The 57,551-nt window shown below is 74.6% G+C and carries 49 protein-coding genes (1 of these 49 cut by a window edge); 31 read left to right on the forward strand and 18 right to left on the reverse strand.

The annotated features are described in order from the left end of the window. The 9 genes in view from ABZ493_RS09965 to pcaC are tightly spaced (each overlapping or abutting the next) and all read left to right on the forward strand, a layout consistent with a single transcriptional unit that may run on beyond the window. Positions 1-180, forward strand: the final stretch of a protein-coding gene (locus ABZ493_RS09965; RefSeq protein WP_430582008.1) for a thiolase family protein. 1,068 nt of this gene lie to the left of the window's left edge; 180 of the gene's 1,248 nt are visible here — the last part of the coding sequence; its start codon lies beyond the left edge, outside the window; it ends in the stop codon at positions 178-180. After that, positions 177-866, forward strand: a complete 690-nt coding sequence (locus ABZ493_RS09970; protein WP_430582009.1) for a 3-oxoacid CoA-transferase subunit A — start codon at positions 177-179, stop codon at positions 864-866. The genes ABZ493_RS09965 and ABZ493_RS09970 overlap by 4 nt, the downstream gene beginning before the upstream one ends. After that, complete coding sequence (locus tag ABZ493_RS09975) at positions 863-1,528, forward strand: 3-oxoacid CoA-transferase subunit B (RefSeq protein ID WP_430582010.1); 666 nt, start codon at positions 863-865, stop codon at positions 1,526-1,528. The genes ABZ493_RS09970 and ABZ493_RS09975 overlap by 4 nt, the downstream gene beginning before the upstream one ends. Continuing rightward, entirely contained in the window at positions 1,528-2,769 is a 1,242-nt protein-coding gene (locus tag ABZ493_RS09980; RefSeq protein ID WP_430582011.1) for a 4-hydroxybenzoate 3-monooxygenase, read from the forward strand. The genes ABZ493_RS09975 and ABZ493_RS09980 overlap by 1 nt, the downstream gene beginning before the upstream one ends. Further along, positions 2,766-3,542 carry a protocatechuate 3,4-dioxygenase subunit beta gene (pcaH, locus tag ABZ493_RS09985; RefSeq protein ID WP_430582012.1) on the forward strand — a complete coding sequence of 259 codons (777 nt, stop codon included), beginning with the start codon at positions 2,766-2,768 and terminating at the stop codon, positions 3,540-3,542. Before ABZ493_RS09980 ends, pcaH begins: the two co-directional genes overlap by 4 nt. Then, positions 3,539-4,303 (forward strand): protocatechuate 3,4-dioxygenase subunit alpha, encoded by a 765-nt coding sequence (gene pcaG, locus ABZ493_RS09990; protein ID WP_430582013.1) that lies wholly within the window; start codon positions 3,539-3,541, stop codon positions 4,301-4,303. Before pcaH ends, pcaG begins: the two co-directional genes overlap by 4 nt. Further along, entirely contained in the window at positions 4,296-5,564 is a 1,269-nt protein-coding gene (locus tag ABZ493_RS09995) for a lyase family protein (RefSeq protein WP_430582014.1), read from the forward strand. Before pcaG ends, ABZ493_RS09995 begins: the two co-directional genes overlap by 8 nt. Then, positions 5,561-6,391, forward strand: coding sequence for an alpha/beta fold hydrolase (locus ABZ493_RS10000; protein ID WP_430582015.1), 831 nt, complete (start codon positions 5,561-5,563; stop codon positions 6,389-6,391). Before ABZ493_RS09995 ends, ABZ493_RS10000 begins: the two co-directional genes overlap by 4 nt. After that, entirely contained in the window at positions 6,388-6,810 is a 423-nt protein-coding gene (gene pcaC, locus ABZ493_RS10005) for a 4-carboxymuconolactone decarboxylase (RefSeq protein WP_430582016.1), read from the forward strand. The genes ABZ493_RS10000 and pcaC overlap by 4 nt, the downstream gene beginning before the upstream one ends. Before the next feature lie 16 nt (positions 6,811-6,826). Here the strand turns inward: pcaC and ABZ493_RS10010 are convergent, their stop codons facing one another. After that, positions 6,827-7,405, reverse strand: coding sequence for a sigma factor-like helix-turn-helix DNA-binding protein (locus tag ABZ493_RS10010; RefSeq protein WP_430582017.1), 579 nt, complete (start codon positions 7,403-7,405; stop codon positions 6,827-6,829). Positions 7,406-7,632: 227 nt separating this feature from the next. On the opposite strand from ABZ493_RS10010, the gene ABZ493_RS10015 reads away from it, so the two are divergent. Further along, positions 7,633-9,501, forward strand: a complete 1,869-nt coding sequence (locus tag ABZ493_RS10015) for an HNH endonuclease (RefSeq protein ID WP_430582018.1) — start codon at positions 7,633-7,635, stop codon at positions 9,499-9,501. 255 nt (positions 9,502-9,756) lie between these two features. After that, entirely contained in the window at positions 9,757-11,022 is a 1,266-nt protein-coding gene (locus ABZ493_RS10020; RefSeq protein ID WP_430582019.1) for a metallophosphoesterase family protein, read from the forward strand. A gap of 15 nt (positions 11,023-11,037) precedes the next feature. On the opposite strand, the gene ABZ493_RS10025 is transcribed toward ABZ493_RS10020, so the two are convergent. After that, positions 11,038-11,571, reverse strand: coding sequence for a PH domain-containing protein (locus tag ABZ493_RS10025; RefSeq protein ID WP_430582020.1), 534 nt, complete (start codon positions 11,569-11,571; stop codon positions 11,038-11,040). An 83-nt stretch (positions 11,572-11,654) separates the two neighbouring features. Continuing rightward, positions 11,655-12,293, reverse strand: a complete 639-nt coding sequence (locus ABZ493_RS10030) for a histidine phosphatase family protein (RefSeq protein ID WP_430582021.1) — start codon at positions 12,291-12,293, stop codon at positions 11,655-11,657. 168 nt (positions 12,294-12,461) lie between these two features. On the opposite strand from ABZ493_RS10030, the gene ABZ493_RS10035 reads away from it, so the two are divergent. From ABZ493_RS10035 to ABZ493_RS10050, 4 genes are all read left to right on the forward strand, one after another. Further along, positions 12,462-12,935, forward strand: coding sequence for an NfeD family protein (locus ABZ493_RS10035; protein WP_430582022.1), 474 nt, complete (start codon positions 12,462-12,464; stop codon positions 12,933-12,935). A gap of 42 nt (positions 12,936-12,977) precedes the next feature. After that, positions 12,978-14,447: an SPFH domain-containing protein gene (locus tag ABZ493_RS10040; RefSeq protein WP_430582023.1), complete on the forward strand. Its 1,470-nt coding sequence runs from the start codon at positions 12,978-12,980 to the stop codon at positions 14,445-14,447. A gap of 83 nt (positions 14,448-14,530) precedes the next feature. Further along, the gene (locus ABZ493_RS10045) at positions 14,531-15,202 is read left to right on the forward strand and encodes a DsbA family oxidoreductase (RefSeq protein WP_430582024.1); all 672 of its coding nucleotides are present in this window, start codon (positions 14,531-14,533) and stop codon (positions 15,200-15,202) included. A 152-nt stretch (positions 15,203-15,354) separates the two neighbouring features. Beyond that, on the forward strand, positions 15,355-15,534 hold the full coding sequence (locus ABZ493_RS10050) for a hypothetical protein (protein WP_430582025.1): 180 nt from the start codon (positions 15,355-15,357) through the stop codon (positions 15,532-15,534). Between the two features lie 22 nt (positions 15,535-15,556). On the opposite strand, the gene ABZ493_RS10055 is transcribed toward ABZ493_RS10050, so the two are convergent. Beyond that, complete coding sequence (locus ABZ493_RS10055; protein ID WP_430582026.1) at positions 15,557-16,531, reverse strand: DNA-3-methyladenine glycosylase 2 family protein; 975 nt, start codon at positions 16,529-16,531, stop codon at positions 15,557-15,559. After that, a complete protein-coding gene (locus tag ABZ493_RS10060; RefSeq protein WP_430582027.1) occupies positions 16,524-17,126 on the reverse strand; it encodes a ribonuclease H in 603 nt (200 codons plus the stop codon). Before ABZ493_RS10060 ends, ABZ493_RS10055 begins: the two co-directional genes overlap by 8 nt. Before the next feature lie 239 nt (positions 17,127-17,365). On the opposite strand from ABZ493_RS10060, the gene ABZ493_RS10065 reads away from it, so the two are divergent. The 4 genes from ABZ493_RS10065 (at position 17,366) to ABZ493_RS10080 (ending at position 24,940) form a co-directional block, all read left to right on the forward strand. Beyond that, on the forward strand, positions 17,366-18,496 hold the full coding sequence (locus ABZ493_RS10065) for a VIT1/CCC1 transporter family protein (RefSeq protein ID WP_430582056.1): 1,131 nt from the start codon (positions 17,366-17,368) through the stop codon (positions 18,494-18,496). A 114-nt stretch (positions 18,497-18,610) separates the two neighbouring features. Further along, the gene (locus ABZ493_RS10070) at positions 18,611-20,509 is read left to right on the forward strand and encodes a hypothetical protein (protein WP_430582028.1); all 1,899 of its coding nucleotides are present in this window, start codon (positions 18,611-18,613) and stop codon (positions 20,507-20,509) included. Positions 20,510-20,592: 83 nt separating this feature from the next. Next, positions 20,593-23,358: a hypothetical protein gene (locus ABZ493_RS10075; protein ID WP_430582029.1), complete on the forward strand. Its 2,766-nt coding sequence runs from the start codon at positions 20,593-20,595 to the stop codon at positions 23,356-23,358. A gap of 259 nt (positions 23,359-23,617) precedes the next feature. Next, the gene (locus ABZ493_RS10080; protein ID WP_430582030.1) at positions 23,618-24,940 is read left to right on the forward strand and encodes an MFS transporter; all 1,323 of its coding nucleotides are present in this window, start codon (positions 23,618-23,620) and stop codon (positions 24,938-24,940) included. Between the two features lie 25 nt (positions 24,941-24,965). On the opposite strand, the gene ABZ493_RS10085 is transcribed toward ABZ493_RS10080, so the two are convergent. Continuing rightward, a complete protein-coding gene (locus ABZ493_RS10085; protein ID WP_430582031.1) occupies positions 24,966-26,267 on the reverse strand; it encodes an MFS transporter in 1,302 nt (433 codons plus the stop codon). A gap of 59 nt (positions 26,268-26,326) precedes the next feature. Here ABZ493_RS10085 and ABZ493_RS10090 point away from each other — a divergent pair, with 59 nt between their 5' ends. From ABZ493_RS10090 to ABZ493_RS10100, 3 genes are all read left to right on the forward strand, one after another. Then, the gene (locus ABZ493_RS10090; RefSeq protein WP_430582032.1) at positions 26,327-26,647 is read left to right on the forward strand and encodes a GNAT family N-acetyltransferase; all 321 of its coding nucleotides are present in this window, start codon (positions 26,327-26,329) and stop codon (positions 26,645-26,647) included. Next, positions 26,644-27,681: a DUF1524 domain-containing protein gene (locus ABZ493_RS10095; RefSeq protein ID WP_430582033.1), complete on the forward strand. Its 1,038-nt coding sequence runs from the start codon at positions 26,644-26,646 to the stop codon at positions 27,679-27,681. Before ABZ493_RS10090 ends, ABZ493_RS10095 begins: the two co-directional genes overlap by 4 nt. Positions 27,682-27,782: 101 nt before the next feature. Next, complete coding sequence (locus tag ABZ493_RS10100) at positions 27,783-29,054, forward strand: nucleotide disphospho-sugar-binding domain-containing protein (protein WP_430582034.1); 1,272 nt, start codon at positions 27,783-27,785, stop codon at positions 29,052-29,054. A 22-nt stretch (positions 29,055-29,076) separates the two neighbouring features. On the opposite strand, the gene ABZ493_RS10105 is transcribed toward ABZ493_RS10100, so the two are convergent. The 5 genes from ABZ493_RS10105 to ABZ493_RS10125 form a co-directional block, all read right to left on the reverse strand. Beyond that, complete coding sequence (locus tag ABZ493_RS10105) at positions 29,077-32,322, reverse strand: DHA2 family efflux MFS transporter permease subunit (RefSeq protein ID WP_430582035.1); 3,246 nt, start codon at positions 32,320-32,322, stop codon at positions 29,077-29,079. Positions 32,323-32,412: 90 nt separating this feature from the next. Beyond that, a complete protein-coding gene (locus ABZ493_RS10110) occupies positions 32,413-32,877 on the reverse strand; it encodes a MarR family transcriptional regulator (protein WP_430582036.1) in 465 nt (154 codons plus the stop codon). A 69-nt stretch (positions 32,878-32,946) separates the two neighbouring features. Beyond that, on the reverse strand, positions 32,947-33,798 hold the full coding sequence (locus tag ABZ493_RS10115) for an SDR family oxidoreductase (RefSeq protein WP_430582037.1): 852 nt from the start codon (positions 33,796-33,798) through the stop codon (positions 32,947-32,949). A gap of 9 nt (positions 33,799-33,807) precedes the next feature. Beyond that, the gene (gene pgm, locus ABZ493_RS10120) at positions 33,808-35,487 is read right to left on the reverse strand and encodes a phosphoglucomutase (alpha-D-glucose-1,6-bisphosphate-dependent) (RefSeq protein WP_430582038.1); all 1,680 of its coding nucleotides are present in this window, start codon (positions 35,485-35,487) and stop codon (positions 33,808-33,810) included. Between the two features lie 46 nt (positions 35,488-35,533). Beyond that, positions 35,534-36,892, reverse strand: a complete 1,359-nt coding sequence (locus tag ABZ493_RS10125) for an acetamidase/formamidase family protein (protein WP_430582039.1) — start codon at positions 36,890-36,892, stop codon at positions 35,534-35,536. A gap of 270 nt (positions 36,893-37,162) precedes the next feature. Here ABZ493_RS10125 and ABZ493_RS10130 point away from each other — a divergent pair, with 270 nt between their 5' ends. Next, positions 37,163-39,037, forward strand: coding sequence for a calcineurin-like phosphoesterase family protein (locus ABZ493_RS10130; protein ID WP_430582040.1), 1,875 nt, complete (start codon positions 37,163-37,165; stop codon positions 39,035-39,037). Positions 39,038-39,061: 24 nt separating this feature from the next. Here the strand turns inward: ABZ493_RS10130 and ABZ493_RS10135 are convergent, their stop codons facing one another. After that, a complete protein-coding gene (locus ABZ493_RS10135; RefSeq protein WP_430582041.1) occupies positions 39,062-40,462 on the reverse strand; it encodes a M20 family metallopeptidase in 1,401 nt (466 codons plus the stop codon). Positions 40,463-40,615: 153 nt separating this feature from the next. Here ABZ493_RS10135 and ABZ493_RS10140 point away from each other — a divergent pair, with 153 nt between their 5' ends. Further along, positions 40,616-42,178 carry an AbgT family transporter gene (locus ABZ493_RS10140; protein ID WP_430582042.1) on the forward strand — a complete coding sequence of 521 codons (1,563 nt, stop codon included), beginning with the start codon at positions 40,616-40,618 and terminating at the stop codon, positions 42,176-42,178. A gap of 18 nt (positions 42,179-42,196) precedes the next feature. Here the strand turns inward: ABZ493_RS10140 and ABZ493_RS10145 are convergent, their stop codons facing one another. Further along, positions 42,197-43,822: a family 10 glycosylhydrolase gene (locus ABZ493_RS10145; RefSeq protein WP_430582043.1), complete on the reverse strand. Its 1,626-nt coding sequence runs from the start codon at positions 43,820-43,822 to the stop codon at positions 42,197-42,199. A 164-nt stretch (positions 43,823-43,986) separates the two neighbouring features. On the opposite strand from ABZ493_RS10145, the gene ABZ493_RS10150 reads away from it, so the two are divergent. Next, the gene (locus tag ABZ493_RS10150) at positions 43,987-44,958 is read left to right on the forward strand and encodes an SH3 domain-containing protein (RefSeq protein ID WP_430582044.1); all 972 of its coding nucleotides are present in this window, start codon (positions 43,987-43,989) and stop codon (positions 44,956-44,958) included. Positions 44,959-44,964: 6 nt separating this feature from the next. Here the strand turns inward: ABZ493_RS10150 and ABZ493_RS10155 are convergent, their stop codons facing one another. Further along, the gene (locus tag ABZ493_RS10155; RefSeq protein ID WP_430582045.1) at positions 44,965-45,768 is read right to left on the reverse strand and encodes an SDR family NAD(P)-dependent oxidoreductase; all 804 of its coding nucleotides are present in this window, start codon (positions 45,766-45,768) and stop codon (positions 44,965-44,967) included. Between the two features lie 113 nt (positions 45,769-45,881). Here ABZ493_RS10155 and ABZ493_RS10160 point away from each other — a divergent pair, with 113 nt between their 5' ends. Continuing rightward, positions 45,882-46,751 carry a helix-turn-helix transcriptional regulator gene (locus ABZ493_RS10160; protein ID WP_430582046.1) on the forward strand — a complete coding sequence of 290 codons (870 nt, stop codon included), beginning with the start codon at positions 45,882-45,884 and terminating at the stop codon, positions 46,749-46,751. Positions 46,752-46,847: 96 nt separating this feature from the next. Here the strand turns inward: ABZ493_RS10160 and ABZ493_RS10165 are convergent, their stop codons facing one another. After that, positions 46,848-48,200, reverse strand: a complete 1,353-nt coding sequence (locus ABZ493_RS10165) for a glycoside hydrolase family 6 protein (protein WP_430582047.1) — start codon at positions 48,198-48,200, stop codon at positions 46,848-46,850. A gap of 130 nt (positions 48,201-48,330) precedes the next feature. Further along, entirely contained in the window at positions 48,331-49,818 is a 1,488-nt protein-coding gene (gene purB / locus ABZ493_RS10170) for an adenylosuccinate lyase (RefSeq protein ID WP_430582048.1), read from the reverse strand. A 297-nt stretch (positions 49,819-50,115) separates the two neighbouring features. On the opposite strand from purB, the gene ABZ493_RS10175 reads away from it, so the two are divergent. Together ABZ493_RS10175 and ABZ493_RS10180 are read left to right on the forward strand one after the other, a co-directional pair. After that, on the forward strand, positions 50,116-50,379 hold the full coding sequence (locus tag ABZ493_RS10175; RefSeq protein WP_430582049.1) for a hypothetical protein: 264 nt from the start codon (positions 50,116-50,118) through the stop codon (positions 50,377-50,379). Then, positions 50,376-52,100, forward strand: coding sequence for a hypothetical protein (locus ABZ493_RS10180; RefSeq protein ID WP_430582050.1), 1,725 nt, complete (start codon positions 50,376-50,378; stop codon positions 52,098-52,100). Before ABZ493_RS10175 ends, ABZ493_RS10180 begins: the two co-directional genes overlap by 4 nt. Positions 52,101-52,132: 32 nt before the next feature. On the opposite strand, the gene ABZ493_RS10185 is transcribed toward ABZ493_RS10180, so the two are convergent. Beyond that, on the reverse strand, positions 52,133-52,531 hold the full coding sequence (locus tag ABZ493_RS10185) for a phage holin family protein (RefSeq protein ID WP_430582051.1): 399 nt from the start codon (positions 52,529-52,531) through the stop codon (positions 52,133-52,135). Positions 52,532-52,638: 107 nt separating this feature from the next. Between ABZ493_RS10185 and ABZ493_RS10190 the strand changes: the two genes are divergently transcribed. After that, positions 52,639-53,595 carry an alpha-L-glutamate ligase gene (locus tag ABZ493_RS10190; protein ID WP_430582052.1) on the forward strand — a complete coding sequence of 319 codons (957 nt, stop codon included), beginning with the start codon at positions 52,639-52,641 and terminating at the stop codon, positions 53,593-53,595. Positions 53,596-53,737: 142 nt separating this feature from the next. Next, positions 53,738-54,841: a histidinol-phosphate transaminase gene (gene hisC, locus ABZ493_RS10195; RefSeq protein ID WP_430582053.1), complete on the forward strand. Its 1,104-nt coding sequence runs from the start codon at positions 53,738-53,740 to the stop codon at positions 54,839-54,841. A 98-nt stretch (positions 54,842-54,939) separates the two neighbouring features. Here the strand turns inward: hisC and ABZ493_RS10200 are convergent, their stop codons facing one another. Beyond that, a complete protein-coding gene (locus ABZ493_RS10200; protein ID WP_430582054.1) occupies positions 54,940-56,679 on the reverse strand; it encodes a pyruvate dehydrogenase in 1,740 nt (579 codons plus the stop codon). A gap of 151 nt (positions 56,680-56,830) precedes the next feature. Here ABZ493_RS10200 and ABZ493_RS10205 point away from each other — a divergent pair, with 151 nt between their 5' ends. Continuing rightward, a complete protein-coding gene (locus ABZ493_RS10205; RefSeq protein ID WP_430582055.1) occupies positions 56,831-57,481 on the forward strand; it encodes a thiamine pyrophosphate-dependent enzyme in 651 nt (216 codons plus the stop codon). Positions 57,482-57,551: the final 70 nt, after the last annotated feature.

Raw genomic sequence — 57,551 nt, forward strand, 5'->3', positions numbered from 1 at the left:
GTCGCGCTGGGCCACCCGCTGGGCGCGTCGGGCACGCGGGTGCTGGGCACGCTGGCGCGGCGGTTGCGGGCCACCGGCGAGCGGTGGGGCGTGGCGGCGCTGTGCATCGGCGTCGGGCAGGGCACCGCCGTCGTGCTGGAGAACGTCGGCGGGGCGGGCGGCACAGGGGGTGCGGCATGACGCGGGTGGCGGAGACGGCGCGCGAGGCGCTGGGTGACGTGCCGGACGGCGCGACGGTGATGATCGGGGGCTTCGGCCCGGCCGGGCAGCCGGTGGAGCTCATCGAGGCGCTGCTCGCCTCGGGCGCGGGCGACCTGGTCGTCGTGTCGAACAACGCGGGCAACGGCGACGACGCCCTGGCGCGGCTGGTGCGCGACGGGCGGGTGCGCCGCATCGTCTGCTCGTTCCCGCGGCAGGTGGACTCGTGGCACTTCGACGCCGCGTACCGCGCCGGGCGCATCGAGCTGGAGCTGGTGCCGCAGGGCAACCTGGCCGAGCGGATCCGAGCCGCGGGCGCCGGGATCGGGGCGTTCTTCACGCCCACCGGCTACGGCACGCCGCTGGCCGAGGGCAAGGAGACCCGCGTGCTCGACGGCGTGCCGATGGTGCTGGAGACGCCGATCCGGGCCGACGTCGCGCTGGTCAAGGCGCACCGCGCGGACACGGCCGGCAACCTCGTCTACCGCCGCACCGCGCGCAACTTCGGGCCGGTGATGGCGACGGCTTCGTCGCGCACCGTGGCGCAGGTGCGCGACGTCGTGCCGGCCGGCGCGCTGGACCCGGAGGCGGTCGTGACGCCCGGCATCTACGTCGAGGCGGTCGTGGCCCTGGACAGCGTGACCGCCGTGGCGGGGGTGAGCGCATGACCGCCCCGGCGCGGGCGACCGGCCCGCTGACCCGTGAGCAGATCGCCGCGCGCGTCGCCGCGGACATCCCGGCCGGCGCGTACGTGAACCTGGGGATCGGCCTGCCGACGCTGGTCGGCGACCACCTGCCGCCCGGCTCCGGCGTCACGCTCCACACCGAGAACGGGATGCTCGGCATGGGCCCGGCACCCGCGCCGGGCGACGTCGACCCGGAGCTCGTCAACGCGGGCAAGGTGCCGGTCACGGAGCTGCCGGGGGCGTCCTACTTCCACCAGGCCGACTCGTTCGCGATGATGCGCGGCGGCCACATCGACGTGTGCGTGCTGGGCGCGTTCCAGGTGTCGACGGCCGGCGACCTGGCCAACTGGTCCACCGGCGCGCCCGACGCCATCCCCGCCGTCGGCGGCGCCATGGACCTCGCCGTCGGCGCCCGGCGCACGGTGGTGATGATGACCCTGCTGACCAAGGACGGGGCGCCCAAGCTCGTCACCGAGTGCACGCTGCCGCTCACCGGCGTCGGGTGCGTGTCGCGCGTCTACAGCGACCGTGCGGTGCTCGACGTCGGGACGGGCGGGCGAGGGGGCGCGGCCGTGGTCGAGCGGTTCGGCGTCTCGCACGCCGAGCTGGAGGACCTGCTCGGCCTCTCCCTGGAAGGAGACTGATGGCCACCCCTGCCCCCATCGAGCGCACGCGCGTCGCGATCGTCGGCGGCGGGCCGGCGGGGCTGCTGCTGTCGCACCTGCTGCACACGTCGGGCATCGACCACGTGGTGCTGGAGTCCCGCTCCCGCGACGAGATCTACCGCACCACCCGTGCCGGCATCCTCGAGGCGAGCTCGGTGTCCACGCTGGCCGACGCGGGCATGGACCGCGTGCTGCGCGAGGGCGACCGGCACGACGGCATCGCCCTGCGGTTCGACGGCGAGTCCCACCGCATCGACCTGCACGGCCTCACCGGCAGCGCCGTCTGGCTGTACCCGCAGACGGAGGTGTTCACCGACCTCGCCGACCGGGCGGCCGAGACCGGCACGGACGTCCGCTGGCAGGCGTCCGTCACCGAGGTGCTCGACATCCACACCGACAGCCCCGGCGTGCGGTGGACGGACGCCGAGGGCGGATCCGGCGGGACGGAGCGCGAGCTGCGCTGCGACGTCCTCGTGGGCACGGACGGCTCGCACTCGACCTGCCGCCACTCGCTGCCCGAGGACGTGCGGCGGCACTTCGTGCACGAGTACCCGTACGCCTGGTTCGGCGTCATCGTGGAGGCGCCGCGCAGCGCCCCCGAGCTCGTCTACACGACGTCGGAGCACGGCTTCGCGCTGATCAGCCAGCGCACCGACACCCACCAGCGCCTCTACTTCCAGTGCGACCCCGACGAGGACCCCGCGGGCTGGTCCGACGACCGCGTCTGGCACGAGCTGCAGCGCCGCGTCGCCGGGACGGACGGGTTCCGCCTCCTCGAGGGGCCGGTGCAGGAGCGGTCCGTGCTGCGCTTCCGGTCGTCCGTCGTCGAGCCCGTGCGCCACGGGCGCATGCTGCTCGCCGGCGACGCCGCGCACACCGTGCCGCCCACCGGCGCCAAGGGGCTCAACCTGGCGCTCGCCGACGTCGTCGTGCTGCACGACGTGCTGACCACCTGGTTCGCGCGGCGGGAGAGGGACGAGGCGCTCCTCGACGAGTACGGCCGCCGCGTGTCCGAGCGCGTGTGGCGGGCCCAGCACTTCTCCGCCTGGATGAGCCGGATGCTGCACACGCACCCCGGCGAGTCGGGGTTCGAGCACCGCCGCCGGATCGCGGAGCTGCGGACACTCGTCGCGTCGGAGGCCGGACGGCGGTACCTGGCGGAGGGCTACACCGGCTGGGGATCGGTCCTCCCCGGCCGCACCACGGAAGGAGCGATGTGAGCGAGAGCCAGACCGAGCTGTCCACGGAGATCCGGGCGAGCCACCGGGCCTACCGGGACGCGGGCGGGCCCGAGGAGACGGGGCCCGCCCGCGACTTCGCCCCGTACCGCAGCTCGCTGCTGCGGCACCCGACCAAGGACCTGCGGCACGCCGACCCCGAGACGATCGAGCTGCTCGCGCCCGTCTTCGGCGAGCGCGACATCGGCGCCCTGGAGGCCGACCTCACCGTGCAGCACGGCGGCGAGCCGATCGGGGAGCGGATCGTCGTCGCGGGCCGGGTCCTCGACGGCGCCGGCCGGCCCGTGCGCGGGCAGCTCGTGGAGATCTGGCAGGCCAACGCGGGCGGGCGCTACATCCACAAGCGCGACCAGCACCCCGCGCCCATCGACCCGAACTTCACGGGCGTCGGCCGCACGCTCACCGACGACGACGGCTGGTACCGGTTCACGACCATCAAGCCCGGCCCGTACCCGTGGAAGAACCACCAGAACGCGTGGCGCCCCGCGCACATCCACTTCTCCCTCTTCGGCACCGACTTCACGCAGCGCACCGTGACGCAGATGTACTTCCCCGGCGACCCGCTGTTCGCCCTCGACCCCATCTACCAGTCCGTCCGCGACCCGCGGGCGCGCGACCGCCTGATCGCCGTCTACGACCACGCGCTCACCTCGCACGAGTGGTCCACCGGCTACCGGTGGGACATCGTGCTGTCGGGGGCGGAGCGCACCTGGACGGAGCCGGACGATGACGACGAGGCCGGAGGACGACGATGAGTGACGCCGCGACGACTGACGCGGGCCCCGGCCGCGAGCCGCGGCTCCGCCCGACGCCCGGCCAGACCGTGGGCCCGTTCTTCGGCTTCGCGCTGCCGTACGACCGGGGGCACGAGCTCGTCGACCCCGGCACCCCCGGCGCGGTGCGCCTGCACGGCCGCGTGCTCGACGGCGCCGGCCGGCCCGTGCCCGACGCGCTGCTGGAGATCTGGCACGCCGACCCGGCGGGCGCCGTCGTGCGGCGCAGCGGCTCGATCCTGCGCGACGGTACCTTCACCGGCTGGGGCCGCGCCGCCACCGACCGCGAGGGCGGGTACTGGTTCCGCACCCTCGAGCCCGGTCCGACCGCGTCGACGGACGGGCGTCGTCGGCCCGCGATGATCGCCCTCGCGGTGTTCGCGCGCGGCCTCACCGACCGGTTGTTCACGCGGATCTACCTGCCCGACGACGATGACGCGCTCGCGACCGACCCGCTCCTCGCGGGCCTCGAGCCCGAGCGGCGCGCGACGCTCCTCGCCGCGCGGGAGCCCGACGGGTCGCTGCGGTTCGACGTCCGCCTGCAGGGCGAGGGGGAGACGGTGTTCCTCGACCTCGGCCAGGGGACGGCGGGCCACGCCCCGCCCGATCAGGTGCCGGACGCCGCGCACGGCGTCGTCCGCGGCCTCGCCGCCGGGCCGCCGTCCGACCCGCTCGACCTGCCCGACCCGAGCGGGCGCGTCCTGTCCGGGGTGCCGTCGCCCGAGGGGCGGCCGGGTGCCTGACGTCGGCCTGCTCACCCCCGGCGCGGACCTCGCCCCCGGCTCGCCCGCCGCCGTCACCGACGACGTCGCCGTGCTGCGCGCGATGCTCGCCGCCGAGGCCGCGTGGGTGCGCGCGCAGGCGCGGTGCGGCGTCGTGCCCGTCGCCGTCGTGCCCGTCGTGGACCGGGCCGTCGTGGCGCTCGCGGCGGACGACGGCGCGGCGCTCGCGCTGGCGACCGAGGTCGCCCGCGACGCGGCGGGCGGCGGCAACCCCGTGATCCCCCTGCTCGCCCGGCTGCGCGCGGCCGTGGAGTCCGGGTGCGGGCCCGCCGTCGAGGCCGGGGTGCCCGTGGCGGACGTCGTCGGGGCCGTGCACGCGGGGCTGACGTCGCAGGACGTGCTCGACACCGCGCTCGTGCTCGTGCTGCGCGACGCCGCCCGCGCCACGGACGCAGGCCTCGGGCGCGCCGTCGCCGCCGCTGCCGTGCTCGCGCGCCGCCACCGCGACCTGCCCGCCCTCGGGCGCACGCTCACCCAGCCCGCCGTGCCCACCACGCTCGGCGCCCGCTGCGCCGGGTGGCTGCAGGGCGCCGCCGAGGCCCGGGCGCGGCTCGACGACGCGACCCGTGCGCTCCCGCTCGCCTACGGCGGCGCGGCGGGCACGCTCGCGGGCACGGTGTCGCTCTCGCCCTCGGGCGAGGCGCTGGAGCTGGTCGACGCGTGGGCGGCCGAGCTCGGGCTGCCGACGACGGCGGGGCCGTGGCACGTCACGCGCTTCCCCGTGGTCCGCGCGGCGACGGCGCTCGCGGAGGCGTGCGCGGCGCTGGGCACCGTCGCCGCCGACGTCCTGGTGGGCGCCCGCGCCGAGGTGGGCGAGCTGCGCGAGCCGGCCGCCCCGGGCCGCGGGGCGTCGTCGGCGATGGCGCACAAGCACAACCCGGTGCTGTCGGTGCTGGTCCGCCGGTCGGCGCTCGCCGCGCCGCCGCTGGCCGCGCAGGTGCTGGCGTCGGCCGGCCAGGCCGTCGACGAGCGGCCCGACGGCGCGTGGCACGCCGAGTGGCCGGCGCTGCAGCAGCTCGCGCGGCACGCGGTGGGCGCCGCGCACGCCGCGGCCGAGCTGCTGGCGGGCCTGGGGGTCGACGGGGCGGCCGTCGCCCGGAACCTGCGCGAGCAGCTCGACCTCCCCTCGGCCGGCCGCGTCGACACGGGCGAGGCGGCGGCGCTCGTCGACCGGGTGCTGGCGCGGTACTCGCCCGAGTCGGCCGAGGCGGGGGAGCGATGAGCGCCCCCGCGCTGGGCGCGACGGCGTTCGCGCTGCGCGACGCGACCCGCCCGCTGCTGGTGCTGGGGCCGTCGCTGGGCACGTCGGTGACGGCCGTGTGGCGCGACGTCGTGCCGCTGCTGGACGACGTGGCCGACGTCGTCGGCTGGGACCTGCCGGGGCACGGCACGTCGCGGGGGGTGGCGCCGGGCTCGCTGGACGACCTGACCGTGGCCGACCTGGCGGCGGCGGTGCTCGCGCTCGTCGACCGCGCCCAGGCCGAGCGCGGCGACCCGGGCGCGCCGTTCTGGTACGCCGGGGTGTCGGTGGGCGGGGCGGTCGGTCAGCAGCTGCTGCTCGACGCCCCGGACCGCGTGCGCGGCGCCGTCCTGTGCTGCACGGCGGCACGGTTCGGCGAGCCCGACCCGTGGCTCGAGCGCGGCGCCCTGGTCGAGGCCGCGGGCACGCCCACCCAGGTCAGCGCCGCCGCCGGGCGCTGGTTCGCCCCGGGGTTCCTGGAACGGGCGCCCGACGTCGGCACCCGCCTGCTCGCGTCCCTGCAGGAGGCGGACCGGTTCGGGTACGCCGCCGTCTGCGGCGCGCTGGCCCGGTTCGACGTCCGGGACCGGCTCGCCGAGGTCGGCGCCCCCGTGGTCGCCGTCGCCGGCGCCGAGGACCCGGCGACGACGCCCGACGACGTCGCGGTGGTCGCGGACGGTGTCCGCCGCGGACGACTGGTCGTGATCCACGGCGCCGCGCACCTCGCGCCCGCCGAGTGGCCGGGCCGCACGGCGACCCTGATTCGTGAGCTGGTGGGCGAGCTGCGGGGCGTGGAGGGGGAGCGATGACCACGGCAGGGCGGGACGGCGAGCAGGGTGCGGGGCGCACCGACGCGGAGTGTCGTGCCGACGGCACGGCGGTGCGTCGTGCCGTGCTGGGGGACGCGCACGTCGACCGCGCGGACGCGGGCACGACGTCGTTCACGGCGGACTTCCAGGACCTGATCGCGCGCTACGCCTGGGGGGAGATCTGGACGCGGCCCGGGCTCGACCGTCGCAGCCGGTCCATGATCACGCTCACCGCGCTGGTGGCCGGCGGTCACCACGAGGAGCTCGCCATGCACGTGCGCGCCGCGGTGCGCAACGGGCTCACCGTGGACGAGATCCGCGAGGTCCTGCTCCAGTCGGCGATCTACTGCTCGGTGCCGAGCGCGAACCGGGCGTTCGCCGTCGCGCAGCGGGTGCTGGCGGAGGACGGGCTGGTCTGACCGGCCACCGGGCTGCTCAGGGCGCGTCCGGCGTCTCGTGGGGGCGCGTCGCGAACCACACCCGCGCGCGGGCGCGGGCGGTGATCGCCTCGGTCGCGGCGGCGGACCGGGCCAGGACGGAGGCGACCTCCTCGTAGGGGACGGCGTACGCGTCGTGCAGCACGAACGCCACGCGCTCGTCGGGGCGCAGGCGGTCCAGGGCGGCGAGCGGCACGGCGCCCGCCGCGTCCCCGGGCGGGTCGGTGTCCCGGGGCGGGTCGCCGTCTCCGGGCGCGTCGGCGTCTCCGGGCGCGTCGGCGTCCGCCGGGGGCGTGCGGTCGTCGCGGGGGCGGTCGCGGGGTGTCCGGCCCGACCGCAGGGCATCCAGGCACAGGCGGCCGATCTCGACGGCCGGCCGGTCGTCGGTGCTGCCGGTGCCGCCGGTGCTGTCGGTGCTGCCGGTGTCCTGGCGGGCGAGCCGTCGCCGCCCCGCCTTCCGCACCACGTCCTCGGCGTCCGCGTGCGACCCGAGCATGCGGAGGGCCATGCCGTACAGCCGGTCGTGGTGCGCCTGGGCGGCGGCATCGTTCGACGACTGCGGGGCGTGTCCGGGCATCTCGTGGCCTCCGGGTGAGCGGTTCCGGACCCAGCATGACGGTCGTCGGCGCCGGGCGGGCGGTTCGGGCACGGCGCGTCACCCCGGGCCCAACCGGAGCGGGTATCCACAACCCCTTGTGAGGGAGTGTCGATGAGGCTAGAGTCGAACACATGTTCGAAGACGACGGAGCCCGAGCCGCCCCGCCCGCGGCCGTGCGCCCTCGTTCTCGGGCACTTGGCTCCGGCGTGACCTGTGCCCAGGTCTCGCCGGAGCCGCCCACGTCGCGCGCGCCGCACGTCACGGCGGTGCGCGCGACGGTCCTCGAACGCGCGCTCGCCGGGCTGCTCCCGCACGACGTCGAGGGACTCGTCGCCCGTGCGCCCGGCGAGGCCCTTGACGTCGTCGGCGGCAGGGTCGCCGACCTGCGCTGGTCGCCCGCTGGTGCGGTGCTCGACGGCAGGGCGCTCGGCGGCGGCGCGCCGGGCGGTACGGCGCCCGGCGGTGGCGCGTCGGGAGGAAGGGCGGCGGGCGGAGGCGTGCCGGGAGGGCTGCGCGACCGTGCGGCGCACCCCTCGTCCGTGATCGACGCCGCGGTTGCCCAGGGTCACGATGGCGCGCGCGGGCCCGGCGACGGTCGTCCGCTGCTCGCCGTGCTGGACGACGCCGCAGCGGGTCCGGACCTCGCGGTCACGTTGGCATCGCTCGACGAGGCGGAGCTGGACGACTTCACGATCCTCGAGGTGCTGGCCGCATGGGAGCGGGTCGCGGCGTGGGCGCAGGCGGGGTCGGCCCGCGTGCTGGCCGAGATGCTGGAGCGCACGCGAGGGTCGTCGCGGCACGAGTTCGTGGTGGACGCCGTGGCGGCGCGGCTCGGGCTGACCCGGCACGCGGCGGCGCAGCTCGTCACGGTGGCGCACGGGACCGCTCGGCTGCCCGAGGTGGCGGACGCCCTCGCGGCCGGCGTCGTGGACCGGCGCAAGGCGGAGGCCCTCGTCGACGCGGGCCGGCTCCCCGACGACCTCCGTCGCGAGGTCGTCGCCGGGGTGCTGCCCGACGCCGAGCGTCTCACCGCGCCGCAGATCCGCGCGCGGATGCGCCGGGCGGAGATCGAGGCGGATCCGGACGGCACCGAGGCTCGGCACCGCGCCGCGCGCGCCGAGCGGTACGTCCGGCTCGAGCCCGTCGACGACGCGATGGCCTACCTCACCGCCTACCTGCCCGCGGACGACGCCGCCCGTGCGTACGCCACGATCGACGACGCCGGGCTCGCCCTGCGCCGGGCGCCGGGCGAGACCCGGCGGCTCGACGAGTGCCGCGCCGACGCCCTCACCGCCCTCGTGACCGGCCGGCTCTCGACCGGACAGGCCGCGACCGCACAGACCGCGACCGGACAGACCGCGACCGGACCGGCGGTGACCGGACCGGCGGTGCCCGGACCGGTGGTGCCCGGAGAGGCTGCGACCGGGCGGCCCGCCATCGGCGGTACTCCGCCGGTCGGCGACGGGGGCGGTCTCGCGTCCCGGCGGCGCCCGGGGGCGGGCATCCGGGTGACCGTGGCGGCATCGACCCTGCTCGGCTCGGACGACCTGCCCGCGATCCTCGCGGGGCACGGGCCGATCCCGGCGGCGATGGCGCGGGCGCTCGCGTCCGACCCGGACGCCGTCTGGCAGCGGCTGTTCACGGACCCGGCGAGCGGCGCGCTGACGGACGTGTCCTCCCGCTCGTACCGTCCGAGCGGGGCCCTCCGGGCGGCCGTCGTCGCGCGGGACGTCACCTGCACGTTCCCTGGCTGCCGGGTGCCCGCCGCGACGTCCGACCTCGACCATGTCGAACCTTTCGACCCCGCGTCCGACGCCCCGCAGACCCACGGCGACAACCTGCACGCCCTGTGCCGCACCCACCACCGGGCCAAGACGGTCGGGGGCTGGCAGGTCGCGCGGGACCCCGACGGCAGGCACACCACCTGGATCGCGCCCACCGGACACCGGTTCACCCGCGACCCGGTACCGCAGGACCCGCGGGTCGCGGCCCAGCCAAGCTCCGACCAGCCGTGCTCCGACCAGCCGTGCTCCGACCAGCCGCGCCGCGATCGGGACGGGCCGCCGCCCTTCTGACGCTGCGCTCCTGGCGCTTCGCGTCTGACCGCTGGGCTCCTGGACGATCTCGTTTCTGACCGCCTCGCCCCTGACCGCCTCGCCCCTGACCGCGATGCTGCGAGCCCGCGTCGCTGCGCACCGTTCGTCGCCAGCCGCCGTTGCGCGTGCTGGTCGTTGCGCGTGCTGGTCGTGCCCGTGCTGTTCGGTACGTGTGCACAGGAGGTTCATCGTCCGGTGGATCAGGCGCCTCCTGGGCCTCCTACGTTCCGGGGCATGACCGAGAACAGGAACGAGCACGTCGAGGTGCCCCGCCCCGCTGACCAGCCCGCTGCTGACCAGCTCAACGCTGATCGACCCGGCGTCGCGCGGGACGGCCTCGGCCGCCGCAGATTCATGACGCTGACCGGGCTGGGCGCGGCAGGCGCGGCCGTGGCGGGGGCGGCCGCCGCTGCGGCGCCGTCGGCCGCGGCGGCCCCGGGAGCCGAGCGGGCCCCGCGCCTGCGTTTCCGCAAGGACGGCACGTACACGATCGTGCAGTTCAACGACACGCAGGACGACGAGAAGATCGACCGCCGCACGCTGGAGCTCATGCGCGCGGTGCTGGACGACGAGCGGCCCGACCTGGTGATCCTCAACGGCGACAACATCACGGGCGGCTGCGACACCCCGCTCGAGATGCGGCAGGCGATGAACAACGTCGCCCAGCCGATGGAGGAGCGGCGGATCCCCTGGGCGATCACGTTCGGCAACCACGACGAGGACTCCACACCCAGCAGCGGGGTGGACGAGGCGCAGATGCTCGCGTTCTACCGGTCGTACCGCCACAACGTGAACGGGCCCACGGCGAAGGGCGTGACCGGCCAGGGCAACTCGCACCTGCTGATCGACGGCACGAACGGCAGGCCGGCGTTCAACGTGTGGCTGCTCGACTCGGGTCGGTACGCGCCGGGCACGATCGACGGACAGGACCTCACGGGCTACCCGACGTGGGACTGGGTGCGCATGGACCAGGTGGACTGGTACTACCGCACGTCGGTCGAGCTGGAGGAGCGGTACCGCCGCGCGATCCCGTCGCTGATGTTCATCCACATCCCGCTGTGGGAGTACCGGTTCATGTGGTTCGGCTCGGTGGACGGCCGCACCGCGGCGGACCACGAGCGCGGCGCCGCACGTCACCAGATCGTGGGGGAGCGCAACGAGGAGGAGTGCCCCGGCCCGTTCAACTCCGGGCTCTTCTCCGCGGTGCAGCACCGCGGCGACGTCAAGGGGATCTTCTGCGGCCACGACCACGTCAACACGTACTCGGGCAGCTACTACGGCGTCCTGCTGGGCTACGCCGGCAACACCGGGTTCGGCACGTACGGGCTGAGCGGCGCCGAGCGCAACCGGCTGCGCGGGGCCCGCGTGTACCGCCTCGACGAGTCGGCGGACGGCGTGCTCGTGGACACGACCATGCGGTTCGCGTCCGAGTTCGGCATCGACCTCACGGCCGACGACCAGTGGATGGAGCCGCTGCCCCTGCCGAGGGGTCGGGCCTGACGGAGCAGGGGCGGCTCAGCGGCGGCGCCCGCGCCGCGGCTCGGTCGGCGGCCACTCGCCGTCGTCCGAGCCGTCGTCGGCGCCGTGCAGGAGCTCCTGGAGCTGCACCTGCACCTGCTCGACGCGGGGGACGTCGCGCAGCACCATGCCCGCCTTCTCGGTGGCGTCGGAGACCTGCAGGGTGCCGCAGCCGAGCAGGCGGTCCAGCAGGTCCTTCTCGAGCGCGATGTCGTTGATGCGGTAGAGCGGGATGTCCCGTCCCACGCGCGTGACGATGCCGGACCGCATGGCGATGCGCTTGGTGGTGACGGTCCACGAGGTGGTGCGCCACTTCATCCACGGCACGAGCACCCACACGACGGCGACGACGGCGAGCAGGCCGAGCACGATCCAGCGGACCACGTCGTCCATGGGGATCACGAAGGAGAACGCGGCGGCGACGAGCAGCACGAGCAGCAGCAGGAACGGCCACACCACGGCCTTCGCGTGCTCGTGCAGGTCCATGACGACGCGCTCGCCGTCGATGAGGTCGTCGTCGTTCAGCGCCATGGCGCACATCGTGCCAGACGCTGGACCAGGGACGACGCGCCGCCCGCACCGTCGCCCGCGCAGCGTCGTCCGCTCGCGCCGGCTCAGACGTGCGGCGGCAGGTTCCAGCCCTCGATGGTGCGCAGGTCGTGGCCGTACCCGAGCTGGCAGATCGCCGCGGTCCCCAGCTCCAGGCGGGACCCGAAGCGGGGGTCGATGCCGAGCCAGGCGGTCGCGAGCACGCGCAGCAGGTGGCCGTGCGCCACGGCGAGCACGTTCCCGCCGTCCTGCAGGGTCGCGTCCGCGCGCTCCACGAAGCGGCGGGCGCGCGCGGACACGTCGTCGAGCAGCTCGCCGGGCCGCCCGTCGCCGTGCTCCGGGTCGGGCGGCAGCACGCGGACGCCGTCGTCGAAGATCTGGAACTCGCGGCCGAGGAGGGCGCCGACGTCCGCGCTGGTGCGCCCGTCCACGGGCCCGTAGTCCCACTCGGCGAGGTCCGGGTCGACGACGGCGTCCGGGTGGCCGGTCAGCGCGGCCGTGCGGCGGGCGCGCTCGAGCGGCGACGTGTAGACGGCGGAGAACTCGATCCCCGCGACGGCGCGCCCCGCGGTGCGGGCCTGCTCCTCGCCGGCCGGCGTCAGCGCGATGTCGGTGCGGCCGGTGTGCTGGCCGCTCATGCTCCACTCCGTCTCGCCGTGGCGCAGGAGCACGAGCTGGGGGTCCTTGCTCGGCACGAGAGGCATGCTCCGAGCATCACGCAGACCAGCACGGACGGCACGCGGACGGCGCACGGGCAGGCTCCCGGGCGAACCTGTGGACGGCCTGTCCAGGAAGCGTCCAGAGTTCGCTAGGGTGTCGTCGCCGTCACAGAACCGTCACATGTTCATCACCCGCCACCGGGGAGGCCGCGCGTGCTCGTCTTCGTACTCATCGGCGCCGCAGGGATGGTCCTGCTGCTCGTGTCGCTGCTCGTCGGCGATCTGGTCGACCTCGGCGACGGGGCGCTGTCGGGCACGTCGCTCGGGGTCGGTGCGGTGGTCTTCGGTGCCGTGGGCACGATCGTCGTGGCCAACGACCTCGCGACGTGGATCGCGTACGTCGCCTCCGCGGTCGTCGGGCTCCTGGCCGTCGTGCTCGCGCAGGTGCTGGTGCGGCGGCTCGCGTCCAGCGACGACGGCGTCGCCGTCTCGCTCGTGGGCGCGCACGGCACGGCCACGACGGACGTCTCGGCCACCTCGGGCGAGGTCTCCCTCGACGTCCCGAGCGAGCTCGAGCGTCGCCTGGCCCGCTCCGACGAGCCCATCGCGGCCGGGTCCCGCGTGGTCGTGCTCGAGCACTCCGGCTCCACCGTGCGCGTCGGGGTCCCCGGCTCGCAGGCCCGCTGACCTCGCCCCACCACCGGAAGGAGACGCGCTCCGGCGCGCACCATGTTCGACTCGACCGACAGCAGCTTCATCACCACGATCGCGGTGCTCGCGCTCGTGGTGGCGTTCCTCGCGGTGGGCATCTTCGTCGCCCAGCGCATCCGCCGCGTCCCGCCGAACCAGGCGCTCGTCATCGTCGGCCGCGGCGCCGGCAAGAAGGAGACCGCCGCCCAGAGCCAGCGCGTCGTCATCGGCGGCCGCACGTTCGTCTGGCCGATCCTGCAGCAGGGCTTCGCGATCTCGCTCGAGCAGCGGCAGATCGGCATCACCGTCGAGGGCGTCGACAAGAACCGCATCAAGATCGCCATCAAGGCGTCGATCAACTTCAAGGTGCGGGGCGACGACGAGGGCGTGCGCCGCGCGGCGCAGCGCTTCCTGTCCCAGCAGGAGATGCTCACCGAGATCATCAAGGAGTCCCTCGAGGGCTCCCTGCGCTCCATCGTCGGCGACATGACGATCGAGCAGATCATCTCCGACCGCAAGGGCCTGTCGGACCGCGTCGTCGAGTCCACCAAGACCGACCTGGCGGAGCAGGGCCTGCAGGTCGACCTGCTCAACATCTCCGACATCTCGACGCCGGGGTCGGACTACCTGTCGAACCTCGGTCGCGCGGAGGGTGCGCGCGCCCTGCAGGTTGCGGAGGTCTCCGAGGCGGAGGCCCGCCGGGTGTCCGAGTTCGCCGTCATCGAGGCGGCCGAGCAGATCGCCGAGCGGCAGAAGGCGCTCGACCTCAAGAAGGCCGCGATCAAGGCCGACACCGACCGCGCGAACGCCGAGGCGGAGGCCGCGGGCCAGCTCGCCCGCGCCGAGCAGGACCGGCTCGTGGCGCAGCAGGAGCGCGAGGCGCTGGCCGAGCAGGCCCGCGTGACGCAGGAGCGCCTCGACATCGAGGTCCGCAAGCCGGCCGAGGCCAAGGCCTACGCCGAGGTCCAGGAGGCCACCGCCCGCCGTGACGCGGCGAACGCGGCCACCGAGGCCGACGCGTTCAAGCGCACCACCATCGCCGAGGCGAACAAGACGGCGGCGATCCAGGACGCCGAGGCGTCCGCCGCGGCCGTGCGCCGCGCCGGTGAGGCCGAGCGCGACAAGCAGATCGCGCTCGCGGCCGGCATCAAGGCCGAGGGAGAGGCCAAGGCGTTCGCGGTCGAGGCCGAGGGGCGCGCCGAGGCCGTCGCCACGGACGCCAAGGCCGAGGCGCTCAAGAAGTACGGCGAGGCCGCGCTCGTGCAGGAGCTCATCGAGCGCCTGCCCGAGATCGTCCGCGCCGCGGCCGAGCCGATCGGCTCGATCCAGGGCATGACCGTCGTCTCCACCGACGGTGCGTCGTCGGTGACCAAGACGGTGGCGTCCGTGCTCGGTGAGGGCCAGGGCGTCGTCAAGCAGCTCACCGGGGTGGACATCCACCAGCTCATCGCGGGCATCGCGGGCGGGCAGCTGTCGACGAAGTCGGAGGAGACCGCGCCGCTCAACTGACGCGCCGCCGTTCAGAGGCGTCTGCGACGCACGACACGCCCCGCCTTGGGAATCGCCTCCCGCGGCGGGGCGTTCGTGCGTACGTGACCGCTATCGAGAACGCTCCCCTCAAGGTCGACGTCTGGTCGGACGTCGCGTGCCCCTGGTGCTACATCGGCAAGCGCCGCTTCGAGTCCGCGCTGCAGCGGATGGCGGAGCGCGACGGCGCCGCCCCCGAGGTGGAGGTCGAGTACCACTCGTTCGAGCTCTCGCCCGACACCCCCGTCGACTTCGAGGGCACGGCCACGGAGTTCCTCGCCGACCACAAGGGCATCCCCCTGGAGACCGCCCAGCAGATGCAGGACCAGGTGACGGCGCTGGCCGCCGCCGAGGGCCTCACCTACCGGATGGACCAGGTCCGGCACACCAAGACGCTCAAGGCGCACGAGCTGCTGCACCTCGCCAAGGCCTTCGGCAAGCAGGACGAGATGAAGGAGCGCCTCCTGCGCGCGTACTTCACCGAGGGCGAGCACGTGGGCCACGTCGAGGACCTCGCCGACCTGGCCGCCGAGGTGGGGCTGGAGCGCGAGGCCGTCGTCGTCGCGCTGAACGCCGGCACCTATGCGGAGGCCGTCGCGGACGACATCGCCCGCGCCCGCGCGTACGGCATCAACGGCGTCCCGTTCTTCGTGCTCGGCGGCCGGTACGGCGTGTCCGGTGCCCAGGACCCCGACGTCTTCGTCCAGGTCCTCGACCAGGTGCTCGCCGAGGCCTGAGCCGCGCGCGAGGCGCATCTCACACCACCACCCCTGGCCGTGAGACGCGGTATCACCGAGAATCGAGGCCAGCCCGCACCGTCGCGGGCGCCGCGGTCTCGGGCCGACCAGGCCCGGTCGTACCGCGGCCGTGGGCCCCTTGGAGGAGAGACATGAACGACGCCACCGAGAGCTACCGCTCGATCGCCAACCCGCGCCGCACCACGCTGATGACCGTCAGCGCGGCCGAGGCGGCGGCGCCCCACCACCACGGCGCGGACGAACGCCCGCTGCAGCTGCTGGGCGACGACGGCGCGGTCTGCGTGGACGGCGTGTGCAGCCTGCCCGAGTGACGGTCCCGGCCACGCCGCACCCTCACATCGCGCGGTAATCCGCGATCGAGAGCCGCGGGCCCCGACGCGGGGCCTGCGGCCTGCGGTCGAGGAACAGCAGCCGCACCACGCGGTGCCGGTGGGGGGCGTAGGGCGCCAGGAGGCGCAGCATCCCGTCGTCGTCGGTCCGCTCCCCGGTGAGCGCCCAGCCGACGGCGCCGGCGAGGTGGAAGTCGCCCACCGACACGGCGTCCGCGTCGCCGAGAGCGCGCTGCGCCACCTCGGCGGACGTCCACACCCCGACGCCCGGCACCTTCTCGAGCCGGGCGCGCGCCTCGTCGGCGGGCATCCCGGCGGCGTCCTCGAGCCGCGCCGCGACCTGCGCGCAGCGCACCGCCGTCGCCGCGCGCCGCGGGTCGACCCCCGCCCGGTGCCAGTCCCACGTCGGGACGGCGGCCCAGCCGCGCGCGGACGGCACGACCCGCATCCCCTCCGGGGCCGGCCCCGGAGCGGCCGACCCGTGCCGCGCCACGAGCGACCGCCACGCCCGGTGCGCCGTCACGACCTGCACCTTCTGCTCGAGGACGGCGGGCACCAGCGCCTCCAGCACGCGCCCGCTGCGGCACATCCGCAGCCCGGGGGTGCGGCGCGCGACGTCGTGTGCCTGCGGCGGCGGGACGAAGTCGGAGGCGTCGTCCCCCTCGCCCAGCAGCTCGGGCACGGCGTCGGCCGCCTCCCGTGCGCCCGGCCCCCAGTGCTGCACGACGACGCTGCGCGCACCGGTCGCCACGAACCGCTGCGTGACGGGTCCGGTGCGCACCAGCGTGGTGCGCCACAGCGCGCCGTCGGAGGTGCGCCGGAAGGTCGGGTCGTACGCACCGTGCCGCAGCGGCGCGAGCGTCAGCGCGAGGTCGAGAGGCCGGTCTGACGAGTGCTCGAGCGTGACGTCGGCGGCGGCCGGCTGTGCCGCCGCCGTGCGGGTCGACGCCGCGCCGGTCAGAGGGGCCGCGCTAGTCAAAGAGGGTTCCGAGCTCCCAGCCGGTGTCGCTCCGGGCGCCGACGGGCTCCGCGTCGCGGACCGGCCGGGCATGGCGCTCCGCGGCGTCCTGGCCGTCGTCCCGCGACGTCGTGCCTGAGCCCGCGTCCTCCGTGAGCAGCAGCTCGTCGACGCCGCCGCGGCCCGCCGCCCAGTCCTGCGCGGCCATGCCGGCGAGCTGGTCGGCCCGCTCGTTGAACGGGTTGCCCACGTGCCCGCGCACCCACCGGAACCGCACCGGGCCCTCGCGGCCGGTGATCGCGGCGTCGATGGAGCGGATGAGCTCGAGGTTCTTCACGGCGTCGCCCGACGCGGTGCGCCAGCCCTTCCGCTTCCACCCGTGGATCCACTCGGACGCGCACCGGATCGCGTACTGCGAGTCGGACTCGATGAGGAGCGGCTCTGCCCCCGGATGCGCCTCGATCGCGCGCAGGAGCGCGGTGAGCTCCGCGACCTGGTTGGTGCCGGACGCAGCGCCGCCCGAGTCGAAGCGGCCGCCCTCGTGGGCGATCCACGCCCAGCCGATCGCGCCCCCGGGATTGCGGAGGCACGAGCCGTCAGTGCTGACAATGATCACGCCGGAGTCTCCCAGTGTCCGAGCCCCTGGTTGCCGCCACCCATTGTGCCCCGAGCCGGTGACACGCGGGGCCGCGTCCACGCCGTCGCCCGACGAACGAGGAACCCGCAGGCTGCGGACGACCGAAAACTCGGGCGCGCGGCCCCGGAAGAGGCGGCGGCTCCGCCCGGAACCCACGCGGGCCTCCCAGCGGTGATCATGACGGCATGACCGACGGCACCGCCATGCCTGGAGACGACATGCCCGCTCACGACCACCCTCCGCGCCGCCCGGCCGACATCCGCAAGTGGCGCCGCTACCTGGCCGACGAGCGCGCCGAGGCCGCCACCTACCGTGACCTCGCCCGCCGGCGCACCGGCGAGGAGCGCGCCATCCTGCTCGCGCTCGCCGACGCGGAGAAGCGGCACGAGCAGCACTGGCTCGACCTCCTGGGCGACGACGTCGGACGCCCGCTGCGCGGCGACCGGCGCACCCGCATGCTCGGCCTCCTCGCCCGCCGCTTCGGCGGCGTGTTCGTGCTCGCGCTCGCGCAGCGGGCCGAGGCGCGGTCGTCGTACGACGCCGACGAGCACGCGACCGCCACGATGGCGGCGGACGAGCAGATCCACGAGGAGGTCGTGCGCGCGCTCGCCTCCCGCGGTCGCAACCGGATGTCCGGCACGTTCCGCGCCGCCGTCTTCGGCGCCAACGACGGCCTGGTCTCCAACCTCGCGCTCGTGCTCGGCATCGGCGCCTCCGGCGTCTCGTCGCAGACGGTGCTCCTCACCGGCATCGCCGGCCTGCTCGCCGGGGCGCTGTCCATGGGCGCCGGCGAGTTCGTGTCCGTGCGCTCGCAGCGCGAGCTGCTCGAGGCGTCCACGCCCGACCCGAAGAGCGCCACCGTGCTGCCGCACCTCGACGTCGACGCCAACGAGCTGGCGCTCGTCTACCGCGCCCGAGGCATGACGTCGGAGGAGGCCCAGGGCCGCGCCGACCGCGTGCTGGCGGGGCTCGCCGCGACGGGGACGCTCGCCCCGGAGAGCCTCGACGACGAGCGGGACGGAGAGTCCGCTCCGGCCCCGGTCGTCGAGCAGGACGACGACCTCGAGACGCACGGCACCGCCTGGGGCGCCGCGATCTCCAGCTTCTGCTTCTTCGCGTCCGGCGCGATCATCCCCGTGCTGCCCTACCTGCTGGGGCTCACAGGATTCCCGGCGATCGTCGTCGCGGCCGCGCTCGTGGGCGTCTCGCTGCTCGTCACGGGCGCGATCACCGGGCTGCTGTCGGGGACGTCGCCGTGGACGCGTGCGCTGCGGCAGCTCGCCATCGGGTTCGGTGCCGCGGCCGTCACGTACGCGCTGGGCCTGCTGTTCGGGACGTCCGTCGCCTGACCCGCGGGTGAAGTCTCACCCGCTGTTGTTGCGTGACCGTTGCTCGGGCGTCACAGTGTGAGCTGGGTCATGACCGAGCAACCCGTGACCCCGCGTGGCATCGAAGGGGGCCGAGTGACACGCAGCGTGGACCGTGCTCCGGCGGCAGGACGCCGCCGGCACTGGTTCGCGCGCGTGGCCGGGACGGCCGTCGGGCTCGCCGGGGCCGCCGCGCTGAGCGTCACCCTCGCCGGGACCGCGTCCGCCGACGACGGCGGGCACGAGGGTCCGCTGACGTCCGTCGTCCGGTCGCTCACCGGCGACGACGGCGCTCGCGGCGACAGCGAGTCTCGTCAGGAGGAGCCGGCGCAGGCGCCGACCGACGAACCGGTCGGCCAGCAGAAGGCGGCGCCCGAGCCGGCCCGGAGCGAGCGCGCCGACAGCGAGCGCGCCGACGTCGAGCCCTCGGTACAGGCACCGGCCGAAGACGCCGCTCCCGCGAATGCCGCTCCCGCGAAGCCCGCTCCCGCCAATGTCGCGGTCGAGAAGCGTGCCGAGGAGACGCCCGACGCCGAGCGGGTCGCCGTCGAGCCTGAGGCGGACAAGGGCCCGGCTGTCGATGGCGAGCGGTCCGCCGAGCCCCGTCCCGACGTCGTGCGCGACGCGGTCGACGAGGCCGTCGCCCCCGTCCGCGAGAAGGCCGAGCGGCTGCACCAGGCCGTGCACGAGGAGATCGTCGCGCCCGCCCAGGAGACGGCCGACCGCGTGGCCCGCGAGCTGACCGGCGAGGCGGAGCCGGCGGCGGAAGAGCTGGCCGAGGAACCGTCCCAGGTGCCGGCCGCGGAACCGGGGGCGCAGCCCGCGCGACCTGCCGCCGGCGAGGACTCCCCGTCCGAGCTGCCGGGGGCGCCGTCCGACCTGAGCACCTTGCCCGCACCTGCGGACGTGGCGCCGGAGGCGGCGGATGCTCCTGCGGACGCTCCGACCGATGCTCCCGCCGACGAGCCCGCGGAGCGGGAGACGGTGCTGGAGCCGGTGGCTCGCACCGTCGAGGCGGTGACGACCCCGGTCCGTGCGGTGACCGAACCGGTCGGTGCGCTGGTCGAGGGGATCGTCACCCCGCTGTCGCCGGTGGTGGACCCGGTGGCCGGCGTGGTCGAGGAGGTCACGACGCCGGTCGGCGGGGCGCTCGAGCCCGTGACGGGTGCGGCCGCGGAGACGCTGGCCCCCGTGACGGACGCGCTGTCGCCCGTGCTGGAGCCGGTGGGCCGGGTGGTCCACGAGGTGACCCGCCCGCTCGCCCCGGTCACGGACGGCGTGGGCACCGTCGTCGCGCCGGTCGTGGCGACCCTGGACCCGGTGCTCGACCCGGTCGTCGGGCTGGTGACCCCCGTGACGGTGTCGCTGAAGCCCGTCGTGGACCCCGTCCTCGGCGTGGCAGCCCCCGTGGTCGACGCCCTCGCGCCCGTGGTCGAGCCGGTCGGCGGGGCGCTGCAGCCCGTCGTCGAGCCGGTCGTCGACGCGGTGGCCCCGGCCGTCGGTCCCGTGCTGGAGCCGGTGCTGGAGCCCGTTCTCGACCTCCCCGCCCCGGTCGACGGTGAGGCGCCCGCAGCCGTGGCGCCCGCGGCCGCGGCGCCCGCTGAGCCGTCGGTGACCGGGGAATCGACGTCCGCCGTCGTCCCCGCCGCCGAGCCGACCACCGAGCCGGCCGTCGCGTCCGAGCCGGTCGCCCCCGCGGCACCGGCCCTCACCCCGCAGGCATCGGCCGCCGCCGTGCTCGACGACGCCGCGACCGGCGGCGAGCTCCGGGCGACGTCGGACCGCGAGGCCGCGCCCGGCACGCCGTCGGCGCCCGCCGCGAGCCCGGCGTCGTCGAGCTCCTCCTCGACCACCCGCGTGCCGTCGGGCGGCGACTGCGCCGCCGACCTCGCGGGCCGCACCCACCTGACCGCGCGGACGTGGACCGTCCCCGCGGGCGACCAGCTCGACCGCCTCCCGGCGGTCGCCTTCGACATCCCCGTCTCTCCTGCCTGACGTGGCCGCGTCGCGCCCTGGTGCGCGACCGCGACCGCGGGCGGCGTCCGCCACCCGCGCACCACATCAGTCAGGAGCGGATCATGCATACCCATGTCCGACGAGCGCTGAAAGTAGCCCTCGTCGCAGGCGGCCTCGTGGTCGCCGGGGCCGTGACGGCCCAAGCTGCGGACGATGACGTCGTCGACGCCACCGTCGGCGCGGACACCTCGGTCGACCTCCACCTGAGCGAGGTCTCCGAGGAGACGAACGACGCCGAGCTCGACACGCCCGTGGACCTCCCCGAGGTCGACACGGAGGGCGTCGAGGCGGTGGTCGACTCCGTCGTCGGCGACGACGGCGCGGTCGACGACGTCGCCGGTCCGGACGAGCAGTCCGACACGACGACCGACGACCTCGTGGACGCCGTCGCCGAGGACGTGCACCGGACGGCGGACGACGCCCAGTCGGGTGACGTCCAGGGCGTCGTCGAGGACGTCGCCGGGGACGACGGCGTCGTCGACGACGCGATCGAGGACCAGCCCGCCGAGCGCGCGTCCGACGACGGCGCGACCGACGACACCGGGTCGGACGACGGTGGCGACGTGCCGGAGCCTGCGGAGGGGGGCGCCGGGGCCGCGGTCGACGAGACCGTGGACCGTGCGTCCGACACCGTGTCGGACGTGGCCGGGGCGGTCGACGAGGCGCTCGGCACCGGTGCGGACGTCCGGGACACCGTCGACGGGGTCACCGGTGACGGGGGCGTCGTTGACGACGTCCTCGGTGCCGACGAGCCGGAGTCCGGAGTGACGGACCAGGTCACCGAGCACGCGGTCGACGACGTCGAGCAGGCGGTGGAGGACCTCGCCGCCGGCGACGTCGGGGGCGTCGTGGACGACGTCACCGCCGACGGCGGTGTCGTGGACGACGCGCTCGAGGACCAGGGCGTCGACGCGGCGCTCGAGCAGGTCGGCGAGACCGCCGACACCGCGACCGGCGCGGTGGACGACGTCCTCGGTACCGGCACGGCGGTGCAGGACACCGTGGGCGGGGTCGCCGACGGCGCCGTCGACGCGGTGATCGGTCAGCCGGGTGCCGGCCTGGGCGATCTGGGTGACCTGGGGTCGGCGGGCGACCTTGGTGCACCGGACCTGGACGCCACGGTCGAGGACGTGCTGGCAGGGGTCTCGGACGCGGCGGGTTCGCTGGACGCTGCGCTGGGCACCGAGCCGGTGGTGCGGGGCACCGTCGACGGGCTGATCGGTGAGGACGGCGTCGTGGACGACGTCCTGGGAGCTGACGAGTCCGAGGCCGGTGTGACGGACGAGGTCGTGGGCCACCTGCTCGACGACGTCGACTCGACGCTCGACTCGGTGACGGCCGGCGACCTGCCGGGTGTGGTGGACGACGTCGCTGCCGAGGACGGTGTGGTCGACGACGTGCTGGAGGACCAGGGTCTGGACCCGGTGCTCGGTGACGTCGTGGGCTCGACCGGTGCGGTGGACGACCTGCTGGGCACGGGCTCGGCGGCGCAGGACACGGTCGACGGGATCGCCGGTGAGGAGGGCGTGCTTGACGACGTCCTCGGCGCCGACGAGCCGTCCGGTGGCGTGACCGACGAGCTGGTCGAGCACGTGGTCGCGGACGTCGACGACACGGCGACGGATCTTGTCGCCGGTGACCTGGACGGTGTGCTGGACGGCGTGACCGCGCAGGACGGTCTGGTCGACGACGTGCTGGAGGACCAGGGTCTGGACCCGGTGCTCGGTGACGTCGTGGACTCGACCGGTGCGGTGGACGACCTGCTGGGTACGGGCTCGGCGGTGCAGGACACCGTCGACGGGCTGCTCGGCGAGGACGGCGTGGTCGACGACGTCGTGGGCGCCGACGAGCCGCAGGACGGCGTCACGGACGGTCTCGTGGAGGCCGTGGTGGACGACGTCGACGCGACGGTGGACTCGGTGACGGCCGGCGACCTGCCGGGCGTCGTGGACGACCTGACCGCGGAGGACGGCCTGGTCGACGACGTGCTGGAGGACCAGGGGCTCGACCCGGTGCTGAACGACGTCGTGGACTCCACCGGCACCGTGGACGACCTGCTCGGCACGGGCGACCTGGTCGAGGACACCGTCGACGGGGTCCTCGGCGAGGACGGCACCGTGGACGACATCATCGGCGCCGACGAGCCGCAGGAGGGCGTGACCGACGAGCTCGTCGAGCACGTCGTCGAGGACGTCAACGACACGGCGAACGACCTGCTCGAGGGTGACCTCGGGGCCGTGACCGACGATGTCCTCGCCGAGGACGGTCTGGTGGACGACGTCCTGGAGGACGGCGCCACCGCCACCGATCCCGGTGACGGCACGGACCCTGGTGACGGCACCGACCCTGGAGACGGGACCGACCCTGGAGACGGGACCGACCCTGGTGACGGGACCGACCCTGGTGACGGCACCGACCCTGGAGACGGGACCGACCCCGGCGACGGTGACAACGGTGGCGGTGACGGCACCGACAACCCCGGCGACGGCACCGACAACCCCGGTGACGGCGGGTCCGACGACGGCGGGTCCGACGACAGCGCCGGCACGGACGACGGCACGGGTTCCGGCGACGGCGGGACCGACCTCGTGGGTGGTCCGGTGGCCGGGGCTCCCGGCTCGGACGGTTCGGGTCAGCTGATCGGGACCGGCTCGGACGGCGCCACGGCGTCGGCGGCGGACGGGTCGGCGGACGGTTCGAGCGGGATGCAGACCTTGCCGACGACGGGCGGGGACCTGCGGCTGCTGGGGCTGTCCCTGCTGCTGATGCTGACGGGCGGCCTGCTGCTGCGTCGTCGGAGGGAGGCGCTCGCGGTCGCGACCCGCTGACCCCCACCGGAGCCGGTACCGGCTCCGGACGGGGCGGCGCTGTCACGGGGGATCACTGGGGAGTGTCCCGTGGCGGCTCCGCCCCGGCCGGGGTCGGCGTGGGCGCGGCACGGCGCAGGGGGCCGGGCCGCACCCACGACACCACCGGCACCGCGGGGTGCGCGCGGCGGCCCCGGGCGGACGATCACCGGACCCTCGACGGAGGTGCCCGGCAGACCCGCCCGGGGCTGCCCGCGGAACACGCCTACCCTGGGACACCGTGCCCCGACTGATCGCCGACCTCACGCCGTTGCGCGTCTCCCCGGCGTTCCGTCGCCTGTGGTGGGGCCTCGGCGTCTCCAACATCGGTACGCAGATCACCGTGGTCGCGGTGGGCCTGCAGGTGTACGCGCTGACGGGCTCCACGCTCGCGGTGGGCACGCTGGGCATCGCGGCGCTGGTGCCGCTGGTCGCGCTCGGCCTGTACGGCGGGGCGCTGGTGGACCACTACGACCGGCGCCGTGTCTCGCTGCTCGCCTCCTCGGTGCTGTGGCTGGTGACGGCGGCCATCGCGGTGCAGGCCTGGCTCGACGTCGGCTCGGTGAACCTGTTGTACGGGCTGGTGGCGCTGCAGTCGGCGGCGTTCGCGATCAACAACCCGGCGCGCACGTCGATCGTGCCGCGCCTGCTGGAGCCGCAGCTCATGCCGGCGGCCCTCGCGCTGCAGACGCTGGCGTTCAACGTGGCCCTCACGTGCGGCCCGCTCGTGGGCGCGCTCCTCGTGGCCCGGCTCGGGTACGGCTGGGCGTACACGCTCGACGCGCTGCTGTTCACGGCGGCGCTGTGGGCGGTGTGGCGGCTACCGGCGGTCCCGCCCGAGCAGGCCCTCGACGCCGACACGGCCGACGGCGCGACCGGCGCCGCGCCCGCCCGGCGGCGCGTCGTCGGGCTGAGCTCCGTGCTCGACGGGCTGCGCTACCTCGCGACGCGGCCGAACGTGCGCACGACGTTCGTCGTCGACCTGGCCGCGATGGTGCTGGCCTTCCCCCGCGTGCTGTGGCCCGCGGCGGGCGCGCTGTACCTGGGCGGCGGGGAGACGACGACGGGCGTGCTGGCGGCAGGGTTCGCCGTCGGCGGCATCCTCGCGAGCGTGTTCTCCGGCGCGCTCGTCCGCGTGCGGTGGCAGGGCCGGATCATCGTGTGGGCGATCACGGCGTGGGGGCTGAGCGTCACCGCCTTCGGCGCGGTGCTCGTCGCCGTCGGGCCGGGCGCGCCCGACGGCGTGCTGTGGGGCGCCGTCGTGCTCGCGGGCGTGGCGCTGCTGCTGGCGGGCGGTTCCGACGCGATCTCGTCGGTGTTCCGCCAGTCGATCCTGCAGACCGCGACGCCGGACCACATGCGCGGCCGCCTCCAGGGCGTGTTCATCGTGGTGGTCGCGGGCGGGCCCCGCCTCGGCGAGATGGTGCTCGGCTCGGAGGCCACCTGGTTCGGCGAGGGGTGGGCGGCCGTCGTCGGTGGGCTCGCGTGCGTCGCCGTGCTGTGGCTGGTCGTGCGCCTGCAGCCCCGGTTCTGGCGTTACGACGCGCACCACCCGGAGCCCTGACCGCCCGGACCCGTACACGCAGGGTTCACGCAGCGGCGGAGTACGGGCGACGTCGGCGCATCCCGGGCAGCGCGACCAGCGCGAGGACGGCGCACGCCCAGCCGCCCGACATCGTGACGAGGAACCCGGCGTGCGAGTCGACGGCGTCGACGGCCACGCCCGCCAGCCACGAGCCGAGCGAGACGCCCACGCCCAGCGACGTGCCCACCCACGTGAGGCCCTCGGTGAGCTGGTGGGGCGCGACGAGCGCCTGCACCAGGGCGTTGCCGTTGATGAGCGTCGGGGCGATGGCGAAGCCGGCGACGAACATCACCGCGCCGAGGACCACGAGGTTCTGGACGAAGAAGAACAGCGAGACGCCGACGGCGATCCCGCAGGCGGTGACGGTGAACCGGACCGAGAGCGGGGACACCCAGTGCCGTGCGCCGTAGGCCAGCCCCGAGACCATCGACCCCAGGGCGAAGCACGCGAGCACCAGGCCGGCGAGGCCCTTGACGCCCTGCTCCTCCGCGAACGCCACGGTGGCGACGTCGCTCGACCCGAACATGACGCCCATGCCGACGAAGACGACGGCCAGCACCGGCATCCCCGGCATGCGGATGGCCGAGCGGCGCTCGAGCCGGACGGCGTCGGGGTGCGTCACCGTCCCGACGCGCTCGCCGTCCGGGGGCACGGCCGCGCCGCGGGCGGGCGGCTCCGTGCGGCGCTGCGTGAGGAACCAGGCGGCGCCCGCGCCGCCCACGACGGCCGCCACCAGCAGGCCGCCCGACGCGATCACGGTCGTCGCGAGCGTGGTGGCGAGCACCGGCCCCACGATGAAGACCAGCTCGTCGAGGGCCGACTCCAGCGAGTAGGCGGTGTGCACGCGCCGCGCCTCGGGCAGCACGTGGGACCAGCGGGCCCGGGCGAGGGAGCCGTACGAGCCCTGGCTCGCCCCGCCCACCGCGGCGCACACCCACAGCACCCACTCGGGTGCGCCCAGGCTCGCGGCCACCACCAGCCCCAGGAGCCCCACGGTCGTCGCGACCAGCATCGGGGTCATCACGCGGGCCTGGCCCGACCGGTCCACGAGGCGGGCGATCTGCGGCGCCACCAGCGCCTGCGCCACCACCAGCACCGCCGACACCCGGCCCGCCATCGCGTACGAGCCGTACAGGGCCTGCACCATGAGCACCGTGCCGATGCCGACCATCGACATCGGCAGCCGGGCGATCACGCCGGCGGCGGAGAACGGCAGGGCTCCCGGCACGCGCAGGACGTCGAGGTACGGGTTCTGCTTCCGGGCCCCCGACACCTCGCCGGGGGGATCGGGGGTGCGGGCTGTCACCCGCGGATTCTCCCACCGGGAGGCGACAGATGTCGGCGTCAGCGGCCAGGATGGGGGCCATGAACGCCACCCCTACCCCCGTGACGGTCGTCGACGACCGCGAGAACCAGGTCTTCCTCGCCCGGCTCGACGACGGACGCCGCGCCGGCGGCGCCTACTACGAGCGGAGGGGGGACGCAGGCTCGGGCGTCGTCGTCTTCACGCACACCGAGGTGGACCCGGCGTTCGAGGGGCAGGGGATCGGCTCGCAGCTCGCCGCCGGCGCGCTCGACCAGGTGCGCGCCGCGGGGGAGAAGATCGTGCCCCTGTGCCCGTTCATCAAGGCCTACGTGCAGCGGCACCCCGAGTACGCCGACCTGCTCGCCCACCCCGCCCGGTGAGGGCGGCGACCACCACCCGGCGCGGCGGCATCGCGGCGCTGGGTGTCTCCGTCGCGCTGCTCCTCGGCGCGTGCGCGGGCGCCGTCGAGCCCGCTTCCCCCGGTGGCGGCGTCGCGGAGGCGGAACCTCCAGCCGCCACGGCGACCTCCCAGCCTGAGACCTCCCAACCCGGGACCTCCCAGCCTGAGAATCCCCAGCCTGAGACCGCCGACCCCGCGGAGCCCGAGCCGCCTGCGTCGGGCACCGCGCTGGCCGCGCTCGAGGGGCTGCAGGTCAAGGGTCGCGCGCCCAAGACGGGGTACTCCCGCGACCAGTTCGGCCCGGCGTGGGCGGACGTCGACCACAACGGCTGCGACACGCGCAACGACGTCCTCGCGCGCGACCTGACGCGCACCGTCACGGACCCGGGCACGCACGACTGCATCGTGCTGAGCGGCGTGCTCGCCGACCCGTACACGGGCACGCGGATCGACTTCCTGCGCGGGCAGGCGACGTCCACCGCGGTGCAGATCGACCACGTCGTCGCGCTGTCCGACGCATGGCAGAAGGGCGCCCAGCAGCTCGACGGCCAGGCGCGCCGGCAGCTCGCCAACGACCCGCTGAACCTGCTCGCCGTCGACGGCCCGACCAACTCGGGCAAGGGCGACGGCGATGCCGCGACCTGGCTGCCGCCGTCCAAGGCGTTCCGCTGCCAGTACGTGGCGCGGCAGGTGGCGGTGAAGCAGGCGTACGCGCTGTGGGTCACGCAGGCCGAGCACGACGCGATCGCGGGCATCCTGATCCGGTGCCCCGACGAGCCCCTGCCCGCCGGCGGTCCGGCGCCACGGGTCGACGCCGCTCCGGAGGACCCCGCCGCGGAGGACCCCGCCGCGGAGGACCCCGCCGTGGAGGACCCCGCCGCGGAGGAGACCACGAGCGGGCCGTTCGAGAACTGCGACGCGGCACGGGCGGCCGGGGCGGCGCCGGTGCGGCGCGGCGACCCGGGCTACTCGTCGCGGCTCGACCGTGACGGGGACGGGGTCGCCTGCGAGTGAGCGACGGCAGTGTGGGAGGTGGCAGTGTGGGCGCCGGCCGGCGGTCCTACGGTGGAGCCTGAGCACGTCGCCCACCCTCCGACCGACCCCGGGGGCCCCGGATGCCGCACACCTACCTCTTCGCGCTGACCGACGGCGGCGGGACGGTGCCGCCGGAGCTCGGCGCCGCGCGACGGCTCGTCGAGCGCGGCCACCGCGTGACGGTCCTGGTGGAGGACTCGATGCTCCCGGAGGCGCGGGCCACGGGAGCGAGGGTCGCGCGCTGGGAGCACGGGCCGAACCGCCCGGACCGCGACCCGGCGCACGACCCGCTCCGGGACTGGGAGCGGAGCAGCCTGTTCGCGCAGGCGCGGCTCATGGGCGACCGAGCGATCGCCGGCCCGGCGGCCGGGCACGCGCGCGACGTCGCCGCGGCGATCGACGCCGACCGGCCGGACCTCATCGTCGCGTCGATCTTCGCGTTCGGCGCCATGATGGCGGCCGAGTCGCGCGGCGTCCCGTTCGACGTCCTCATGCCCAACATCTACGCGGCACCCACCCCGGGGACGACCCCGATGGGGATGGGTCTCTCGCCCGCGCGCGGCCCCCTCGGCAGGGCCCGGGACGCGGCCGTGCGCCGCTTGAGCGTCGCAGGCCTCGACCGCTACACGCTGGAGCGGCTCAACGCCCTGCGCGCCGAGCTCGGCGTCGACCCGATCGCGCACTCGTGGGAGCTGGTGCACCGCGCGCGGCGCCAGCTGGTCATGACGAGCCCGGCGTTCGACCTCCCCGCCCGGCTGCCTCCGAACGCGCGGTACGTCGGCCCTGTCCTCGACGACCCGTCCTGGGCCGACGACGGCGGCTGGTCGCCGCCGCCCGGCGACGCGCCGCTGGTCCTCGTCGCGATGTCGTCGACGTTCCAGGACCACGTGGGCGTGCTGCAGCGGGTCGTCGACGGGCTCGCGACCCTTCCCGTGCGCGGCCTGGTGACGACAGGCCCGGCCGTGCCGCCGTCGTCGCTCCGCGCTGCGCCGGCCGTCATGGTCGTCGCGGCGGCCCCGCACGGGAGGGCGATGCGGGCGGCCACGGCCGTCGTGACCCACGGCGGGCACGGGACGCTGCTCAAGGCGCTCGCGGCCGACCTCCCCGTCGTCGTCGTCCCGCACGGTCGTGACCAGGCGGACAACGCCGTCCGCGTCACGCTGCGCGGTGCCGGGATCCGGCTGCCGCGCACGGCGTCGTCGGCGCGGTGCGCGGACGCGGTCCGGCGGGTGCTCGACGACGCGTCGTACGCCCGCTCGGCACGCGCCCTCGGCGCAGCGGTCCGGCGGGACGCCGAGCACAGCACCCTCGTCGCCGAGCTGGAGGACCTGGACGGGGCCGACCGCGCGTAGCGCGCGGAGGCTCCTCCCGAGGTCAGGCGGGCAGCGCGTCGCCCTGCGCGGCCTGGATCTCCAGCTCGACCTTGAGGGTGGTGCCGACGATGGCGACGCCGGCCGCGGCGACCTCGTTGTACCGGATGGCGAAGGCGTCGCGGCGCAGTTCGGTGGTCGCGCGGACCACCCCCTGCGCGTCGGCGCCGGTGCCCAGGTAGGTCAGGTCGAGGTCGACCGGGTGCGCCAGCCCGTGCAGGGTGAGGTCGCCGTGCACGGTCCAGCGGCCGTCGGCGACCGGCGTCATCCCCGTGGAGCGGTACGTGATGTGCTCGAACCGCTCCACGTCGAGGAAGTCCGGGGACCGCAGGTGCCGGTCGCGGTAGGCGTTGCCGGTGTCGATGGACGACGCGACGATGATCGCCGCGACGCCGGAGCGGGAGACGTCGCCGGGCGCGACGACGATCCGGCCGGCGAGCTCCGTGAACCGGCCCCGCACGCTGGAGATGCCCAGGTGCTGGGCCACCGCCGTCACCGACGAGTGCGCCGGGTCGATCGTCCACGGCCCCGGCGGCGGCAGCTCCGCGCCACCCTGCCGGGCCAGCGTCACCGTGCCGAGGGCGGCGCGGCCGGTCGCGGTGACGATCGCCGACGTCGCGGCGGGCGCGTAGCCCACCGCGGTGACGATGGCGACGTACCCGCCCGGGGCGAGCGCGGCCTCGCCGCGCACCGCGCCGTCGTGGTCCGCGGCCACCCGCAGCACCTGCGCGCCCGCGGCGTCCGTGAGGGTGACGACGGCGTGCGGCACGGCCCACCCGTCGCGCGTGTGGATCGTTGCGGTCAGCACGCCGCTCACTCCGCGGGGTGGGCGAGGGCGATGTCGTGGCCGTCGACGCCCGCGCCGGCGAGGCTCAGCGCCGTCGCCGCCGGCGGGTAGCCCGTCGCGATCACGGTGTACTCGCCGCCGTCCAGGTCGGCCGGTCACCCGGGCCCCTGCCGCGAGCTCGACCTCGACGCGCGTGACGCCGGCGCCGCCCACGTCGACCGGCAGCGCCCGCGGCCGGAACCCGGCGGCGTTGACCGCCACCGTGACCGGCCCCGGCACGAGCTCCTCGAGGGCGAACGTGCCGTCCTCCGCCGTGCCGGTGCTCGCCTGCAGGTCGCCACGCACGTCCGTGACCAGCACCATCGCGCCCGCGACGGGCTGCTGGTCCGGGCCGCGCACCACGCCGCGCAGGCCGCTGGTGCCGCTGAGCAGCACGTCGTGGGCGAGCGGCGTCGCACCGACGACGATCGTCGACGCCTGCGGCTGGAACCCGTCGGCCGAGGCGATGAGCACGTACGTGCCGGCGCCCGGCGCGTCGACCGCGTAGGCGCCGTCGGACCGCGCGATCGCGAGGCCGAGCTGGCGCCCGCCCAGCGAGATGAGCGTGATCGCCGCCTGCGGCAGCGGCGCGCCCTCGGCGCCGCGGACCAGGCCGTGCACGGTGACACCGCCCGGGACGGCGCCCGTGACACCGCCCGGGACGGCGCCCGTGCCGCCGTCCGTGCCAACATCGCCGGGCAGGCCGCCCGCGGCCGGGACGGCGCGCCGGGCCGTCGGCTCGGCGCCGACCGCGACGAGCTCCGGGGTGTAGGCCTCTGTGTCCTCGACGGTCTCCGTGTCCTCGACGGTCTCCGTGTCCTCGGCGGCGGACTGGTCCATCGCGCCCTTGGTCTGGAGCGGGACCTCCTTGATGAAGACCACGAGCAGGAAGGCGACGAGCGCGGCGCACGCGCCGATGAGGAAGACGTCGGCGATGCCGTGCCCGTACGCGCTCTCGAGGACGCCGCGCAGGGGCTCGGGCACCTGGTCCATGTCGGGGATCTCGCCCGAGCCGCCCGTCGCGCCCTGCGCGAGCTCGGCGCCCTTCGGGCCCAGGTTCCGCAGGCCGTCCGCGACGTAGTCGGGGATCCGGTGGGCCAGGACGGCGCCGAGCGCGGAGACGCCGATCGCGCCGCCGAGCGAGCGGAAGAACGTCACCAGGGAGCTGGCGGAGCCCAGGTCGGCCGGGGCCACCTGGTTCTGCGTGCAGAGCACCAGGTTCTGCATCATCATGCCGACGCCGACGCCCATCACGGCCATGAAGACGGCGACGTGCCAGTACTCGGTGTCGTAGCGGATGGTGCCCAGCAGCCCCAGCCCGGCGGTCAGCAGCAGCGCGCCCGAGACGAGCCAGCCCTTCCAGCGGCCCGTCCTGGTGATGATGAGGCCGGAGAGGGTCGACGAGACGAACAGGCCGCCGATCATCGGGATCGTCATGACGCCGGCCATCGTCGGCGACTGGTCGCGCGCCAGCTGGAAGTACTGGCTGAAGAAGATGGTGCCGGCGAACATCGCCACGCCCACGAAGAGCGACGCCACCGAGGACAGGGCCACGGTGCGGTTGCGGAACAGCCGCATGGGGATGATCGGCTGGGACACCTTCGACTCGACCAGCACGAACAGCAGCACGAGGACGAGCGCGCCGCCCGTCATCGCGTACGTCTGCCACGAGTTCCAGTCGTACTTGTCGCCCGCGAACGTGACCCACAGGAGCAGCAGGCAGACGGCGGCGGTGGAGAGGAAGGCGCCGCCCCAGTCGATCTTGACGTTGTCGCGCTTCACGACCGGCAGGTGGAGCGTCTTCTGCAGCACGATCAGGGCGATGAGCGCGAACGGCACGCCCACGTAGAAGCACCAGCGCCAGCCGAGCCAGTCGGTGTCGGTGATGACGCCGCCCAGCAGCGGGCCGCCGACGGTGGCGACGGCGAACGTGGCGCCGAGGTAGCCGGAGTACCGGCCGCGCTCGCGCGGAGCGATCATCGTGGCCATGACGATCTGCGCCAGGGCCGACAGGCCGCCGGTGCCGATGCCCTGGAACACGCGGCAGACGATCAGCCACTCCGCGGACTGGGCGAGCCCCGCCGCCGCCGAGGCGAGCACGAAGATCACCAGCGCGACCTGCACCAGCACCTTCTTGCTGAACAGGTCGGCGAGCTTGCCCCACAGCGGGGTGGTGGCGGTCATCGACAGCAGCGAGGCCGTGACGACCCAGGTGTAGGCCGACTGGCCGCCGCCGAGCTCGGCGATGACCTCCGGCAGGGCGTTCGAGACGATCGTGGAGGACAGGATCGCGACGAACATGCCCAGCATGAGGCCCGACAGGGCCTCCAGGATCTGGCGGTGGGTCATCGAGACCCCCGCCTGGTGGTCGGTGCGCCCGCCGCGCTTGGCGTGCGCGGGCGCCGCCGCTGTGGTCGATGCCATGAAGGTCCTTCCGAGGTGCTGCTGGTCGAGGTGCAGCGTGTCGAGGTGCTGAGTGTCGAGGTGCTGCGTGTCGAGGTGGGGCCCGGGGCGTCAGGCCCGGGCGGGGACGGCGGCACGGGCCGGCGTCGGGCACTCGGCGAAGCTGCCGTGCAGCCGCGCCATGAGCTCGGTGAGGCGGTCGATCTCGGCGTCGTCCCAGTCGCCCATCCGTTCGGCGAACAGGCCGGCGGTGCGCTCGGAGATCTCCTCGAGCTTGCGCCGTCCTGTCGAGGTGAGGCTGAGGATCCACGACCTCCGGTCGTCCGGGTCGGGCGTGCGCTCGACCCACCCCTGCTCGACGGCGTGGGACGCGTGCCGGCTGGTGACGGACGGGTCCAGCCACAGCAGGTCGGCCAGGCGGCTCAGCCGCATCGGCCCCTGTCGCCGCAGGGTCGACATGACGGCGGTCGGCCCGACGGCGCAGTCGTGCGGCAGGTTGCGCACGATGGCGCGCTTGATGACGCCGACGGCGCGCAGCTGGCGCTGGAGCTCCTCGTACCGCGCGTGCTCAGGCATGTTCGCCCACCCCCATGTTGGTTGCGGGGAGCAAACATAAAAAGGTTGCCTGCTGAAATCAAATGGATGTCAGGGAGTGGTCGTGCGGCGCCGCGCCTCGCGCGCCATCGTCGCCATCTCGCGGACGCCGTACCGCAGGTGCACCCGCTGGGGGCGGCCGCCGCGCGTCAGGGCGTCCGTGCCGCCGTCGCAGTAGACGACCTGGCCGGTCGTGAAGCGGTTCTCCCGCGAGACCAGGAACGCGAGCAGCTCGGCGACCGGCGCGACCGGCCCGGGCGCGCCGAGGGGCTGGGGGAGCGCCGTCTCCAGCAGCACCCGGTCGCGCTCCCAGGTGCGGGTCACGACGTCCGTGGCGACGATCCCCGGGGCCACGGCGTTGAGCACGATGCCGTCGCGGGTCCACGCCGGCGACACGGCCGTCGACCGGGTCCACAGGTTGAGGGCCGCCTTGCTCGACCGGTAGAGCTGGCTCCCGCGCCCGGTGCGGACCAGCCGGCGTGCGACGGCGAGCGCGCGCCGCTCGTCGCCGCTGCGGCAGGCGCGGACCAGGGCGCCGCTGCCGCGGTTCAGCGTGGACGACGACGAGACGACGGCGGCGGCCGGGGCGTCCGAGGCCGCCAGGCAGTCGCGCAGGCCCTCCAGCACGGCGGTGGCGCCGAAGTAGTTCAGCGCCACCGTCTCGGGCTGGGGCGCGCCGGCACCCGCCGCCGCGACGATCCCGTCGACCCGTCCGTCGCTGAGCGCCCGCACCTGGTCGACCAGACCGGCGCGCCCGGCGGGCGTCGCGAGGTCGGCGCGCACGTCCACGCCGTCGCCCAGCCCGCACGTGATCACCCGCCCGCGCGCGGCGAGCAGGTCGGCGACCGCCCGGCCGAGGCCGGAGTCGGCGCCGGTGACGACGGTCGTGCGCGGGCCCGGCACGGCGGTCGGTCAGGCGTCGCCGAGCGCGCCGTCGACCAGCTCCTTGGCGGCGGCCTGGACCTCGGCGAGGTGGTCGGCCGACACGAACGACTCGGCGTAGATCTTGTACACGTCCTCCGTGCCCGACGGGCGCGCGGCGAACCATGCGTCCTTCGTGGTCACCTTGAGGCCGCCGATCTTCGCGCCGTTCCCCGGCGCCTCGGTGAGCGTCGCGGTGATGTCCTGCCCGGCGAGCGTCGTGGAGGCGACCTCGTCGGGGGACAGGGCGGACAGCCGCGACTTCTGCGCGCGCGTGGCCGGCGCGTCCACGCGGGCGTACCAGGACTCGCCGTAGCGGCCCACGAGGTCCGCGTGGTGCTCGGACGGCGTGCGACCCGTCGTCGCGATGATCTCGGAGGCGAGCAGCGCCAGCAGCAGGCCGTCCTTGTCGGAGGACCAGACGCGGCCGTCGCGGCGCAGGAACGACGCCCCCGCCGACTCCTCGCCCCCGAACCCGACCTCGCCGTCCAGCAGGCCCGGCACGAACCACTTGAAGCCCACCGGCACCTCGACCAGCTGCCGGCCCAGGCCCGCCACGACGCGGTCGATGAGCGCCGACGACACGAGCGTCTTGCCGACCGCCGTGCCCTCCGGCCAGCCGGGACGCGCGCCGCCGTACAGGTAATCGATCGCGACGGCCAGGTAGTGGTTCGGGTTCATCAGCCCCGCGTCGGGGGTGACGATGCCGTGCCGGTCGGAGTCGGCGTCGTTTCCGGTCGCGACGTCGTACGGCGCGTCCCCCGCCATCTTCTCCACGAGCGACGCCATCGCGTACGGGGAGCTGCAGTCCATGCGGATCTTGCCGTCCCAGTCAAGCGTCATGAACGACCAGCGCGGGTCCACCTGCGGGTTCACGACGGTGAGGTCGAGGTCGTACCGCTCGCCGATGGCGCCCCAGTACTCCACCGACGCGCCGCCCAGCGGGTCCGCGCCGATGCGCACGCCGGCCGTCCGGATCGCCTCGAGGTCGACGACGTTCGGCAGGTCGTCGACGTACGTGGTGAGGAAGTCGTGCTTGTGGGTGGTCTCGGCCCCGAGCGCGTCCTCGAGCGAGATCCTCCGCACCGACGCCAGGCCGCCGGTGCGGAGGATCTCGTTGGCGCGGTCGGCGATCCAGCCCGTCGCCTCCGACCCGGCGGGGCCGCCGTGCGGCGGGTTGTACTTGAAGCCGCCGTCGCGCGGCGGGTTGTGCGACGGCGTGACGACGATGCCGTCCGCGAGCCCCGGCCCCTGCGTCCGCACGCCGTCGCCCGTCGTCGCGCCGTTGTGGATGAGGATCGACTGCGACACGGCGGGCGTCGGGGTGAACGAGTCGCGCGCGTCGACCATCACCGTGACGCCCGCCGCGGCCAGCACCTCCAGCGCCGTCTGCCACGCCGGCAGGGACAGGGCGTGCGTGTCCCGGCCGATGAACAGCGGGCCGTCCGTGCCCTGCGACGCGCGGTACTCGACGATCGCCTGCGTGATCGCCGCGATGTGCGCCTCGTTGAACGCCGTGTCCAGGCTGGAGCCGCGGTGCCCGGACGTGCCGAACACCACCTGCTGCGCCGGGTCCGCGACGTCCGGCACGAGGTCGTAGTACGCCCCCACCACCTGGTCGACGTCGATGAGGTCGATGTCCTGGGCCGGCTTCCCCGCGCGCTCGTGCATGGGTCGATCTTGCCAGGCCTCGTGGCCGGGTGTCAGGGCGGTCCCGTCAGCCCCGGAAGTCCGCCTTGCGCACCAGCCCGTGGACGCCCACCGTGCGGTCGACGACCTGCGAGACGGCGAAGTCGGCCGCCGCGGACAGGTAGGCGTACGCGATCGCGCGGTCCAGGCCCTGGTCGTGCTCGAGGAAGTCGAGGGCGTTGACGACGGCGCGGCGCATCGCGACGTCGAGGTCGCTGCCGTTGCCGCCCACCGCGCCGTCCGGGTCGGACAGGCCGATGGGGATCCAGGCGTCGGCGGTCTCGGCGAAGGGGTAGGAGTACGCGACGGACGGCGCGTCGCCGGAGCCCGGCTTGCACACGGTGAGGCGGAACGTGCCGCGCAGCGAGCCCTCCATCGCGGTGAGCGCCACCTCGCCGTCGCCCATCGCCATGTGCGGGTCGCCCACGTAGAACAGCGCGCCCGGCGCGCGCACGGGCAGGTAGAAGGTGGAGCCGGCACCCAGGCGGCTGATGTCGATGTTGCCGCCACCCAGCGTGGGCGGGATCGAGTTGGCCTCGGGGGCGGTGAGCCCGGTGTTCTCCGAGAACGCCACGCCCATCGTGCCGAAGAAGTACCGCAGGGGGAACGACACGCGCGAGCCGCCCTCGCCGATGGTCGCCCGGCCGCCCCGGATCTGCGCGAGCACCGACACGTTGCCGTACTCGGTGGGGACGCCGGTGCCACGCCCGTCCGTCGCGACGGGCGGCATGACCTCGTCGAGCGTGATGCCGGCGGGCGCGCCCGTGGCGGTGAGCGCCAGCGCGCCCTTGCCGTGCCGGGAGGAGATGACGCCGTACGGCACGCGCGGGACGACGTCGAGCGTCTCGATCTTCAGCACGTCGCCGGGCTCGGCGCCCTCCACGTGCACGGGGCCGGTGATGACGTGCGGCCCGTCGGTGTCGAAGTCGCGCGGGGTGCGGTCGTAGCCGCCGGCGATCGCGACGGCGTCGTCGAGCACCTCGCGGCGTCGGATGCCGCGCTCGCCGAACCACGCGACGGGGTCGCGCCCCTGGTCCTCGAGGATGCCCTCGTGCGACACCGAGTCGATGGTGATCGTGCGGCCGGACCGGACGCGGGTCACGGCGGTCGCGTGCACGGAGGGCACGTAGCCCCACAGCACGTCGTCGACGTCCGAGCGCAGGTAGTGGTCCCCGCGGATGCGGCCCTTGCCCGGCTGCAGGATGCCGCCGAAGCCCGCCTCCCCGCCCCGCCCCGCGGCGGTGGTGCCGCCGGACGTGGCCGCGGCGGGGACCGCCGCACCGACCGTCAGCGCCGCGCCCGCCCCGACGCCGGCCGCGGCCTGCAGGAAGCGGCGACGGCCGAGGCCGGCGGTGAGGGTCTCGGCAGCGTCTCGTCCGTCGTGCATGTGCTCCTCCTGGGGTCGGCCGGAATCGTCGGCTGCGCCCGACCGTAGGGAGCGCGCATGACGGGCGTGTTCGCCGCCGGTGTCCTCCGGGTAACGGGCGGGGTGCGTTCGCTGGGAGTTCGCCGTGCCCCGTCTGACGTTCCGCTCCCCGGCGTCTCGGTGTCACCGGACGGTTGCCTCGGCTGCCTACCGTCGTCGTCATCGGCATGCCGGAGCGCCCTGACGAGGGCGTGTACTCGATCCGCTCTCTGACGACCCCGGAGGAAGTACATGAACCCCCGCAGCATCCGCCAGGCCTGTGCCGTCGCCGGCACCGCCTCGCTCGTCGGGCTGGTCCTCGTGGCGCCGGGCGCCGCGGCGGCGCCGTCGCCCGACCCGGCAGGCCTGTACGCCGGTCACGTCGAGGTCGTGCGCGGCGAGGCCGCCGACCCCGAGGTGCTCACCGGCACCGTCTTCCACGACAAGGACGAGGACTCCACGCAGGACCGGCGGGAGAAGGGCGTCGCCGGCGTCCAGGTGTCCAACGGCCGCGACGTCGTCACCACCGACGGCAAGGGCCGCTACAGCCTGCCCGTGCTCGACGACATGACCGTCTTCGTCACCCAGCCTGCGGGCTACCAGGTGCCGGTGGACGAGAACGCCATCGCCCAGTTCAGCTACAACCACTCGCCCGAGGGCTCGCCCGACCTGAAGTACGGCGGCCTGGAGCCCACCGGCCCGCTGCCGCAGGCGGTGAACTTCCCGCTCGGGAAGTCGAAGGCGACCGGCAAGGCGCAGCAGAGCTGCCCGATCGCCTCCGACACGCAGGCGTACAACATGACCGAGATGGGCTACGCCCGTGACGGCGCCGTGGCGGACCTCATGGACCGCGACGACTACGCCAGCTGCGGCATCCTCATGCTCGGCGACAACGTGGGTGACGACCTGAGCCTCAACCCGGCGCTCAAGGACATCTACCGCGACGCCAACGGGCCCGTCCGCCTGGCGCCCGGCAACCACGACATGGACTACGACGCGGCGGACGACTCGCACGCCCTCGACACGTTCCGCCAGCAGTTCGGGCCGGGCTACTTCTCCTACGACGTCGGGCAGGCGCACGTCGTCGTGCTCGACAGCATCGTCTACAAGGGCGCCAAGCCGGACGGCAAGAACGGCGGCTACTGGGAGAAGATCGACGACCAGCAGCTCGCCTGGCTCGAGGCGGACCTCGCCGAGGTGCCGCGGAACAAGCTCGTCGTCGTCGCGACGCACGCGCCGATCCTCGACCACGCGTCGGTGATCGTCGACAACGCCCCGGCGCTGTACGACGTGCTCCGCGGCCGCAACGCCCTCACGATCGGCGGTCACACGCACCGCCTGGAGAACCTGCTCCCCGGCGACACCCGGGCGGAGTGGGCGAACGCCGGTGTCCCGGAGCTCGAGCACACGCAGCTCGTGGCCGGCGCCGTGTCGGGCAACTGGTACTCCGGCGGCCTGGACGAGCACGGCCTGCCGTACGCGTTCATGACCGACGGTGCGCGCCCCGGCGTGCTCACGCTCGAGCTGGACGGCAACGAGTTCTCCGAGCGGTACACGATCCGCGGGGAGTCCGACGACCTGCAGCTTGCGCTCGGCGTGAACACGCCCCACTGGCGTGACTGGGCGGCCAAGCAGCTCGAGTGGCGCGACGGCGGCAAGCTCGGTGCGGCGCCGGCGCTCGGCGACGAGCGCGCGGTCTCGGTCGAGGACCTGGCCGGCGACAGCTGGCTGACCGCCAACTTCTACGCCGGCTCCTCGGACGCCGACGTCGAGGTGTCGATCGACGGCGGCGCCGCGGTCGAGGCGGAGCACACGCAGCCCATGCGGGGCGAGGCGCTCGCGAAGGGGTGGGAGTACTCCGACACGTTCGCGGCCACGCGCAACCTGCTCACCAGCGGCGGGGTCACGCAGTCGAACGCCCACCTGTGGCGGCTGCCGCTGCCGGCGGACCTCGACGCGGGCACCCACTCCGCCGAGGTCACCGCGACCGACCACCGCGGCCGTGAGTTCACCGAGACCCTGCGGTTCACGGTGACGGACGAGCGGGCCGCCGCGACGGCGACCGTGCTGCGCGAGGAGGTGCCGGGCAAGGTGCCCGCGGGCATCGGGGTGACGGCGAACGGCTGACGCCGCCTCGCCCGACGTGCAGCCTCACTCGAAGTAGCGGGGCACGTCCAGCGGGCCGCCGTGCGCGACGAACTCGTCGTGCACGGCGGTCCGCAGCGCGTCGTCGGTGAGGTACTCCAGGGCGGTGAGGGCCAGCCCGACGGCGCCGTCGACGGCGGCCGGCACCGCGGCGGGCCCGCCGGCGGCGTCCGCGAACTCGGCGGTGTGCAGCGCCACGTCGGGCGCGGAGACCTGGATCAGCGGGTGCATCCCCGGCACGCGGAAGGACACGTTGCCGAAGTCGGTGGACGCCGCGAGCGTCTCGGACACGACGCCGGGCGGCAGCGGGTCGCGCCCGCGTCGCCGCTGGGCCGCCACCCAGCGCTCGGTGAGCGCCGCGTTGGTCCGCACCGGCAGGCTCGGCAGGGCGCCGTCGTCCCACACGATCTCGACCTCGGTGCCGGTCATGAGCGCCGCGCCGCGGGCGACGTCGTCGAGCCGCGCGGACAGGTCCCGCAGCGTGTCGGGGTACTTCGACCGGGCGTAGAGCCGCATGACGGCGCGCTCGGTGATGATGCTGGGCCGGGTGCCGCCCTCGACGACCGTCGCGTGCACGCGGTCCACCGGCGGCAGCTGCTGCCGCAGCAGGCCGATGCCCTGGTAGGCGAGGTTCGCGGCGTCGAGCGCGTTGCGCCCCATGAACGGCTGGGCGGACGCGTGCGCCGGGCGCCCGGTGAACGTCCAGGTGAGCAGGCGCCGACCCAGCCACACCTGCTCGGCGACGTCCTGCCCGTACGGGTGCACCATGATCGCCGCGTCGACGTCGTCGAACGCGCCGGCACGGGCCAGCACCTCCTTGCCCGAGTGCCCCTCCTCGGCGGGCGTGCCGAGCAGGACGACGCGGCCGGCGGGGGCGTCCTCCGAGGCGAGGACACCGCGCAGCGCGAGGAACGCGCCCACCCCGGCGGCGGCGATGACGTTGTGCCCGCAGGCGTGCCCGATGACGGGCAGCGCGTCGTACTCCGCGCAGATCGCGATCGCCGGGCCCTTGCCGTCGGGGTCGCCGGCACCCCGGAGCTCCGCGCGGAACGCCGTCGGGACGCCGTGCGCGCCGAGCTCGGCCTCGACGCCGTGCCGGGCGAGGACCTCGACCAGCAGGGCGGCGCTGCGGTGCTCCTCGAACGCCGGCTCCGGGTCGGCGTGCAGCCGCTCGACGACCTCGCGCAGGTCGGGCTCCAGCGCCTCGGCCGCGCGCTCGACGGCGTCCGCGACAGCGTCGGGCAGGAGGGAGGGGGCGACGTCGGCCGGCGGGGCCGCCTGCCGGCGTTCCTCGCTCTCGTGGAACAGGTGGTCGAGGTAGGCGGTGCTCGGGCGGGCGGGCTGCGTGGCGTTCGCGTCGGGCACATCGTCGGGCACATCGTCGGGCACATCGTCGGGCACGGTCATGTCAGGCATCGTAGGGAAGCCGCCCCGGCACGGGGGAGGAATCGCGCGAATCTCATGATGCGGACGAATGCGTGGATCTCTCGCCATGGGTGCCCAGGGCCACTACGTTCGGGCGGACACGCCCGCGGCGGCGGGCCGACCCGGGGAGACCGCGTGACCAGCACCCTCGACACCCGATCCCGCACCGACCGGTTCCTGGCCGTGGTGGAACGGATCGGCAACAAGCTGCCCGAGCCGTTCACGCTGTTCCTCATCCTGTTCGGCGTCATCGCGCTGGCGTCCACGGGCATGGCGCTCGCGGGCGTCACCGTGCAGATGCCCGGCAGCGACGAGGTGGTCGAGGTCAAGGGCCTGTTCACGGCCGAGGGGATGACCTGGCTCACCGAGAACCTCGGGGAGAACTTCCTCGGCTTCCCGCCGCTGGTCACCGTGCTGCCGATCCTCATGGCGGTCGGCGTGGCGGAGAAGTCGGGCCTGCTCGGCGCGGCCGTGCGGTACGCGTTCGGCTCCGCCCCGCGGTGGGCGCTCGCGTACGCCGTCGGGTTCGTCGGCGTGATGGGCAGCATCATGTCGGACACCGCGTTCATCATCATCCCGCCGCTGGCGGCCATGGTGTTCCGCGCCGCCGGGCGGCACCCGGTCGCGGGCCTGCTCGGCGGGTTCGCCGCGGCCGGCGCGGGGTACTCCACGAACATCCTCGTCACCAGCCTCGACGCGCTCTTCGCGGGCATCACCAGCTCGGTCGCGCAGATCCTGCCCGACCCGGGCTCGCCCGTGAACCCGCTGTCGAACTGGTTCTTCAACGCCGTCTCGTCGATCGCGCTCGCCCTGCTCGCGGGCTTCCTCATCGATCGCGTGCTGGAGCCGCGGGTCCGCCGGCAGGGCGTGCCGACGGAACAGGTCGCCGACGACGGCGAGGACCCGCTCGCCGACGCCTCCGCGGCCACGACCGCGGACGAGCGGCGCGGGCTGCGGAACGCCCTCCTCGTCGCGCTGGGCGTCGCTGCCGTCATGGCGGCCGCCGTGCTGGTGCCCGCCTCGCCGTGGCGCAACGAGGACGGCGCGTTCCTGCCCGAGTCGCCGCTGCTCAGCTCGATCGTGTTCATCGTCTTCACGATGTTCCTGGTGCCGGCGATCGTCTACGGGCGCGCGGTCGGGACGGTGCGGCGCATCGAGGACGTGCCGATCATGTTCGGCCAGGCGCTCAAGGACATGATCGGGTTCGTCGTGCTGGCGTTCGTGCTCGGCCAGTTCATCGCGCTGTTCAACTGGTCCGGCGTCGGGCAGTGGATCGCGGTGTCCGGGGCGTCGGCGCTCGAGTCGATCGGGCTCACCGGCTACGGCGCGATCCTCGGCTTCCTCGTCGTCGCGTCGCTGCTCAACCTGTTCATCATCTCGGGCTCGGCGCTGTGGACGCTCATGGCCGCCGTCTTCGTGCCGATGTTCGCCCTCATCGGGTACGAGCCCGCGTTCGTGCAGGCCGCGTTCCGCGTGGGCGACTCCGCGACGCAGATCATCACCCCGCTCAACCCGTACATGATCGTGCTGCTCGCCTACCTGCGGCGGTGGGAGCCGAGCGCCGGCCTGGGCACCGTGATGGCGCGGCTGCTGCCGTTCACCGTCTGCTTCTGGCTGGTGTGGGCCGCCATCCTCACCGTGTTCTTCTTCCTCGACCTGCCCGTGGGCCCCGGCAACGGGATCTTCCTGGACGCTTGATCCCGTCGCCGGGACGGCTCACGCGCGCCGGGTGCGGCTCGGCGCGGACTCGTTCCAGAGCCGGTCGAGGGCGGTGACCGCGTAGGCGTAGCGCTCGCCGGCCACCGCCGTCGTGTCGGCGAACTCGTGCAGCACGCCCCCGTCGGAGCGGACGGTGCCGAGCAGCTGCGTGGCGTCGTCGACGTCGACCCGACCGCCGGAGGCCCGGTAGACCGCGAACGACGTCGCCCGACGCCGGTGCGGCGCCGCGTCCACCCAGCGCAGCTCGACGCCGTCGTCGCCGGGGCGGGCGTGCGTGAGCACGGGCGCCTGCACGGGCGTGCCGGGCAGGTGCGGCATCGTCGGGACCAGCGCGGGGTGGCTGTAGTGGTCCGCGTAGACCCGCGACATGGAGCCCTGCGGGTCCTGCGGCACGTGCTTGGCGGAGAAGTACACGTTGCCGTGCACGGGGGTGCCCTGCTCGCTCACCTCCGCGCAGAAGGTGAGGTGGTTGCTCAGCTCGGCCGGGTCCGTGAACACTCCGGACGTCACCTTGTACAGCGCCTCCCCGATGTACAGGTGCGTGCCCGACCGCGCGGCCACGTCGGCCCACCACGGCACGAGCTTCGCGTAGTCGGCGACGGCGAGGCCGAACTGCCAGTAGATCTGCGGGTTGATGTAGTCGAGCCAGCCCTCGAGCACCCACTTCCGGGTGTCGGCGAACTGCAGGTCGTAGCTCTGCGACCCACCGGTCTCCGAGCCGCGCGGGTCGGTCGAGGCGTTGCGCCAGATGCCGAACGGGCTGATCCCGAACTTGACCCACGGCTTGAGCGCCTTGATGCGCTCCGAGATCGTGCGGACGAACTCGTCCACGTTGTGCCGCCGCCAGTCCTCGACCGTCGCGAAGCCGCCGCCGTGCTCGGCGTACGTGGCGGCGTCGGGCAGCGTCTGGCCGGCCACGGGGTACGGGTAGAAGTAGTCGTCGAAGTGCACGCCGTCGATGTCGTAGTGCTCCACGCTGTGCAGGATCGCGGTGTAGATGTGCTCGCGCGCCTCCGGCAGGCCCGGGTCGAAGTAGAGCTTGCCGCCGTACGGCCACACCCATTCGGGGTGCTGCCGGGCGGGGTGGGTGGGCAGGAGCGCGGCGGGGTCCGCCTGCATGGACACACGGTACGGGTTGTACCAGGTGTGCAGCTCGAGGTTGCGGGCATGGGTCTCGGCGACGACGAAGGCGAGCGGGTCGAACCCCGGGTCGCCGCCCTGCGTGCCGGTGAGGTACTGCGACCAGGGCTCGTAGGGGCTGGGCCAGAAGGCGTCCGCCGTCGGCCTCACCTGCACGAAGACGGCGTTGAGGTGCATGCTCGCGGCCACGTCGAGCCAGTGCAGGTACTCGGCCTTCAGCTCGTCCGCGCTGAGCCCCGTGCGCGAGGGCCAGTCGATGTTGACGACGGACGAGATCCACATCGCGCGCAGCTCGCGCTTGCGGGCGGTGGTGCCGGCGGCCGGCTCCGCCGTCGTCGTGGTCGCCGCCGCCGTGGCGGGCGTCATGGAGCCGACGGCCACGGACAGCGCCGAGCCGGCGACCCCCGCGGTCGCGAGGGAGAGGAAGCCGCGGCGTCCGAGGGACCGGTCGGCGGCTCGTGCTGTCGGGACGGGGTGCGTCATTGCAGACCTCCGGTGATCAGGCGTGGGTAAGGGAGTTTCATGCTCACTGCTACCTGTGAAGACGAGTGTCCTCGATGTCACCCGGCGCGCGCCACCCCGTGCCCTGTGCTTACCGTGCCGCTGGGCAACGACGCCCCGGACCCTGACACGGAGAGGGCACCACCATGCGCACCCTGCGTCGCATCATCACGACCGGAGTCACGATGGGGATCGCCACCGCCGTGGCGCTCACGACAGGAGTCGCGGGGGCGGGGGCCGCGACGGCCGCCGTCCGACCGCTCCCCGACAACAGCTACGGGCTCTCCTCCTACTACGGGCCAAGGTGCATGCCCATCAAGGGGGCATCCACCTACCACCTCGGCCAGGACATGAGCGCCAAGAAGGGCACCAAGATCAAGTCGGTCGCGCCGGGCACCGTGATCAAGGCGGGCTCCGCACCCGGCTTCGGCCAGGTCGTCGTGGTGCGGTCCAACGCGAACGGCGGCAAGGTCTTCGCCGTCTACGGCCACGTCATCGACGGCGACAAGTACGTGAAGACGGGCAAGTACGTGAAGCGCGGCCAGCACATCGCCGACGTCGGGAGCTCGGGGACGTCCACCGCGCCCCACCTCCACCTGGAGATCTGGAAGCGCGCGTACAAGGGGTCCGGCAGCACCACCGACCCGCTGCCCTGGATGAAGAACCACGGGGCGTCGCTCACCGCGGGCGCCGCGTGGGCGTACAAGCGGGTCGTGCCGACGTCGTGCACGTACTACACGACCACGCGCGTCAACCTGCGCTCCGGCCCGGGCACCGGCTACCGCGTGCTCAAGACCGTCAACGTCAACCGCAAGCTCACCGCCAAGCCCGGCGCGGGCTCCGGGGTGTGGCGCAAGGTGACCTACAGCGGCACCACCGGCTGGATGCACTCCTCCTACGTCTCGCCCGGGCTGACCTCGCTCGGCACGCGGTACGTCACCGTCAACGGGCTGCGCCTGCGGTCCACGCCGAGCACCAGCGGCAAGGTCCTCGACTCGCTGAACCGGGGCAAGGCCGTGAAGAAGATCTGGGACTCCTCGAACGGCTGGGTCAAGGTCTACGTCAACGGCAAGCAGGGGTTCGTCGCGACCAAGTACCTCAGCTCGAAGAAGCCCTGACGCGGATCACCCGGCGTGCGGGTGGGTGGCGTTCGGGTGGGTGGCGTGCCGGTCCGTGGCGTTGAGCCGCGCGACCGTCGCGTCGTAGGCCCCCGACGTCTCGGCGAAGCGGAGGAGCTTCACGCCCTCGACGAGGATCTCGTGGGCGTCGGGACGCGTCGCGAGGAGGTCGACCACCTCGTCCCCGAACGCGTCCAGCGGCATGGCGATCGGGTTGTCCTCCTGCCCCGGCATGAGGGCCGTGCGGACCGCGGGCGGCACGATCTCGATCACCTGCACGCCCGCGGGCTCGAGCTGAAGCCGGATGCCCTCGCTGAGCCGGTGGATCGCGGCCTTGGTCGCGTTGTACGTGGGCGTCACGGCGAGCGGCACGTGCGCCAGCCCCGAGGAGACGGTGACGAACGCGGCGCCCGTGCCCGACGCTGCGCGGGCGCGCAGGTGCGGCAGGAACGCGGCGGCCAGGCGGATCGGGCCGAGCAGGTTGGTCGTGACGGTGCGCTCGGCGGTGGCGAGGAAGTCGGACGACGTCCAGTCCTCGGCCTGCATGATGCCCGCCATCGCGACGACCACGTCCAGGTCGGGGTGGCGGTCGAGCACCTCTCGGCGCGCGGCCTCGATGCTCTCCGGGTCGGCGGTGTCGATGCGGACGGCATCGATCCCGGGGTGGGCGGCGACGATCTCGTCGAGCAGGGCGGTGCGGCGGCCGCCCACGATCACGGTGCTCCCGCGCGCCTGCAGACGGAGGGCGAGCGCGAGGCCGATGCCGCTGGTCGCGCCGGGGACGAAGACGGTGCTGCGGGTGAGGTCCATGCCCCTCACCCTGCGATGCCCGGCGCCCGGGCGGGAGAGGAGCGGTCATCGGGGGACCGGCGGTCCCTGGCTGGGGCCTGGCCCGACCGGCGTCGTCGGCGGACGATGGGCGCATGGCTCATGAAGGACGCATGGAGCGTGCCGCCGACCGTCGAGAGCTGGCCGAGTTCCTGCGCCGTCGTCGGGAGGCGGTGCAGCCGGCCGACGTCGGCCTGCCCGCGGGGGCCCGACGCCGCACCGCGGGGCTGCGGCGGGAGGAGGTCGCGGCGCTCGCGGCCATGTCGGCCGACTACTACACGCGCCTGGAGCAGCAGCGCGGCCCGCAGCCGAGCGAGCAGATGCTCGCGTCCTTGGCGCGGGCGCTCCGGCTCACGGACGACGAGCGCGACTACCTGTTCCGCGTCGCCGGCCGGGGGACGCCGGACCGGGTGACGATGTCGTCCCACGTGTCGCCCGCGCTGCTGCGCGTGCTCGACCGGCTCTCCGACACCCCCGCCCTCGTGCTCTCCGCGCTCGGCGAGACGCTCGTGGCCAACGACCTCGCCGTCGCGCTGCTGGGCGACCGGTCCGCCCTGACCGGGTGGGCGCGCAGCGACGTCTACCGCTGGTTCACCGACCCCGCGGAGCGGCTGCTGTACCCCGAGGACGACCGCGACCGGCAGGGCCGCTCGCTCGTGTCCACGCTGCGCGTGGCCCACGGGATGCTCGGCCCGCGCTCGCGCGCAGGCGAGCTGGTGCGCGAGCTGCGGGCGCGCAGCCCCGAGTTCGCCGAGCTGTGGGACCGGCACGAGGTGCACCAGCGGTTCGCCGACCACAAGACGCTCGTGCACCCGCAGGTCGGGCCGATCGAGCTGGACTGCCAGGTGCTGTTCACCGAGGACCAGACCCAGGCGCTGCTGGTGCTCACCGCGCCGCCGCGCTCCGAGGCGGAGGAGAAGCTCGCGCTGCTCGCCGTCGTCGGGCAGCAAGCCCTGGCGCACTGACCCCGGCGCGATGCCGAACAGGCGGTTGGTTCCGGAATGGGCGTCGTCGGAGGCCCATAACGGTGTCAACCGCCTGTTCGGCGACGCGGGGTCGCGCTACCAGCTCGCGTTGCGCGCGAGCTCCAGCGCGATCTCCTGCCACCACGCGCCGGCGACGGGGCCACCGTTGCAGGCGCCGTCGCTCTCGCCGGGCCGCTTCACCCACAGCAGGGCGTCGAGGTGGGTGGCGTCGTCGACGACGGCGGGCCGCTCGCCCAGCGCACGGCCGCGCGGGTTGCACCACTCGCCGTCCGACCCGTTGCCGTTGCGGGACGTGTCGACGACGAACGGCACGCCGCCCAGCAGGGCGGACACCTCTTCGCCGTAGGCGCGCGACTCGTCGGTGGTGCGGTAGTTCGACACGTTGAGCGCGAAGCCCGCGACGTGCTCCAGCCCCACCTGCTCCAGGCGGGACGCGGCCTCGGCGGCGGGCAGCCACGCCGAGTGGCCGACGTCGAGGTACACGCGGGCACCGGCCTCGTCGAGGATGCGGGCGGCGTCGGCCAGCATGCCGACGCGGTCGCCCTGCCCGTCGCAGTCCCCGAGCTGGGGGAGGGCGTCCGGCTCGAGCACGACCCAGGGCTCGCCGACCATCGCGCCCGCCACCTGCTCGACCCACGCGCGGTACGCGGCCTCGTCCGTGCCGCCGCCGGAGTGCGAGCCGCAGTCGCGGCCCGGGATCGCGTACACCGCCAGCAGCGGCGTCGCGCCGGCCGCGGCGGCGCGGGAGGTGTAGTCCGCCACCCCGGCGGCCGCCTCCGCCGGGTCGGCGTCCGTGACCCAGGAGGCCTGCGGCGTGGCCGCGATCTTCTCCAGCAGAGTGCGGTCCGTGCCGGACGCCGCCTGCCAGGCATCCCATGCCTGCGTGCCGTCCTCCACGAAGAACGTCGCGTCGGCGGGACCGCCGGGTTCGTCGGTGGGCGGGTCCGTCGGCTCCGTGGGCGGGTCCGAGGGGTCCGTCGTGGGCACGTCGCCCGTGCAGGCGACGCCGTCGAGGCTGAAGCTCGCGGGCACCGCCGCCGCGCCCGCGGACGTCCCGATCAGCCCGAACGACGCCGTCGCCCCCGTCGCGAGCGTGCCGTTCCAGCCGACGTCGGCCACGCGCACCTGCCCGCCGTCCTGCGTGAGCCGCCCGTTCCAGACCTGGGAGACGCGCTCCCCGTCGCCCTGCTGCCAGGAGACCTCCCAGCCGGTGCGGGCGTCGCCGAGGTTGGTCAGCGTGACGTCGGCCTGGAAGCCGCCCGCCCACGAGCTCGTGACGGAGTAGTCGACCTCGCAGGCCGTCGTCGCGCCCGCCGCCGACGTGGCGAGGGTGACGGCGCCGGCGGTGAGGCCGGCGCCGCCCACGAGGGCGGCCGCGGCAAGGGCCGCGACCCGGGCGGTCGATCGAGGGCGTGGTGCGGTACGCATGCGAGGCTCCGTCGCGTCGGGGGTGCGGACGGGGCCACGCTAGGAGCGCGCCGGTGCGGCGCGGCCGCTCCTAAACGCTTCGGGTCCGCAACGCTTCGGGTCTCGAGCCGGGTCGGCCGAGGACGCCGGGTCAGGCGAGGTAGTCCTCGACCAGCCGGGCGGCGATGCCGGTGTACGACGCGGGCGTGAGGTCCGCGAGGCGCGCGGCGACGTCGTCGGGCAGGCCGAGGCCGGCGACGAACTCGCGCATCCGGGCGGCGTCGACGCGCTGGCCGCGCGTGAGCTCCTTGAGCCGCTCGTACGGGTTCTCCATGCCCTCGACGCCCGCGACGGACGCGGCGCGCATCGCCGACTGGACGGGCTCGCCGAGCACCTCCCAGTTGTGGTCGAGGTCGTCGGCCATGAGCGCGGCGTTGACGTTGAGCGCCTTGAGGCCGCGGCGGACGTTGTCGATCGCGAGCAGCGAGTGGCCGAAGGCCGGGCCGATGTTGCGCTGCGTCGTGGAGTCGGTGAGGTCGCGCTGCAGGCGGGAGGTCACCAGCGTGGCCGACAGCGTGTCGAGCAGCGAGCACGAGATCTCGAGGTTCGCCTCGGCGTTCTCGAACCGGATCGGGTTGACCTTGTGCGGCATGGTCGAGCTGCCGGTGGCGCCCGCGACGGGGATCTGCGTGAAGAAGCCCAGCGAGATGTACGTCCACACGTCGGTCGCGAGGTTGTGGAGGATGCGGTTGAAGCGGGCGACGTCGGCGTAGACCTCGGCCTGCCAGTCGTGCGACTCGATCTGCGTGGTCAGCGGGTTCCAGACCAGGCCCAGGTGCTCGACGAACGCCTTCGACACGGCCGGCCAGTCGGCGCCCGGGACGGCGACGACGTGCGCGCCGTAGGTGCCGGTGGCGCCGTTGAGCTTGCCCAGGTACTCCGCGCCCTCGATGCGGCGCAGCTGGCGGCGCAGGCGGTGCGCGAGGACGGCGAGCTCCTTGCCCATCGTCGTCGGCGTGGCCGGCTGCCCGTGCGTGCGGCTCAGCATCGGGACCTCGGCGTGCTCGCGCGCCATGCCCGCGAGCTGGTCGGTCAGCGCGGTCGCGGCGGGCAGCCACACGTCGCGCACGCCGCCCTGCACCATGAGCGCGTACGACAGGTTGTTGATGTCCTCGGACGTGCACGCGAAGTGCACGAGCTCGCTCGCGGCGGGGAGGCTCGTCGCGTCACCGAGGGCCTCCGGGGCGGCGGCGATGCGGCGCTTGATGAAGTACTCGACGGCCTTGACGTCGTGCACCGTCTCGCGCTCGATGGCGGCGAGCTCGGCGATCTCGTCCGCGCCGAACGTCGCGGGGATCCGGCGCAGGTAGGCGATCTCGGCGTCGGTCAGCGTGGGGGCACCGGGGACGACGGCGCCGGGCGTCGTCGTCGTGCCGTTGCACAGCGTGACCAGCCACTCGACCTCGACGTGGATGCGCGCGCGGTTGAGCGCGGCCTCGCTGAGGTGGTCCACCAGGGGCGCGACGGCGCCGCGGTAGCGGCCGTCGAGCGGCCCGAGGGCGATCGGTGGGGTGACGTCCGCGAGGTTGACGCGGGTCTGGACGTCGGACGGCGAGGTCTGCGGCGCGGGGGAGGTCACGGCCCACATTCTCCCACGGGCCCACAACGACCGGGTGGGCCCGCTCAGGCGAGGAGCGGGTAGTTCCCGCGGACGGTGCCCCGCGGGTCGCGGGCGCGCTTGAGGTCGCGCAGGCGGACCGGCATCGACATCCTCTCCGATACGGTCCGGCTCCTCGGGGTGCTGGCCGACTGACGGTCTCGCGGGAGGACGCGGGCGCGGAGCCGTGCCGGGCGGAGCCTGTCCCCAGGCCGGCGTCGTCCACAGGGGGCGGTGGCGCAGGACGTGGCGGCCGGTGCGCGGCCTAGCGTCCCGGGCATGACCTCCTCCGTACCGCCTTCCCTCTTCCCGGACCGCTGGTCGAGCCCTGCCTCGCGTGCCGCGTGCGACGCCGCGAGCTCCGCCGCACTGGCGGCCCACCACGACGTCGTCGACGCGGCCGCGAGCGCGCGGCGCAGCCTCGCGGTGGCCTGGGAGTCGACGGCGGCCGACCGGTTCCGCGACGAGGTCGCCGCCCTGCTCGCCGACCTCGACGTCGACCTGGCGCTCCTCGAGCTGGCGGCCGAGGGGCTGGCCCGGTGACGCGCGGGCTTCCGCCCGAGGAGACGCTGGACGTGGCCGGCGGTCGCGCGGTCTCCAGGGTCGACGCGGAGGCCGTGCAGGGTGCGGCCGTGCTGCTCGACACCGCGGCGGAGCGGCTGCGGCAGGCGTCGCACCGGTGCCTCGCCGCCGCCGGGACCCTGCGGGGCGCGGTGTGGGCGCCCGACCCGCTGGTCGCTCCCTCCCTGTCCCCGCCCGCGGTGCCCGACGCCGCGGAGGCCGCCCGTCGCGCGGCGGGGTCCGCACGCCTGGACGAGGCGAGCGCGCGGCTGCGCGCACGGACGCAGACGGCCGAGCGGAGCGCCCGCCGCCTGCGGTTCGCGGCCGGCCTGTACCGGGACGCGGAGACCATGGCGCAGCGGGTCGCCGACGGCGCGGTCACGCTGCTGTCGGGGGTGGCGGGGGCGTGGCTCGGGCTGCGCGTGCTGCCGATCGTCACCGCGTCGTCGGGGGCGGGCGGGCTGCTGCGCGCATGGGTGCTCGGTGGCACGCCGGCTCCCGCTCCCACCGCGCCGCCGCCGGGGCCGCTGCTGCCTCCCGTGCCGCCGTCGGCCCCCGTCACGACCGGTCCCGACGGGCTCCTGGCGGACGCCTGGCGCGTCCTCGCGCCGGTGTCGGACGAGGCGGTCGCGGGGCTCGCGGCGGGGCTGAGCGCCACCCGGCCGCTGACCTGGCAGGACCTGCGGCGCGCGGTCGAGCAGGGCCCGGCCGCGTTGGACCCGGTCACGCGGGGTGCGGCCTCGCTGTCCGACGTCGTCGCCGGGCTGCTGCCGGGCGCCGTGCCGCAGGTGGAGGCCCTGGCCGACGACGACCTGGCGGGACCGCCGCCCCCGTGGGCCGACCGCCCGGCGGGCACCGTCGCGGAGGCGCTCGCCCGGACCGCGGACCTCTACCCCCAGGGCAGCGGCGTCGTCGACCGACCCGCGGCGGGCGTGCCCGCGGGATCGCTCGCGGTCGAGGAGGTGGTGCACGCGGACGGGAGCACGTCGTGGACCGTGCTGATCCCCGGGACCCAGGAGTTCCTGTCGTCCGGGAACCCATTCGACGCGGCGACCGACCTGAACCTCATGGCCCACGAGACGGCGGACGTGTCCGTGGCCGTGGAGCAGGCCCTCGACGCGGCGGGTGCGGCCCCGGACGAGCCGGTGGTGCTGGTGGGCCACAGCCTCGGCGGGATCGCCGCGGCGGCGCTCGCGGCGTCGCCGCAGTTCCGCGAGCGGCACCCCGTCGGCGGGGTGGTGACCGCGGGGGCACCGACGGCGACGTTCACGGTCCCCGCGGGAGTGCCGGTGCTGCACGTGGAGAACGAGGAGAGCCTGGTCGAGAACCTGGACGGCCGGTCGCGCGAGGAGGGCCCGGCCACGGCGGACCGCGTCACGGTGGGGCGACGACTGCTGGACTCGACGGATCCGGCCGACGTCGCCGCCGCGGGCAGCATCTCTCTCGCCCACGCCATGCCGACGCACCTGCGCACCCTGGCGGCCGCGCAACGGTCCGGGAACGTGCAGGTGGCGGGGGTGACGGGGCGGCTGGAGCGGCTGCTCGACGGCGCCCGGGCGCGCACGCGGTTCTTCGTGGCGCGGCGCGTGGACCCGGCGCCGCCGCTGGTGCTGGCTCCCGGTCCAGGCCCCGGACCTGGGTCGACCGTGCTCGGGACGACGTCGCCCCCGCCGGGGAACCCGACGGGGGCGACGCTGCACTGACCGAGGTGCATCCGGCGCGCGGTGCGGGGCTGTCAGCCCTTCTTCGGCGCGAACGCGCCGATGATCGCCTGCAGCACGGCGAGGATGAGGGCGATCCAGACGAACCACCAGAAGCCGCCGGAGACCTCGACGCCCCAGTCGCCGAACCACCCCTGCTCGGTGATCCAGGTGGTGAGCCACAGCACGAAGGCGTTGATGACGAGGTAGAAGAGGCCCAGCGTGAGGATGAGCAACGGGATCGAGATGATGCTGACGATCGGCTTCACGAAGCTGCTGATGATGGTGAACACCAGCGCCACGCCGAGCACCGCCAGGATGTACTCGATCACGTTGTCGCCGTCGTACGGCGGCAGGATCTCGAGGTTGGTGAAGATCAGGTCGCTCAGCCACAGCGCCACGGCTGTGACGAGGGTGCGGACGATGAAGTTCATGCGGCCATCGTGGCACGTCATGCCCGCGCGGGGCTGGCGCGACGCTCGGCACCGCGCGCCTCGGCGGCCCGCTCCGGGCGACCGGCCCACGCGCGTAGGCTCGTCGGGTGAGCGAGCCGTCCGTCCTCGTCCTGCACGACAACCCCGACTGGCTGCCGCCGTTCGAGCGGGCCTTCGACCGCGCCGGCGTGCCCCTGGAACCGGTGCACCTGGGCGACGTCACCCTGGACCTCGCCGAGGCGCCGCCCCGGGCCGTGCACTGGTCGCGCCTCAGCGCGTCCGCGCACACGCGCGGGGTGCCGCACGCGCCGGAGGCGGCACAGGCGGTGCTGTCCCGGGCCGAGGCGGCGGGGCGTCGCGTCGTCAACGGCACGCGCGCCGCCGCGCTCGAGGTGAGCAAGGTGCGGCAGTACGCGCTGCTGCGCGCGGCCGGCCTCGACGTGCCGCGCACGACCGCCGTCACGGACCGCGCGGCGCTGCGGGCGGCGGCCGAACGGTTCGGGGCCCCGTTCATCACCAAGCACAACCGCGGCGGCAAGGGGCTGGGGGTGCAGCGGTTCGACGACGTCGAGACGTTCGCCGCCGCCCTGGACGCGGGGCTCCTCGACGAGCCCGTCGACGGCGTGTGGCTGCTGCAGGAGCTGCTCGTGGCGCCGGAGCCGTTCGTCACGCGGGCGGAGTTCGTCGGCGGCCGGTTCCACTACGCCGTCCGCGTGGACACGTCGACCGGGTTCGAGCTGTGCCCCGCCGAGGCGTGCGCGCTGCCCGGGGCCGACGGCGTCGCCCCGCCGCCGCTGTTCGCCCTGCGGCCCGAGATCACGGCGGAGCACCCGCTCGTCGTGCGGCTCGAGCGGCTGCTCGCGGAGCAGGGGATCGAGATCGCCGGGGTGGAGTTCTTCGAGACGGTCGACGGCCGCACCGTGCCGTACGACATCAACACGAACACCAACTACAGCCCGGACGTCGAGGCGTCCGTCGACGTACCCGCCGCCGACGCGATCGCCCGGTTCTTCGCCGGCCTGGTGCGGGAGCTCGCCGAGGTAGTGCCCATCTCCGTGAGGTAGTGCGGACCGCGCCGAGGTAGTCGTGGTCTCCACGAGGTAGTCCGGGTCTCCACGAGGTAGTGCGGACTGCGCCGAGGTAGTACTCCCTCGCGGAGGGTGTGACGACCTCGCCCACCCTGCGCGGGTGGCATCCTTGACCGCTGTGACCACCCCCGCTGACCCGCACGCCGCCCCCGCCGCTGTCGTCCCCCTGCGCGCCGCCGTCGCCGCGCTGCCCGCGTACGTGCCGGGCGCGCGGCCCGCCGAGGGCGCGAAGCTGTGGAAGCTGTCGTCGAACGAGAACCCGTACCCGCCGCTGCCGTCCGTCCTCGAGGCGATCACGCGTGCGGCGGAGGAGACCAACCGCTACCCCGACATGTACGCGACGGAGCTCGTCGAGGCGCTCGCCGCGCACGTCGGCGTCTCGGCCGACCAGGTCGTGGTGGGCAACGGCTCGGTGGCGGTGCTCGGTCACGTTCTGCAAGCCGTCGTCGAGCACGGCGACGAGGTGGTGTTCCCGTGGCGCTCGTTCGAGGCGTACCCGATCGTGGTCGCGGTCGCGGGCGGCGTCGCCGTCACCGTGCCTGTGGCCGCGGACGGCCGGCTCGACCTGCCCGCGATGGCCGCCGCCGTCACGCCCCGCACGCGCGTCGTCATGGTCTGCACCCCGAACAACCCCACCGGCCCGGCGGTGCACTCCGACGAGCTGGAGGAGTTCCTCGCCGCCGTCCCGAGCGACGTGCTGGTGATCGTCGACGAGGCGTACCTCGAGTTCGTGCGCGACACGCAGGCGCCCGACGGCGTCGACCTGCTGGCCCTGCACCCGAACGTCGTCCTGCTGCGCACGCTGTCGAAGGCGTACGGGCTGGCGGGCCTGCGCGTCGGGTACGCCGTCGCCGAGCCGCGCCTCGCCGCTGGCATCCGCGCGGTGTCGACGCCGTTCGGCGTCAACCACATCGCGCAGCGCGCGGCCCTGGCGTCGCTGGAGCCCGTCGCCCAGGACGAGCTGCGCCAGCGGGTCGACGCCCTGGTCGTCGAGCGTGAGCGCGTCGTCGCCGCCCTGCACGAGCAGGGCTGGGACCTGCCGGAGACGCACGCCAACTTCGTGTGGTTCCCCCTCGGTGAGGAGACCGTGGCCCGCGCCGCCGAGGCGACCGCCGCCGGCGTCCTCGTGCGCCCCTTCGCCGGCGACGGCCTGCGCGTGAGCATCGGCGAGGTCGAGGCGAACGACGCCTTCCTCGCCGTCGCCGCCACCTGGCGCCCCTGAACCTGGCGCCCTCCCGGGTGTTGTGAGCGCGATTTCGGGGACTATTCGCGATCGAATAGTCCCCGGAATCGCGCTCACAACACCCGGCGGGGCTGGGGTCAGCGGGGCAGGTTGCGCAGGTTCGAGCGGGCCATGGACATGACCTCGCCCATGCCGCCGCCGAAGACCTGCTTCGTCATCGCCGTCGCGAACCCCCGGATCTGGCCGGACGTGATGGACGGCGGGATGGACAGCGCGTTCGGGTCGGTGACGACCTCGATGAGCGCCGGACCCTTGCGGTCCAGGCCGTCGGCGAGGGCGCGGCGCAGGTCCTTCGGCCGCTCCACGCGGACGGACGGGATGCCGACGGCGAGGCCGATGTTCCGGTAGTCCACGGGCGGGGAGTCGGTGCCGTACGACGGCAGCCCCTCGACCAGCATCTCGAGCTTCACCATGCCGAGCGTCGCGTTGTTGAAGACGACGACCTTCACCGGCAGGTCGTAGGTGCGCACGGTGATGAGCTCGCCCAGCAGCATGGACAGGCCGCCGTCGCCGGCGAGAGCCACGACCTGCCGGCCGGGCTGCGCGAACGCGGCGCCGATGGCGTGCGGCAGGGCGTTCGCCATCGACCCGTGGATGAACGACCCGATGACGCGCCGCTTCCCGTTGGGCGTGAGGTACCGGGCCGCCCACACGTTGTTCATGCCGGTGTCGACGGTGAACACGGCGTCGTCGGCCGCCGTCTCGTCGAGCTGCACGGCCGCGTACTCGGGGTGGATGGGCGTGTGCTTCTCCACGTTGCGGGTGTACGCGCCGACGACCTTGGTCATGAGCCCGGCGTGCTTGTCGACCATCGAGCGCAGGAACTTGCGGTCCTTCTTGCGCCTGACCAGCGGGTTGAGCAGCCTCAGGGTCTCGCCGACGTCGCCGTGCACCGGCAGGTCGAGTCGGGTGCGGCGGCCCAGGTGGGAGGCGTCGACGTCGATCTGCGCGGTGCGGACGTCGGCGGGCAGGAACGAGTCGTACGGGAAGTCGGTGCCGACCATCACGAGCAGGTCCGCCGAGTGCATCGCCTCGTGGCAGGAGCCGTATCCGAGCAGCCCGGACATGCCGACGTCGTGGGGGTTCTCGTACTGGATGATCTCCTTGCCGCGCAGCGAGTGGCCGACGGGCGCGGCGGCCAGGTCGGCGAGCTCGAGGACGGCGTCGCGGGCGTCGCGCGCCCCTGCCCCGACGAACAGCGTGACCTTCTTGGCCTGGTTGATGGCGTCGGCGAGGGCCTGGACGTCGGCGGAGTTCGGCACGACGCGGGCCGGGCAGGCGCCGGGCACGAGGATCGGGGCGTCGTCGTCGGGCACGCGCTCGTCGGCGACGTCGCCCGGCAGGGTGAGCACCGCGACGCCCGGCGCGGCGAGCGCGTGCTGGATGGCGGAGCGCGTGACGCGCGGCAGCTGGGCCGGGGACGAGATCAGCTCCGAGAACACGGACGCCTCGTTGAAGATGCGGTCCGGGTGGGTCTCCTGGAAGAACTGCGTGCCGATCTGCGCGCTCGGGATGTGCGACGCGATGGCGAGCACCGGCAGCTTCGACCGGTTCGCGTCGTAGAGGCCGTTGATGAGGTGCAGGTTGCCCGGCCCGCACGACCCGGCGCAGACGGCGAGCTCGCCCGTCACCTCGGCGTCGGCGGCGGCCGCGAACGCGGCAGCCTCCTCGTGGCGCACGTGCACCCAGTCGATGCCGTCGGTGCGGCGGACGGCGTCGACGACGGGGTTCAGGGAGTCCCCGACGATCCCGTAGATGCGCTTCACGCCGGCGGCGACGAGCTGGTCGACGAGGTGTTCGGCGACGGTGCGGGCCATGACGAGACCTCCTGATGACGGCGGCTGGTCCGTCTCGATCCTGCCTCCGACGCCGTGTTTCCGCAGGACGTCGGGGCGTGAGGTGGCGCACCCCCGCGCATCTCCGACAGACCATTGACCTCAACCATGGTTCAGGTCGGACGATCGGTGCATGACGACGACCACTCCGGCGCACGCCGTCCCCGCACGCGTCCCGCACCACGTCCGCGACCTGGTCGCCCGCGTCACGGGCGACGAGAAGCACGACCCGAGCGCGCACTCGACGCTCGACGTCGTGTGGACCCTGTACGACCAGGTGCTCCGCGTCGACCCGGCCCGCCCCGACGACCCCGACCGTGACCGCTTCCTGCTCTCCAAGGGCCACGGCCCGGCGTCCACGTACGCCGTGCTGGCCGCGAAGGGCTACTTCCCCGCCACCTGGCTGGACGACGTCGCCTCGTTCGAGTCGCCGCTCGGCCACCACCCCGACCGCACCCTGGTGCCGGGCATCGAGATCGGCAGCGGCTCGCTCGGGCACGGGCTGCCGCTCGCCGTCGGCCTGGCGCTCGGGCTGCGCGGCCGGTCGCCCGCCCGCGTCGTCGTCCTCGTGGGCGACGCCGAGCTCGACGAGGGCAGCAACGCGGAGGCGATCCAGGTCGCGGGCCGGTACGGGCTCGGCAGCCTCACCTGCGTCGTCGTCGACAACCACAGCGACGGCCTCGGCTGGCCCGGCGGCATCGCGACCCGGTTCGCCCTCGAGGGCTGGGCGGCCGCCGAGGTGCGCACGCACGACCAACCCCGCCTGACAGTGAGGATGATGTAGTCGAGCCCCGCAGCGGGTCGTTCCTGACCCTCCGCCTGACTGACTTCGGGTCTTGAACCGGATCTGTCGG

It is taken from the genome of Isoptericola sp. NPDC019482, from assembly GCF_040632295.1.
GTDB lineage: Bacteria > Actinomycetota > Actinomycetes > Actinomycetales > Cellulomonadaceae > Isoptericola.

Coding starts and splice junctions, on each gene's coding strand:
- ABZ493_RS09970 (WP_430582009.1), top strand. CDS start 177: ATGACGCGGGTGGCGGAGACGGCGCGCGAGGCGCTGGGTGACGTGCCG.
- ABZ493_RS09975 (WP_430582010.1), top strand. CDS start 863: ATGACCGCCCCGGCGCGGGCGACCGGCCCGCTGACCCGTGAGCAGATC.
- ABZ493_RS09980 (WP_430582011.1), top strand. CDS start 1,528: ATGGCCACCCCTGCCCCCATCGAGCGCACGCGCGTCGCGATCGTCGGC.
- pcaG (WP_430582013.1), top strand. CDS start 3,539: ATGAGTGACGCCGCGACGACTGACGCGGGCCCCGGCCGCGAGCCGCGG.
- ABZ493_RS10000 (WP_430582015.1), top strand. CDS start 5,561: ATGAGCGCCCCCGCGCTGGGCGCGACGGCGTTCGCGCTGCGCGACGCG.
- pcaC (WP_430582016.1), top strand. CDS start 6,388: ATGACCACGGCAGGGCGGGACGGCGAGCAGGGTGCGGGGCGCACCGAC.
- ABZ493_RS10010 (WP_430582017.1), bottom strand. CDS start 7,405: ATGCCCGGACACGCCCCGCAGTCGTCGAACGATGCCGCCGCCCAGGCG.
- ABZ493_RS10020 (WP_430582019.1), top strand. CDS start 9,757: ATGACCGAGAACAGGAACGAGCACGTCGAGGTGCCCCGCCCCGCTGAC.
- ABZ493_RS10025 (WP_430582020.1), bottom strand. CDS start 11,571: ATGGCGCTGAACGACGACGACCTCATCGACGGCGAGCGCGTCGTCATG.
- ABZ493_RS10030 (WP_430582021.1), bottom strand. CDS start 12,293: ATGCCTCTCGTGCCGAGCAAGGACCCCCAGCTCGTGCTCCTGCGCCAC.
- ABZ493_RS10040 (WP_430582023.1), top strand. CDS start 12,978: ATGTTCGACTCGACCGACAGCAGCTTCATCACCACGATCGCGGTGCTC.
- ABZ493_RS10050 (WP_430582025.1), top strand. CDS start 15,355: ATGAACGACGCCACCGAGAGCTACCGCTCGATCGCCAACCCGCGCCGC.
- ABZ493_RS10065 (WP_430582056.1), top strand. CDS start 17,366: ATGCCCGCTCACGACCACCCTCCGCGCCGCCCGGCCGACATCCGCAAG.
- ABZ493_RS10075 (WP_430582029.1), top strand. CDS start 20,593: ATGCATACCCATGTCCGACGAGCGCTGAAAGTAGCCCTCGTCGCAGGC.
- ABZ493_RS10090 (WP_430582032.1), top strand. CDS start 26,327: ATGAACGCCACCCCTACCCCCGTGACGGTCGTCGACGACCGCGAGAAC.
- ABZ493_RS10100 (WP_430582034.1), top strand. CDS start 27,783: ATGCCGCACACCTACCTCTTCGCGCTGACCGACGGCGGCGGGACGGTG.
- ABZ493_RS10105 (WP_430582035.1), bottom strand. CDS start 32,322: ATGGCATCGACCACAGCGGCGGCGCCCGCGCACGCCAAGCGCGGCGGG.
- ABZ493_RS10110 (WP_430582036.1), bottom strand. CDS start 32,877: ATGCCTGAGCACGCGCGGTACGAGGAGCTCCAGCGCCAGCTGCGCGCC.
- pgm (WP_430582038.1), bottom strand. CDS start 35,487: ATGCACGAGCGCGCGGGGAAGCCGGCCCAGGACATCGACCTCATCGAC.
- ABZ493_RS10125 (WP_430582039.1), bottom strand. CDS start 36,892: ATGCACGACGGACGAGACGCTGCCGAGACCCTCACCGCCGGCCTCGGC.
- ABZ493_RS10130 (WP_430582040.1), top strand. CDS start 37,163: ATGAACCCCCGCAGCATCCGCCAGGCCTGTGCCGTCGCCGGCACCGCC.
- ABZ493_RS10135 (WP_430582041.1), bottom strand. CDS start 40,462: ATGACCGTGCCCGACGATGTGCCCGACGATGTGCCCGACGATGTGCCC.
- ABZ493_RS10145 (WP_430582043.1), bottom strand. CDS start 43,822: ATGACGCACCCCGTCCCGACAGCACGAGCCGCCGACCGGTCCCTCGGA.
- ABZ493_RS10150 (WP_430582044.1), top strand. CDS start 43,987: ATGCGCACCCTGCGTCGCATCATCACGACCGGAGTCACGATGGGGATC.
- ABZ493_RS10155 (WP_430582045.1), bottom strand. CDS start 45,768: ATGGACCTCACCCGCAGCACCGTCTTCGTCCCCGGCGCGACCAGCGGC.
- ABZ493_RS10160 (WP_430582046.1), top strand. CDS start 45,882: ATGGCTCATGAAGGACGCATGGAGCGTGCCGCCGACCGTCGAGAGCTG.
- ABZ493_RS10165 (WP_430582047.1), bottom strand. CDS start 48,200: ATGCGTACCGCACCACGCCCTCGATCGACCGCCCGGGTCGCGGCCCTT.
- ABZ493_RS10175 (WP_430582049.1), top strand. CDS start 50,116: ATGACCTCCTCCGTACCGCCTTCCCTCTTCCCGGACCGCTGGTCGAGC.
- ABZ493_RS10185 (WP_430582051.1), bottom strand. CDS start 52,531: ATGAACTTCATCGTCCGCACCCTCGTCACAGCCGTGGCGCTGTGGCTG.
- ABZ493_RS10200 (WP_430582054.1), bottom strand. CDS start 56,679: ATGGCCCGCACCGTCGCCGAACACCTCGTCGACCAGCTCGTCGCCGCC.
- ABZ493_RS10205 (WP_430582055.1), top strand. CDS start 56,831: ATGACGACGACCACTCCGGCGCACGCCGTCCCCGCACGCGTCCCGCAC.